The sequence below is a fragment of the Flavobacterium sp. K77 genome (assembly GCF_021608205.1).
GTDB lineage: Bacteria > Bacteroidota > Bacteroidia > Flavobacteriales > Flavobacteriaceae > Flavobacterium > Flavobacterium turcicum.
In genome coordinates this window covers 115344-169482 of sequence record NZ_JAKIHO010000007.1, presented here as the reverse complement: position 1 = coordinate 169482, position 54139 = coordinate 115344, and the positions used below count along the sequence as shown (strand labels likewise).

Here is a 54139-nt window from a genome sequence, read left to right as displayed (position 1 = left end):
TCCAAAGCTCGGATGGTGAAATTGGTAGACACGCTGGACTTAAAATCCAGTGAACAGCAATGTTCGTGCGGGTTCAAGTCCCGCTCTGAGTACTATAATAAACCCTCCTACACTAATGTGTGGGAGGGTTTTTTGCGTTTAGACGGTGTTATTATTTTCGAAAGCTAATATGGGGCCGTGGATGGTTTAATTTTCTATGCTGTAAACTCTGTTTTCTTAATATAACTTTTTTCTGTAGTTATTGCTTTATTAAATATTTCCTTATTAATTGAGATTAATACTTTACTTTTGTCGTTGATTTTGATGATATTTCAAAATTTAAAAATACTCAAATATGAAGTGTAAATTACTCTATAATTTTGTAATTCCGGTCGTTATTATTTTGTCCGTTGTTTTGAATTGCTTTTCGTTTGAAAAGCACGACAAATCTTTGAGAAAATATTTTGATCAAGAAAGTCAATCGGTTTTCGATACAGTTAAAAAAAATAAACGTTCTACAAGAGCAAATAGGATAAGTGCTGTTATTTCGGTTCCTTCAGTTAGCGCTGGTAGTTCTTGTGGTGATGGTGTTAATTTCGTTCAAGTCAATCTATCTGCTTTTGCTTCTAATACATCCGAGACAGTGGAGTGGTTTACTTCTCAAAATGCATCAACTCCTATTTTTACTGGTAATAATTTTAGTCCTAGTATTCGTGCTACTAGAACGTATTATGTTCGGAGTAGGTTAGGGAGTGATTTTAGTACTCGTGTGCCTGTTGCAGCGTCGGTATTTGTTGTTCCGCCCGCTGTTACACTTTCTTCTTCGCCTGTTGTTGACCAGTCCATGCCATTTTGTTTAGGTCAATCGGTTACTTTTACGGCAAATGGTGGGGCTGATTTATTTGAATTTTCTGTTGATGGAAATGTTGTTCAACAGATGTCTTCAAGCAGAACTTTTATAACTAATACACTAACGGATGGTCAAGTCGTTATGGTTCGTTCAAGATTTTCATCAGTTATCGATGGAGTTTCGAACGAAAGAGCTTTTGGAACAGGGCCACTAGAAGATAATGGTTTAAGTTCTCCTCTTTCAAGTTCATCAGTCAATGCTTACGTTAACGCTGTTAAAATTGCTTCTGAAGAGAGTAACATTATTTTTGCTGTGCCTGGCAAAGTGACGAGTAACAATAGCCTACTTTTATTTTTAGATACAAAGCCAGGTGGTTTTAGTACTACTAATTTTGCAGATGTTGTTGATGGTAGTGGATCTGTTAAAGCTTTCAATTTTATAAATGATAATAGTAATGCTTTTGATTCCTATTTTGAAGCAGATTATTGTTTAGTGTTTTTTTCGGATCCAATAACTGGGAATTATAGTGCTAATTTGGTAGAATTGAAAAGTGATACTTCATTGTTAAGTTTTATTGGTAATGCTTCTTCTGGTAACCCATCATCGGCTTTTGGTGTTAATCCAAGTAGTTCTGGTATTTCTGATATTTCAAATGGCTTTGAAATTCTGTTGAAAAAAGCTGCAATTGGTTATACAACTGGAGATGTTAAATTATTTGCTTTCACCGTTGTGACTGACAATAACGGTCTACAGTCGATTACAAACTCTTTTTTAAGTCCGGAACGATCTAGTTCATTAGATTATGGTTCTAATGCTGTTGACTATAATTTACGTGATCCAAATCCAGTTATTGTAGCATCTGCCGCTTTGACTCCTTGTTACGCGGAAGCTTTTCTTGAAATGAGTTTTGTAACTAAACCTATTGCTTTTAATGTAGTGCAGCCAACTTGTACTTCTCCAACTGGGACTCTAACTTTTGCTACGCAGGATAATGTACAATATAGTCTAGATGGTATTAATTTTCAGAACTCACCTACTTTTGGTAATCTTAATGGAGGAACTTATAATTTATACACCAAAAGTACATTAAACGGTAACTGTATTACTCAAGCAGATAGTGCCGTTACTGTCAATAATGCGCCAACACCACCAGCGGTGCCAACTGCAGCGACTGTTGTACAACCAACTTGCGCGGTTCCAACAGGAAGTATTACAGTGAGTACACAAAATGGAGTGGAGTATAGTTTGAATGGAACCAATTACCAAGCATCAAATGTGTTTTCAGGATTAGCTCCAAATACATATACACTTTACGTTAGAAGTACAACGGACAACACTTGTATTACTTCATCGACCCAAACGGTAACAATCAATAATGCGCCAACACCACCAGAGTTACCAACTGCAGCGAGTGTTGTACAGCCAACATGTGCAGTTCCATCAGGAAGCATTACAGTGAGTACACAAAACGGAGTGGAGTACAGTTTGAATGGAACCAATTACCAAGTATCAAATGTGTTTTCAGGATTAGCTCCAAATACATATACACTTTACGTTAGAAGTACAACGGATAACACTTGTATTACTTCATCGACACAAACGGTAACAATCAATAATGCGCCAATACCACCAGCGGTGCCAACTGCAGCGAGTGTTGTACAGCCAACGTGTGCCGTTCCAACAGGAAGCATTACAGTGAGTATGCAATATGGAGTGGAGTACAGTTTGAATGGAATCAATTACCAAGCATCAAATGTGTTTTCAGGATTAGCTCCAAATACATATACACTTTACATTAGAAGCACAACAGACAACACCTGTATTACTTCATCCACACAAACAGTAACAATCAATAATGCGCCAACACCACCAACTGTGCCAACTGCTTCGAGTGTTGTACAACCAACATGTGCGGTCCCAACAGGAAGTATTACAGTGAGTACACAAAATGGAGTGCAGTACAGTTTGAATGGAACCAACTACCAAGCATCAAATGTGTTTTCAGGATTAGCTCCAAATACATATACGCTTTACGTTAGAAGTACAACGGACAACACCTGTATTACTTCATCGACACAAACTGTAACTATTGATGCTATACCACAGCTGCCAACTAATCCTACTGCAGCTAGTGTTGTTCAACCAACATGTGCCGTTCCAACAGGAAGCATAACTATTAGTGCACAACAAAATGTACAATACAGTATCGGTAATGGATATCAAAATAGTCCAGTTTTCGCTAATCTAGTACCAGGAAATTATACAATGGCCGTTCGTTTTACTAACAGTCCTGCATGTATTGCGACAGGCGGAATAATTACTATCAATGCAATTCCACAGCAAATTCAATTCGAGACCGAATCGAATTGTATCAATAATGAGTTTGTACTATCTGCTATTCCGCGTAGCTCAAGTTATGATCCTGCCCAAGTAACCTATCAATGGAAAGATCCAAATGGTGTAGTCGTTGGCACAGATAGTAGCCTTAACCTATCTAAAGTAACGTCCAATTCAAATTCGATTGTATTTCCAGCGGTCTTTTCGCTTTCAATTCGTTCTGCGGCGACTGGTTGCGAAACTACTCAGACCTTTACAATTGAGTCTATTTTTTGCAACATTCAAAAGGGGATTTCTCCTGACGGAAACGGTTCAAATGATTCTTTTGATTTAACTTTTATGAAGGTTAAAAAATTAGAAGTCTTTAATAGATACGGCATCAAGGTGTACAGTCAATCCAATTATACTGACCAATGGAAAGGTCAATCCAATTCAGGTGAAGATTTGCCAAGTGCTACCTATTATTATGTAATTGAATTTGAATCTGGAACCCCAAAAACGGGTTGGATTTATTTAATTCGAGAAAAATAAAAAAAGTACTAAAGCAATAGTCATACGAAGTATTAATTGACTTTGACAAAAAACAAAAACGATATGAACAAAATACTATTAATTACTCTGTTGGTTTGCTTCTCTCTCTGCGAGGTAAGTGCGCAACAAGATCCACACTATACACAATACATGTATAATATGAATGTCATTAATCCGGCTTATGCGGGTTCGAAAGAAAATTTATCTTTTGGACTATTGTACCGTAAGCAGTGGGTTAATATCGAAGGTGCACCATCTTCCTTTTCATTTTCGGGTCATACTCCCGTTGGAAAAAATGTGGGTATGGGTATTTCTTTTCTTTCGGATAAAATAGGTCCTGTTTCAGAACAAAACGTTTACGGAGATTTTTCTTATAAGCTACAATTGAATGAAACAGATAAACTTGCTTTTGGTATAAAGGCGGGAGCTTCTTTTCATAATGTAGGACTACGCGATTTACAATCTAGTTTGCCAGATCCTTCCGAGGGGATTTTTGGACAAGACATTAGTGATGCTTCCTTGAATGTTGGAGCCGGACTTTTTTATTACTCAGATAAATATTATGCAGCATTATCAATACCAAACATGTTAAAAGCCGCTCATCTTGATTTTAATGGAAGGGCTTATGGTTCGGATGTTTCGCATTATTTTTTAACAGCCGGTTATGTAATGGATTTAAATTATGATTTAAAATTCAAACCGTCATTCATGTTGAAATCTGCTGTAAATGTAAAGCCTTCGTTAGATCTATCGGCTAATTTTTTATACCAAGAAAAATTTGAGATTGGAGCAACATACCGATTACAAGATAGTTTTGGAGGAATGATTAATGTTGCTGTGAGTCCATCATTGCGAATTGGATATGCATATGATCATATTGTTTCTGATTTGAGAGTAAGTACGCCGTCATCACATGAGTTTATTTTGTTGTATGATCTTTTCGAATCTAAAAAAGTATCTCGTTCGCCGAGGTTTTTCTAACGTTTAATTCAACTATTTGATGAAAAAATATTTTCTATTGGTTCTTGTCGCAATAATTAGTTGTTCAACAATTGCACAAAATAAACAAACTAAAAGCGCTGATGATTTGGTGCGTAGTTATGACTATTACGGTGCTATTGAAGCATACCAAACGTTAATTAGGCAAGGTAGTACTGATTTATACATCAAGACACAATTGGCTGATTGTTATTATTACATTGACAACTTTAAAGAAGCCGAAAAATGGTATGCTCAAAGTATAACATCTCAAAAAGATGCCGAAGTATTTTTTAGATATGCACAGGTTTTAAAAGCCAACTTAAAATATAACGAAGCCAATATTCAATTACAGCGCTTTGCTCAACTAAATCCAAATGATAGTCGCGCTCATAAGTTTGTTGCTAATCCTAATTATTTGGACCAGTTGGAAAGAATTGATGCTGCTTTCGAAATTAAAAAATTGAATATTAACTCTACTCGCTCGGATTGGGGTGCAACCTTATATGGCAATGTACTGTATTTTGTAAGTGCGCGCAACGAAAGTAAAAAAGTCTACAGCTGGAATAATGAGCCATTTTTAGATATCTATCAAGCAAAAAGGTTGTCTAATGGAAACTTCGAAATGCCAGAGGAAGTACCTGGATTAAATTCAGATTTTCATGAAGGGTCAATGTCACTTACAAAGTCTGGATCAATTGCGTATTTTTCGAGTGAAAGTTTTAAAAACGATTTATTTGAAAAAGATAAAAAAAGAAGATTAAAATTTGGTCAAATTAGTCTTTACAGTGCTAAAAAAGAAAATGATAAATGGACAGCAATTGCTCCTTTGCCTTGGAATAATAAAAGTTATTCAAACGGAAATCCATCTGTAAATGGCGAAGGAACTGTTTTATATTTTGCATCAGATATGCCCGGAAGTATTGGCGGTACAGATATTTGGAAAGTGCAAATTAATGCAGATGGCAGTTATGGTCAACCAGAAAACTTAGGTCCAAGTATTAATACAGCAGCCGATGAAAATTTCCCTTTTATAGCTGATAATGGTGTTTTGTACTTTGCATCAAATGGTTTGTTGGGATATGGCGGTTTTGATGTTTTTAGTGTAAATGCATTAGAAGCAGCAGCTACTCCCAAAAATTTAGGAAAACCTGTGAATTCTGAGAAAGACGATTTTTCTTTTACATTGAATACAGAAAAAAATATTGCTTTTCTCTCTAGTAACCGAACAGGGCAAGATGATATTTATGTGCTGAATCCAATTTGTAAATCCAATTTGATGGTAGCTGTTAAAAATGCGAAAGATGGTGTACCTCTTCCGTCTACCAGAGTTGAAATAGTTTTGGATGGTCAAGAACAAGTTGTAAATCAATCATCAAATGAAATGGGAGTGTCAACTTACGACATGACTTGTGGCAAATCATATAAAGTACAAATTTTAAAAGATGGTTTTGTCACACAAAGCAAAACGATAAATGCAGTGGCCGGTTCAAATTTACTAGAAGTCGCTTTGGAGCCAATTGATGTAATTGTAACAGAGACGGAGATTATCTTGAATCCTATTTATTTCTATTCAAACCGAAGTGAAATTACAGAAAAGGGAGCCGCCGAGTTGGATAAATTAGTTTATGTGATGTCTCAAAATCAGAAATTACAAATTGATGTTGTAGCCCATACTGATTACCGTGGAACTGATTCTTATAATTTGAAATTATCTGAAAATAGAGCAAAAGCTACAGTAGCTTATATTATTGAAAAAGGTATTGGTGCTGAACGTATTTCAGGAAAAGGAATGGGAGAAGGTGCCCCAAAAATTGACTGTAAAGAAAATTGTACCGAATTAGAAATGGCTTTAAACAGACGTTCTGAGTTTTTAATTAGAAAATAAATTAGAATTTTAAGTATAAAAAAAACAGCATATCTTTTAGGTATGCTGTTTTTTTTTATCCATGTACTGTTTCGTTCTTACCGTAATTTGTAATTATCGAGGTTTCGTAAGCAATCCATTCTTTCCATCTTTTATCTACATCGACATTATCGGCATATTGTCTGGCAAAGCCTAAAAATGTAGTGTAATGTCCGGCTTCACTTATCATCAAGTCTCGGTAAAATTTTGCCAATTCAGGATCTTTTATGTTTTCAGATAAAACTTTAAATCGTTCGCAGCTGCGCGCTTCAATCATTGCCGAGAAAAGTAAACGCTCGCATAAGGCATCGTTTCGACTTCCATCTTTTTTCATAAACTTAAAAAGCTCATTAACGTAACTGTCTTTTCGTTCGCGACCAAAAGTAAGTCCACGTTTTTTGATTAATTGATGCACCATTTCAAAGTGCTCCAATTCTTCCTTAGCAATAATAGTAAGTTCAGTAACTAATTCCTCTTTTTCAGAATTTTGTGTGATCAAACTTATAGCATTTGACGCTGCTTTCTGCTCGCACCAAGCGTGATCGGTAAGTATTTCTTCGATGTTCGATTCTACAATAGTAACCCATCTCGGATCAGTAGCTAACTTAAGTCCCAACATAATCGTTTTCTTTTGCTACAAAATTACTCTTTATTTCAATGATTTTGTTTGATAACAAAGCTTTATCGATAAAATTACTATTATTTTGTATCCTTAAGATGGAGAAAACATGAGCGTACAACCAATGGTACTAATTATAGGTTTTGTTTGGCCGGAGCCAAAGTCATCCGCTGCAGGTGGAAGAATGATGCAATTAATTCGATTGTACCAATCGCAAGGATATTCTGTAACTTTTGCCAGTCCCGCGCAAGATTCTGAATTCATGGTGGATTTAAGTGAATTTGGAGTTATTAAAGAAAATATAGTCTTAAATTGTAGGAGTTTTGATGTTTTTATTGCTGAATTAAATCCGGCGATCGTTCTTTTTGATCGATTTATGATGGAAGAACAATTTGGGTGGCGTGTGGCTGAATCTTGTCCTACAGCTTTGCGTGTATTGGATACCGAGGATTTACATTGTTTGCGTTTAGCAAGAGTGCGCTCATTTAAAGAAAAGCGTGATTTTAAGATTGAGGATTTACTTGTTGAGGAAGTAGCGAAAAGAGAAATTGCTAGTATATTGCGGTGTGATATCACTTTGATGATTGCTACTTTTGAAATGGAAATGCTGCAAACAGTTTTTAAAATCGATCCGGCTTTGTTGTTTTATTTGCCTTTGTTGGTTCGCAAGCAAGACATGTTCGTCGCAGAGCAAGTTCCGTCTTTTGAGGAGCGAGCAAATTTTGCTTTTATTGGAAATTTTCTGCATGAACCGAATTGGAATGCAGTGCAGTACTTAAAAGAAACTATTTGGCCTTTAATTAGGAAGCAGTTGCCCGAAGCGCAATTGCATGTCTATGGTGCTTATCCGTCACAAAAAGTGGTACAGTTGCATCATGAAAAGTCAGGTTTTTTAATTCTAGGTCGTGCTGCTGAGGCTAAAGATGTGGTACAAAAAGCGCGAGTGGTTCTGGCACCTTTGCGTTTTGGTGCAGGAATTAAAGGTAAATTATTAGAAAGTATGCAATGGGGTACACCTAATGTGACAACGAGTATTGGCGCAGAGTCGATGCACGGGAATATGCCTTGGAATGGTGCTGTAGTTGACGATCCTATACTTTTTGCGGAAGAAGCAGTACGTATTTATCAGGATAAAAATTATTGGTTGAATTCGCAGGACAACGGATTTAAATTGGTTAAAACTTTATATGATGAAGTTATTTTTGCTGAGAAATTAGCAAGTCGAATGACTGACTTGATTGAGAATTTAGAAGCGCACCGCTTGACCAATTTTATGGGTGCTTTGCTTCAACATCATACTTTAAAAAGTACCAAGTATATGTCGAAATGGATTGAGGCAAAAAACGGTTAGTTATCAAGTCTTGCATGAGGGGTAGAAGCGGCATCCTTTTTTAGGCTCGCTTTTTTACGAGGCTTAAAAAGATACAGCGGATGACCCGACCTTACTGTAACGAAAGTGAAAGTAAGGGCATGCCATAAAAAAACTCGCCTTAAAATACATTAAGGCGAGTTTTATATTTAAAAGATTTGATTTACAATGACATCAAACCACGTGAAATTACAATACGTTGAATCTCTGAAGTTCCTTCGTAAATTTGAGTGATTTTTGAGTCACGCATCATACGCTCTACATGATACTCAGCTACGTAACCGTTTCCTCCGTGAATTTGTACGGCCTCATTGGCAACTTCTAAAGCGATTTCTGATGCGTATAATTTGGCCATAGCTCCAGAGTGTGCAATATCTTTTCCAGCATCTTTTTCGCAAGCGGCTTTCATTACTAATAATTTGGCTGCAGTTACTTTTACATACATATCGGCCAATTTAAAAGCGATAGCTTGGTGGTTAAAGATTTCTTTACCAAATGCTTTGCGTTCGTGTGAGTATTTTAAAGCAGTTTCGTAAGCACCAGTTGCAATTCCTAATGCTTGAGAGGCAATACCAATACGGCCACCGTTTAACACGTTCATGGCAAAGGCAAAACCAAATCCGTCAGCACCAATTCTGTTTTCTTTTGGAACTTTTACGTCAGTAAACATTAAAGAATGAGTATCACTACCTCTAATTCCCATTTTCTTTTCTTTCGGTCCAATATCAAAACCTGCCCATCCTTTTTCAACGATGAATGCATTGATTCCTTTGTGTCCTTTTTCGATATCAGTTTGAGCAATAACAATGTATGTTGATGCAGTACTTCCGTTGGTAATCCAGTTTTTTGTTCCGTTTAAAAGATAGTAATCGCCTTTGTCAATTGCAGTAGTTTTTTGTGATGTTGCATCAGATCCTGCTTCTGGCTCCGAAAGACAAAATGCTCCAATTACTTCTCCTTTTGCAAGTGGCACAAGGTATTTCATTTTTTGTTCTTCGTTGCAATATTTCTCTAAACCGGCGCAAACTAATGAGTTGTTAACAGACATGATTACCGCTGCCGAGGCATCAATTTTTGCAATTTCGGTCATAGCCAGAACATATGAAATGCTGTCAAGACCTGATCCACCGTATTTAGGATCGACCATCATTCCCATGAAGCCTAAGTCGGCCATCATTTTTACTTGTTCAGTAGGGAATTTTGAGTGTTCATCACGTTCAATAACACCTGGCAATAATTCTGCTACAGCAAAATCTTTAGCCGCTTGTTGAATCATTAAATGCTCTTCGGTTAGATTAAAATCCATATTTTTATTGTAAATTAAATGTTCTTAAATTTGACCACAAAAGTAATTATAAAATAGTAGATTTCAAACGTTTTCGTAATTTTAGCCTATGTTTAAAGAAAAGTATTTTGTAGTGGGTGTCATGTCAGGAACATCGCTAGATGGCGTCGATTTGGCGCATATCGTTTTTACTAAGGTTGAGAACGAATGGTCATTTGAAATTTTAAAGGCTATAACGGTTCCGTATTCTGTTTATTGGTTAAACAAACTGCAAACTGCTGTAACGCTTACAGGTCTAGAACTAAGAGCCCTAAATGATGAATACACTAGTCAATTGGCAACTGTCATAAATGATTTTATAGAAAGCAACGCTATTAAAAATTTAGATGCTGTGTGCTCACATGGGCATACGGTTCTGCATCAACCTCAGAAAGGAATCACACTACAAATAGGGAATTTACCGCAGCTTGCTACCTTGATTCAGCAAAAAGTAGTTTGTGATTTTAGAGTTCAGGATGTAGCTTTGGGAGGACAAGGTGCGCCTTTGGTGCCAATTGGAGATCGAATATTGTTTTCCTCTTATGATTATTGCATGAACTTGGGAGGTTTTTCAAATATTTCGTTCGAGAAAGATGGACAGCGCATCGCTTTTGATATCTCGCCTGTCAATACCGTATTGAATTTTTATGCGCAACAATTAGGTTTCGAATATGATAATAAAGGAGCGTTGTCGCGTTCAGGTAATTGTCACGAAGGACTATTGACCGAATTGAATGCGCTTGAATTTTACTCGCAAAAATATCCTAAATCCTTGGGTTTTGAATTTGTAAAGAGCGTCGTGTTGCCATTAATTGAAAAATATAATTTAGCAGTGGCCGATAAAATGAACACGTTTACAGAGCATGTTGCCTTACAAATTGCTGCTGCGCTGCCTACCAAAACCGGTCAGATTTTTGTAACCGGTGGTGGCGCCTATAATGATTTCTTGATAGAACGTGCGCAATCCTATTTACCTAATATGCAAATTATAATTCCTGATCGAGAAGTACTTGAATTTAAAGAAGCAGTAATTTTTGGATTATTAGGCGTTTTGAAGTTAAGAGGTGAAATTAATGTGCTGTGCAGCGTAACTGGAGCCCAACAAGACCATTCTGCCGGAATGGTTTACACGCCATGATACCATCTAGAAAAAACTATTTAGCAGTGGCAATAATAACTATTTTGTTGGGATTGTGCAGTCGAGGTTTTTCCGTAGTACCGCTATTTGTTGGAGATTTACTTTACGCCGTTTTAATTTATTTTATTTTTCGGTTTTTCTTCACCACACAAACGGCTGTCGCCATAGCGGTAATGAGTTTATTCTTTTGTTTTGCGATCGAGACATTACAGTTAGTGCGATGGAATTGGTTGTTAAAAATTAGAGGTACCTCAGTTGGTCGCTTGGTTTTGGGACAAGATTTTTTATTCGCAGATTTAATTGCGTGCACATTTGGTGTATTTGTGGCCGTGGTTTTTGAGCGCGTAATATTTAAGAGGTCTAGCTAATAGAATGGATAAACTTTTGAAATAAACTCGAAAACACATAATTCACATTATTCTATTTTTTATATTTGCCAAAATTAAACATATCGCAAAAAATGAAAGATTTATTAAAGAAATTCGAAAATAAAGAACCTGAAATAGTTTTCCATTGGAAAGATGCTGAAACCGAAGCTGAGGGTTGGACAGTTATCAATTCGCTTCGTGGAGGCGCTGCTGGAGGTGGAACTCGTATGCGAAAAGGTTTGGATATGAATGAAGTTTTGTCATTGGCAAAAACGATGGAAGTTAAATTTTCGGTTTCTGGACCTGCGATAGGTGGAGCAAAGTCGGGTATCAATTTTGATCCGAATGATCCTCGCAAAAAAGGAGTTTTACAACGTTGGTACAAAGCGGTTTCTCCATTATTAAAAAGTTACTACGGTACTGGTGGAGATTTGAACGTTGATGAAATTCACGAAGTGATCCCTATGACTGAAGAGTGTGGTGTTTGGCATCCGCAAGAAGGTGTTTTTAACGGACACTTCAAACCAACCGAAGCAGATAAAATCAATAGAATAGGTCAGTTGCGTCAAGGAGTTGTTAAGGTAATTGAAAACCCAAAATTCTCTCCTGATGTTTCAAAAAAATATACAGTTGCTGATATGATTACAGGTTACGGTGTTGCTGAGGCAGTTCGTAATTTTTATGCTATTTATGGCGGCGATGTAAAGGGTAAAAAAGCAATCGTTCAAGGATTTGGAAATGTAGGTTCAGCTGCAGCCTTTTACCTTGCGGATATGGGTGCCAAAGTAATTGGTATTATTGATAGAGATGGTGGTTTGATTAATGAAGATGGTTTTTCTTTCGAAGAAATTAGAGCTTTATTTTTAGCCAAAGACGGTAACAAATTAGTGGCTGAGAACATGATTCCTTTTGAAGAAATCAACCAAAAAATTTGGACAATTGGTGCCGAAATTTTTACTCCGTGTGCGGCATCTCGTTTGGTTACGCAGTCGCAAATTGATAGTTTAATTGCTAATGGTTTAGAAGTGATTTCTTGTGGAGCTAATGTTCCTTTTGCGGATAAAGAGATTTTCTTTGGTCCAATTATGGAAGATGTAGATCACAAAGTAAGTTTGATACCTGATTTTATTTCGAATTGCGGAATGGCTCGTGTATTTGCCTATTTCATGGAGAAAAAAGTACAAATGACTGACGAATCTATATTTTCAGATACTTCAGAAATTATCAAAAAAGCGATTGAAAAAGCGCATACACTTAATCCTAGTAAAACTAATATTAGTGCAACTGCTTTTGAAATTGCATTGAAACAACTTACTTAATTCAAGCACTTATAATTACAAGTATACAAAATGGGAATTGGTAGACATAAAAGGCTACTAATTCTCATTTTACTTTGAATACAAACTAATTTATAATTGAAAACTAGCTTTCTACTCTTGACAATTTTTAGTACTTTTCAACGTTTTTAGTCATATCCTTTTTCAAATACCAATACAATGAGTTCTACTAATTCAATCAATCAAAAGAAATCCCTAATCATTACCACTCTTTTGTATGCGGCAATGTTGTTGATTTTGTTTTTTATCCGTTTTTGGCCTCCGGCAAATGGAGTGGAGCTTGCAGGCGGTGGAGGCGGTGGTGGAGTTACGGTGAATTTTGGGGATAGTGATTTCGGATCGGGCTCGGACTATAAAAGTGAAGTATTAGAGGTAAAAAATCAAGCGAAAGCGGTACCAGTAAACAGTACTCCTGACGAAGCAATACTTTCGCAAGAAAATAGTACGGATGAAAGCGTGGTTATTCCGACTAAAGTTCCAGCTAAAAAGACACCAGTGGTTATAAAAGAAGAAACAAAACCTGTGGTAGTAAAACCAAAGGTATCGAATGCTACCAATGATGCGTTGTCAAGTATACTGAAAGGATCTAATAAAGGAGGTGATGGTGATGATAAAACAGCTGGAAATAAAGGAAAGTCAAACGGGAATTTAAATTCAGGTGATTATTATGGTTTAGGCGGTTCCGGAGGTGGTACTGGCGGAGGAAACGGAACTGGAAATGGAACAGGAACCGGCAAAGGTTCAGGCTCTGGAAGCGGTGGCGGATCCGGAAGTGGTTCTGGTGGCGGAATCGGATATTCTCTTGGTAATAGAAGAGCAGTATCTAAACCAGTGCCAAAATACACATGTAGCGAACAAGGTAGGGTAGTTGTTGAGGTAGCCGTAGATCGAAACGGACGTACAATGAGCGCTATTGCGGGAGTGAAAGGAACAACAAATACGGCAAGATGTTTGCTTGATCAAGCTCGAATTGCAGCCATGAATACGAAATGGGATCCTAGTTCGGATGCGCCTGAAAAACAAGTGGGTAAAATTACTTATAATTTTAGTCTTAATTAAACGTCACTTTTAAAAGATAATTGTCAATTTATAAGATATTTTGCGTGAGGGATAGCAGCAAGTACCGCAGTACTGCGAATAGCCCGACGGCAATAAAAAAATGGAGCCCATCAGCATAAAAGTTGATGGGCTCCATTTTTTTATTGCGGTCACGCCCAAAAGCAAGACGTGTCCTAAATTAATATCGTTTTTTATTTCGGGCTAGTGGCGATTACAAATTTCAGATTGTTGCGCACTCCTATTTGTAATACATTAACTAAATCTTGTACTTGAAGATTGAATGGGATTCTAATCACAACGGTTTGGTCTTTTGTTGTGTCCATTTTAGACATAAGCGTTGCCTCGAGTTCCTCAAATGAAACGGGTTGTTTGTCAATATAGAATTTTTTATCCTCAGTTACAGATAAGCTGATGAATTGCTTGTTGGTTTTTTCATTTGATTGTGCTTTTGGCAAAGTCATCTTGATTACATTTGGGTTGGCAAGTGTAGAAATAATCAAGAAAAACAGCAGTAAAAAAAACATGATGTCGCTTAATGAAGAAGTCGCGACCTCGGCATGAAATCTTCTTTTTCTTTTGATAGACATGTTATGATTTTTGAATAATATTTACAAATTCAAGTACTTGTTTTTGGATTTTTAATGCAAAATTATCAATTTTTCCGTTCAACAAGTGGTATCCGCTGTAGGCAACAATTCCAACTATCAAACCCGCTCCACTACTAATCATTTTTTCGTACAATCCACCAGAAATGTTTCCGATACTAATATTCTCAGTAACTGATATGCTGTAGAAAATTTTAATTACTCCGGAAATGGTACCAATGAAACCTAAGGTAGGCGCAATACCAGCTATGAGTCCCAAATGTCCTAAGTGTTTTTCCATTTCGCCAATTTCAATATCGGCTGCACGATCCATATTCGATTCGATTTCACCAATTGGGCGGCCAATAACAAGAATACCTTCTTTGATGATATTTCCCGATGCGGTATTATTTCGTTCAGCAAGTGATCGTGCTAAATCTAAATTGCCAGAATTTAACTGATCCCTAACATCGCGCAAAAGTAAGGAGTCTACTTTTGAAGCTTTACTAATGTATAAGTAGCGCTCTACGATGAGGTAAAAAGTGTAAAATAATAAAATCCCAATTGGGATTAGCCAAATACCGCCTTTTAATAAAAATCCTAAAGTAGAAATTTCGGTATTTGGAGCGATGTTTTCAACAACTGCGCTTGATGCGGCATTAGTAAGGGTGTCCGCTTGTAATTGGATAAAACTAAACATATAATATTATTGTGTTTTAATCATTAATTCTAAAATTTGTTTCAATTTTGCACTAAAGATACTTTTCGATGTAGTATTAAACTAAAAAAATCGAAAAATATTTTAAACAATTCCTATTTACCTACAAAATGAATTATCAAGACACTATAAACTGGATGTTTAATCAGCTTCCGATGTACCAACTTCAGGGCGCACAAGCTTATAAAAAGGACTTAACGAACGCTCACAAACTTGCAGCGCACCTAAATTATCCTGAAAAAAAATTGAAATGTATACATGTGGCAGGAACCAACGGCAAAGGATCTACCTCTCATATGTTGGCATCTGTTTTACAAGAAGCTGGATATAAAGTAGGTTTGTATACATCGCCACATCTAAAAGATTTCAGAGAACGTATAAAAATAAATGGGGTCGAAATATCTGAGAAATTTGTCGTAGATTTCATAACGGAGCATCAGCTATTTTTTGAAGCTAATGACATGAGTTTTTTTGAAATGACAGTTGGTTTGGCTTTTGATTATTTTGCTGCTGCAAAAGTGGATATCGTCATAATTGAAGTAGGTATGGGCGGAAGGTTAGATGCAACGAATATTATCACGCCTTTGGTTTCTGTAATTACCAATATAGGATTAGATCACACTCAGTTTTTAGGCAATACACTTGAAGCAATTGCTTTCGAGAAAGCAGGAATTATTAAACCCAATGTCCCTGTAATTATTGGAGAGTACACATCTGAAACAAAACCTGTTTTTTTGTCTAGAGCCAAAGAAGGAAGCTCGGAGATTTATTTTGCAGCAGATTTAGTTTTCGAAAATTATCCTTCAGACTTGATTGGAGATTATCAAGTGCACAACAAAAAGACGGTTTTGCAAACCATACAGGTTTTGAATAAGCAGACTAAATTTGAAATTTCCCCTCAAAATATACAAAATGGTTTGTTGCAGGTGGTAAAAAATACAGGACTTCAAGGCAGATGGCAGCAAATACATACAGCCCCAAAGGTTATTTGTGATACTGCTCATAACAAAAACGGTCTAGAGATCGTATTGAAACAAATACAAATAGAAAAATTTGACACGTTACACTTTGTTTTGGGAGTGGTAAATGATAAAGATTTAGAAGAAATTTTGCCTTTGTTTCCAAAAAATGCAAAATATTATTTTTGTAAGCCTAATATTCCTCGTGGATTGGATGCACAAGTTTTACAACAAAAAGCGGCATTGTTTGCGTTGCATGGCGAAGTATACAATTCTGTTTCAGAAGCTTATCAAAAAGCACTGCAAAATGCTGTAGCGGCTGACTTTGTTTACGTAGGAGGAAGTACATTTGTAGTTGCAGAAATTTTGTAATTTTTTTGTTTTTATAGTTGCATATTCAAAAAACAGTCTTATATTTGCACTCGCAATAAGGAAATGAAAATTATCGAATTGCAATAGGGCGATTAGCTCAGCTGGTTCAGAGCACCTCGTTTACACCGAGGGGGTCGGGGGTTCGAACCCCTCATCGCCCACAAATAAACTCCTTAAGAAATTAAGGAGTTTTTTTTATTTCTGATTTTACCAACCTTGGTTGATTCCGTTTTTAACTACTGCCTCGTATTTTTCTTTATCAAAGCGGTATAAGTTAGGTGCTTTGTGAGCAACATTGCTCTTCTTCTCGTCAAGTTTTATTAATATCCCAATAGCTGTAATCTTTCTTAAAAAATTACGGCGGTCTAATTTCTTGCCTAAAATGGTTTCGTATAATTTTTGTAATTCTGGAATTGTAAATTTTTCAGGTAACAAATTGTAGCCTACAGGTGTAAGATTTAATTCGTTTCGCAGAGTAGCTAATGCTTTATCTAGAATTTCTTTATGGTCCAAAACCAAATCAGGAACTGCATCGTGGTCAATCCATTCCACAATTTCATCAGCTGCCAATGGCTGCGGAATGGTTTGTAAAAAATCAACTAATGCATAGTAACCAACTGTAACAAAACGACTGGCAAACCATTTTCCATCTTCGATTGGTATGTTATAAAAGCGTAGAATGTTGTTGCTCACCTCTACATCGCAGCGGTTTGCGGCACCAAAAGTTGAAAATTGTCTTAAAAAAATTCCATTTAAACCTGTTCTACGGTGCAAAACCGTTACGGCAGCTTCATCAATTCCTTCATTTAAAGACACAAAACCTCCCGGCAAAGCCCATTTATTACTGTACTTTGTTTTGATTAATAACACTTTTAGTTGGTTGTCATGAAATCCAAAAATCACGCAATCTATTGACAAACCGGGTTGGTATAATTCTTTATTTTCTAAAACACTCTTTAACATGGGGCTTTCATTCTTGAAATTAGTACACTTTTATAAGGCGCAATTTAGTGCATTTTTACTCGGAAATTAAAACAGTACATTTTTTGAATACAAATAAGTTTTTTCCAAAATTATTTAAGAGCGCGTTGTACAATATGAAAAGAATAAGTTAAGAATTGCATTTTTTCATGTTTCATTTTCGAACTAGTTATGCATTTTATGTAAAAAAGCTTATCAAAAATAATGTAATGTGCTGTTTTTCAAAAATATTGTTTACATTGCGTCATTATAACACAATAATTATTTTGACCTTTGAATAAAAAAAACTAACGCAAAAGACTATGAAAAAAACTATTCTATTACTCCTTGGGTTCGCATTTACGCTACAAATGCAAGCGCAGGCTATTGATTATCGAGCAAAAGCTAAAAAATTAGTTTCGCAATTGACACTCGAGGAAAAAGCTTCTTTGTGCTCAGGTGGAACAGCTTGGTCAACTAAGGCCATTCCAAGACTGGGTATTCCGTCCATTTTTATGACTGATGGTCCTCACGGATTACGTAAGGCAGAGGGTTTTGATTTTACAAACAGTGTACCGTCAACTTGTTTTCCTACGGCATCAGCTTTGGCATCTTCTTGGAACACGGCATTGGCTCAAAAGATGGGCGAAGCTCTGGGAATTGAGGCCCAAGCCAATGATGTACAAATTTTGTTAGGACCTGGAGTAAACATGAAACGTTCTCCTCTGGGTGGAAGGAATTTTGAATATTTTTCAGAAGATCCTGTTTTGGCGGGTAAAATTGCAGTAGGATTCATAAATGGGGTTCAAAGCCAAGGCGTTGGAACCTCTATGAAGCATTTTGCGGCAAATAGTCAAGAGTTTGAACGAATGTCTAATAATTCAAATGTTGACGAACGTACTTTGAATGAAATATATTTTCCTGCATTCGAAATGGCAGTAAAAGAGGCACAACCTTGGACCGTGATGTGTTCCTACAATAAATTAAATGGAACCTATGCCTCTGAAAATCCATTTTTATTACAGCAAATGTTAAAGGACAAGTGGGGTTACAAGGTTTTGTAGTTTCTGATTGGGGTGCTGTAAATGAAAGAGCGCTTGGTGTTGACTCGGGTATGCATCTTGAAATGCCAGCAAGTGGTGGATTAAATGATAAGAAAATTGTTGATGCCGTTAAAAACGGTACTCTAAAAGAAAGCCGATTAGACGAAATTGTAACCAATCTATTGGCGGTAACTCTAAAAGCAAAAGACAGTCACAAAAAAGGTATTGTGGTTGACAAGGCTAAGCACAATGAACTAGCAAGACAAATAAGCAGCGAATGCATTGTGTTGTTGAAAAATGAATCTGCTATTTTACCAATAAAACCTTCTGTTAAAAAGATTGCTATCATTGGTGATTTTGCCAAAAATCCACGTTATCAAGGAGCTGGAAGTTCGCAAGTGCGTCCAACTCAAATTTTAAACGCATTTGATGAATTACAAAAACTAGCCAAAGGTACACAGTTTACATTTTCGCAAGGATACAATTCACAAGGAGAAACAGATCAGGCGAAATTAGCTGAGGCAGTGCGAATTGCCAAAGATGCTGATGTAGTTCTTGTTTTTGCAGGTTTGCCAGATAGTTATGAGTCGGAAGGTTTTGATAGGACTAATATGGATTTGCCACTAGGCCACAATCAATTAATTAGTGCAGTTGCTCAAGTAAACAAGAATAGTGTTGTGGTTTTGATGAATGGAGCTGCTGTTGCAATGCCATGGAAAAATGATGTTGCAGCTATTTTGGAAGCCTATCTTGGAGGGCAAGCTGGTGGAGGCGCAGTTGCAGATGTATTGATAGGAAAAGTGAATCCTTCAGGTAAGTTATCGGAGACATTTCCAGCACGATTGGAAGATACTCCAACCGCAATTGAATTCCCATCAAGAGACGGACAAGCTAATTATGGTGAAGGGATTTATATCGGTTACCGCTACTATGACAAAAAGAAAATTGAACCAAGTTTTCCTTTCGGATATGGATTGAGTTTTACTACTTTTTCATATTCTGATATAAAGGCCAATACTACTTCGGCCAAAGATTCAGAAGGGGTTACCATTTCTGTTAAAGTAAAAAATACTGGAAAAATGGCTGGAAAAGAAGTAGTGCAGTTGTACGTACATGAGCAAGAAAGTGAAATAAGTAGACCTGAAAATGAGCTTAAATATTTTGAAAAAGTGGCCTTAGCTGCAGGAGAGGAAAAAACAATTACTTTCAAATTGAGTTCTCGTGATTTCTCTTATTACAATTCAAAAACACATGAGTGGACCGTGAAATCAGGAAAGTTTGATGTTTTGGTTGGAGGCTCTTCTCGAGATTTGCCTTTAAAACAAACGGTTTTTATTGAATCTTCAAAACCTGCACAACTCGTTTTTACTCGTGAATCTTTATTTAAAGAATTCAAAAGGTCTCCAAAAACTTTAGCAATTTATGAAAACTTAGTACAAGGTTTTATGGGAGCTTCAAAAAAACCAGAAACCGAAGATGAGAAAAAAGCAGCTTTGTTTTTTGAAACAATGTTATCTGATATGCCAATAAATAAATTAGTTTTATTATCTGGAGGAAAATTTACTGAAGAAAATATTGATGGAATTTTATCAGCAGCCAATCAAAAATAAAGAGCGGCTGAAAGCAAAGCATAAAAAGTGCCTCATAACATCGTCTTCAAAAGGAATGATTTCCTCTTATTTGAGTCGCACTGAGATCTAATTGTTGGTTAAATTGTCAACAAAAACGCAGTAAGCAGTATGTTGAAACACTGTTTGCTGCGTTTTTTAATTTTGACCTAATTTTTAAATTTGATAGAAACCTATTAGCTACTGTTAAGAATTTATTTAGTTACCGTTCCGAATTTTAAAAAATTCAAGTTGAAGTTTCCTTTTTTAAAATAAATTTTTTATTCGATTTTTTTTAAAAAACAGATATTCTAATACACCAAGGTTTGAATTCCGTGCGCGGGAATTTCGATCACTGTTTTTTCATTAGAGATAATCAAATTATAGGTTACATTTTTATCTCCTTGATTCATTACTATCGTTACCATTTTGCCGTTTTTGTTTAAAAATGAAGTACTGATTAAAGAGCTTCGGCTTACCGCCGTACTTACTCTTTTGGCATCTGGTCGAATGAATTTAGAAAAATGGCCAATGTAGTAATAACTTGGTGTGTAAATAAGTTCTCCAGAATTAGTGTCAGCATGGATTGGTGCAAAACAGAAGTTCCCCACGTGATTGGGACCTCCATTTTGGTCTAAAAGAATATTCCAGTCCGTCCATCCAACGGTGCCGTTATTAAAATCGTGAATCATGTTAGTGCCGTAACGTTCGCCATTAGCCCACAATTGGTATTTATTGGCATCAAATTTCTCCACGCAACCTTCAGTAAACAAGAGGTTTTTTGTTGGGTATGCCTCATTGACTTTTTGAATATTTTCAAACATAGGTGCACCACCTGCCCAAGTTTCGTACCAATGAAATCCTATTCCCCAAGCATATTTTGATGCTTCTGGATCAGAAAAAATGACATTTGCTCTTTGATTTATTAAATCCCTGTTATGATCCCAAACAACAATTTTTTTATCGCCTAAGCCTTCTTTCTTTAAAGTTGGTCCAAGAAAGTTTTTTAAAAAATCGCGTTCAGCCTCGGCAGTGTAAATGCATGATTCCCAAGTTTGGGTTGCCATAGGCTCGTTTTGTACTGTAAGTCCCCAAATAGGCATTCCTTCTTTTTCGTAGGTTTTTATAAATTTAGCGTAATAATTGGCCCATGCTTGATTGAATTCAGGTTTCAAAGTTCCGCCTTTCAACATATTGCCAGTACTTTTCATAAATGCTGGTGGACTCCAAGGTGAAACATACAATGTCAATTTTCCACCGGCCGTTTTTATAGCGTCCTTGATCATCGGGATGCGGTATTTTTTATCGTGGTCAATGTTAAACGATTTTAGTTCACTATCGCCTTCAATCACGTAAGTATAGCTTCCACTTGAAAAATCAGAACTATGAATAGTTGTTCTTAGTAGCGAATAACCAATTCCGTTTTCCGTATTGTAATAGGCTTGCAGTAATTCTTGCTGTTTGCTTTTACTTAATTTTGCAAAAACTTCCGCGCTTGCGTCAGTTATTGCTCCACCTATGCCCATGAATGTTTGAAAAGTCTTGTTTGGTTCTACAAAAACCGAAATCTCAGTTTCAAGAGGTTGTTTGGCTATACCGAAGCTTAATTTGTCTGTTTGAGACAGTCGCAATTTGGTATTTTCTGCGGTGGTATACACCGTAATAGTTTTGCCGGATGTTGTAAATGCTACAGTTTGATTTGCTTTTTTGGGCTGAGCAAATGCAAAAAAAGTAGTTGCTGCAAGTGTTAAAGTTGTTATTTTTTTCATTTTAGATAGAATGTAATGCGCTTTACCAAATATAAGTTCCAACAGAATTACCTTCTAATGAAGTAGTAATCCAAGTTCCGTTGTATTTGATGTTGAATAAAGTAGTTGTTTCTCCGTCGTTTTCAACTAATAAAACTTTTTTTCCTGCAGGGGTTTTAAAAGCAACTGTATTTAAATTTCCTGAATTGTTACTTGAAATGCGTACCGAGCCGGTTGGAACAAATTTTGAAGCATGAGCAATAATATAGTAGCCTACATTTCTTGTAAAGCTATCGCTGCTATTAACAGTCAAGGCTCCTTTACAAGTTGTACAACCACCAGGAGTATTTGGACCGAAAGAGGCATTATTGGCTAAATTCCATTCTAAAGCTGTTTTACTCCAATTGCGCATTGATCCGATGATTACATTTTTTACATGCCATTTTAAATCTCCAGAAAAACTACCTGTTGATGAGGTGTATTGCTCTGTAAAATAAATATTTTTGGTAGGAAAAGCATTGTGAACGGTTTCAAGTGCGCTAATATCGCCTTCGTAAAGGTGAAATGCCGATCCGTCTACAAAGGGATTTGCTCCTGTGTCTCCCAATACAGCTATAGGATATTCTGGTTTATTGCAATTATGGTCGTACGCTACAATTTTTGTGTTGAGGTTTGCGGCTTTAAATTCTGGCCCTAAATGATTTTTAATAAAATCAGCTTGTTGTAGTGCCAGCATTAACATACTCGGGTTGTTGCCAGGATGTAAAGGTTCGTTTTGAGGTGTAATGGCGTCAATTATTATTCCTTCGGCCTTCATGGCTTGAATGTATTTCACAAAATATTTTGCATATACATTGTAAAATTCGGGTTTTAAACTTCCTCCAACAAAACTGTTATTGTCCTTCATCCAAACTGGCGGAGACCATGGCGTTGCCATTATTTTTATAGACGGATTTATAGCTATAATTTCTTTTAACATTGGAATGACATCAGCTTGATCAGGAGTCAAACTAAATTTAGATAATGTAACATCTGTTTGTCCATTTGGAAGATCATCGTATGTGAATGGTGTCGCATTTAAGTCTGATGCGCCAATACTTAGACGTAAATAGCTAATTGCAATTCCGTTAGCATCATTACCGAATAATTCTTTTAAAAGTTCTTGTCTTTTTTGTGCTGAAAGTTGATTGATAACTTGAGCGCTACCACCTGTTAGTGTATAACCAAAACCGTCAATAGTTTGAAATGTTTTGCTTTCATCAACTTCAATGTTAGCATAAGTATTTGTATTGTTGCCAAAAGTCAAATTGCCAGGCTGTTTTTGTAATACTATAGTTTGATTGCCTTTGGTTAACCAAAAATCCATCTGATTAGTTCCAGTTGTAGGCGGTGTAGTAGGAGCGGGCGTAACCACAACCTCGGTAGTATCGCTTGACGACGAACAGTTGCTTGTGCTCATACTAAAGCTAAAAAGCAGTACTAGTTTTATAGAATTTTGTAGTAAAGTCATAATTATTTCAGTTTTAACTCGATATACACTGGCAAGTGATCCGAAGGGTATTTGAGATCTTTCGAGTCGCTTAGAATAGCATATTTTGTTACGAGAAAAGGATTGTTTTTTGATAGAAAAATGTAATCAATTAATTTAGTTACGGGTTCGTTGTGTTTAAAACCATTGAATGTGCCGTTGGGTCCAAAAGGCTTTTGAATGCTGATGTCTCTAGAGTCATCCATTGATTTTTTGAGTTGTTTGATGCGCTCTTCTTGAGGCTCAGAGTTGAAATCACCCATTAAAATAACAGGATAATTTTGTGTGTTGAGTTGCTTTATTTTGGATACAATTAAAGCCAAACTTTCTGTTCTTGCTTGCTCTCCCATGTGATCAAGATGGGTATTAAAAACCCAGAGGTGTTTTTTAGTCTCTTTGTCTTTTAAAAGGGCATAGGTACAAATGCGGTTTAGTGCAGCATCCCAACCTTTTGAAATAACGTTTGGTGTTTCTGAAAGCCAAAAAGTAGCACCTTGTAGCAATGTAAAACGATTTTTTTTAAAAAATAGAGACGATGCTTCTCCTTGTTCCATTCCATCTCTGCCCATGCTGATATTTTTGTACGTTTCATGCGCTGCTGCAATATCACGAACTTGATTTGGTAGTGCCTCTTGAATACCAAAAATATCAGGATTGTAAAATTGTAATTGAGCGTTGAAGTAATCCTTTCTATTTGACCAAGCATTTGCCCCATCACTAGCTATATCCAAACGGATGTTATACGTTAAGACCTTTAGACTTTGCGCCTCGCAAATTGATGTCAGACATCCTAAAATGATACAAACGATTGAGTTTTTGAGTTGCTTCATATGTTTGTTTTATGATTAATTCCCTTCTAATGAGCTTTTAGCTAAAAGTAGTTAAAAGCTCTTAATGAAGGTCTAACTAAACAAAAAAATCAAATATAAAATATTAATTACCAGTATTGTAAGGCTTCTTACTCTTGAATTTTAGAACCAAGTCTAGAACGAGTTACAATTGTTCTAGACTTAATTTTAGCTTGAAACAAAAACAGTGCTTAATTGTAGCCAGGATTTTGTTTCAATTTTGTTCCTTGTAATTCTCTTTCAGGAATTGGAAAAATTTCGTCTACTCCGGCATTAAAACCTCTGCTGCCTAATTTTGCAGTAGCATCACCCCAACGAACCAAGTCAAAAAAGCGATGTCCTTCTCCTGCCAATTCCATTCTTCTTTCGTTTTTGATCGCGTCAATAGTAACAGGAATTGATGGTAAACCAACTCTACTTCGAACTGCGTCAAGTAATGCTTGCGCTCTAGGTCCTGAGCCTAATGCTTCTGCTTCCATTAAATAAGTGTCGGCCAAACGCAAGATGTAGCTGTTTTGTTTGTAATTTAATTCGGCAGCACCACCTCCAGTTCTTACATCTTCTTTTCGGGGTAAAAATTTATTCAAAAAGTAGCCTGTGTCTTGGTATGCGCCAATATAATTTGCTTGTCCAGCTACTTTTAAAGTTTTTAAATCATAAATCGTTGATTCAAAACGTGGGTCATTCTTAATCGCATCGTACAAATCTTGTGTGATTAGGTTGAATGCCCAGCCCGAAGGTAAATCTGCTGCAGTAGAACCTACTGTTTTCGAATAACTTCTTGGACCAACCATTACGTTTAGTGAATTTCCTTCGTCTCTTCCTGAACCCCAGAAACCCCAATCTGAATTACCGGCGCTTGTATGCGATACTTCAATTAACGATTCTGAATTAAACTTGTTTCCTACTACCCATAAATCACTAAATTTAGTTAGCAATTTGTTACCATATTGATTGGTTGTTCCAGGAGTTCCGTTTACTTGTGCTAGTATTGCGGCTGCTTCTGTTTTTTTACCTTGAAATAAATAAACTTTGCCTAACATGGCTTGTGCAGCCCCTTTGTTTAATCGGCCAGACTCAGTTTCAACATTAACTCGATTTGGGAGAAGGTTAATGGCATCTAACAAATCCTTTTCAATTTGTTCGTAAACAGCTTGTGGTGATGCTTGTTCTACCGTGTACATATTTGTTGCTGTTAACGGATCTAGTAGCAAAGGAACATTTTTAAATAAGCGTACCAAATTGAAGTAGTAAATTGCTCGTAAAGCTTTTGACTCACCCGTAAAACGAGCTTTAACTTCTTCAGGCATTGCTACGCCAGGAATTTTTAAAAGTAAAGTGTTGGCTCTAAAAATTCCTTGGTAGTGGTCGTTCCAGAAACTTCCCGGAATAGTAGTAGGAGTTAAGGAGTGCGATGAAAAACCTTGAATTCCAGCACCATCAGTTGGTCCTCCGCCACCTGCAAAATGATCATCAGAACCGGCATTCATCATAGCAATCATATTTTCGAAACCGCTAGAATTTTTTCTAATCGGGTCATAAACACCAACAAGTGCAGCAGTAGCTTGATCTTGATTGGCGTAATAATTTTCAGATAAAAAGGAACCTTTTGGTGTAACTTCTACAAATTCTTCTGAGCATGATACCATTGAAAGTACTGCAGTTGCTACGAATAGATTTTTTAGTAAGATCGTTTTCATAATTTTTTTATGTTTTAGAATTGTACATTAGCTCCAAGCATGAATGTTCTTGCTTGCGGATAAATTCCTTTGTCGATACCAAATACACCACCACCAATTTCTGGATCGTAACCCGTGTATTTTGTAATTGTAAATAAGTTTTCAGCATTTACATAAAATCGTAGCTTACTTGCTCCAATTTTGCTGACGGCTTTGGTTGGTAATGAGTATCCAATTTGGATCAGCTTTAATCTCAAATAATCTCCTTTTTCAAGATAAAAGTCAGACATTCTTCCAAAGTTGCTGTTGCTGTCGTTGTTCGTTAAACGTGGGTAAGTGTTGGATGTTCCTTCGCCTGTCCATCTGCCCAAAGCGCTTGTTTGGTAATTGGCATTTCCTACATCGAGACGGCGTAAACCTTGGAATATTTTATTTCCAGCTGCTCCTTGCGAAAAGATCATTAAGTCAAAGTTTTTATAATCAAGGTTTAAAGTCAAACCGTAGGTGTATTTTGGAATATTTGTTCCTAAAAATTGTCTGTCATCATCGCCAATAGAACCATTTCCGTTTGTATCAACCCAGCGGAAATCTCCTGGGCGTGCGTTAGGCTGAATTAATCCACCAGAAGTATTGATGTAGGCATCAATTTCGGCTTGGTTTTGAAATATACCAGCGGTTTTAAATCCATAAAAGGAATTGTATGATTGTCCTACTTGCGTTCTGGTTACTTGTCCCATTGATTGGAATGAAGCATCTCCTCCTATAAAATCTGAGTCAGAAGCCACATAAGTCACCCTGTTTTCTAGATAAGCAACGTTTCCATTAGCTGAAAAATTAAGATCTCCGAAGCTTTTTTTGTATCCAAGTTCAATCTCAATTCCTTTGTTGTCCATATCGGCAACGTTGCCCACTGGACTGGCAGTAACTCCGACATAACCGGGAATATTAATTGGTCTTAAAATTCCTTTTGTAGATTTTTTGTACATGTCTACAGTTAAGGTAAAATCATTCAATATTTTTGACTCAAATCCGATGTTTGCTTGTGAAGTTTCTTCCCATCTCAAATCTGGGTTATCTAAAGTAAGATTTGCGTATCCTGTAGTAATTGCTCCTGTGTTTCCAAAAGAATAGTTGTAACCCCCTTCAACTAATGATAGGTATCTAAAATCCGGAATGGCATCATTACCTACAATTCCGTAACCTCCACGTATTTTAAAAGTATTTACAAATTTGTTTTCTTTCCAGAATTCTTCCTTGGTTACAACCCATCCTAAATTGAAAGATGGGAAAACACCAAATTTATTATTGGCTCCAAAACGACTTGATCCGTCTCTACGAATAATACCCGTAAAAAGGTATTTTTCATCATAATCATAATTCACACGTGAAAACAACGATGTTAATTTGTGCTCAGTTGCATCGTAGGTGTAGCTAGTGCGGTCTGTTTGTGGGATATCAAAATTGAAGGAGGCATCTCTGTAATCAGAAATTGGTAATCCAAACAAAGTAGCTCCTAAACCACCACCAATATTATCAACATATGAACCTTGTCCTAATAATACAGTCAGGTTGTGTTTAGCAAATTTGTTGGTGTAAGTAACAATGTTCTCTACGTTCCAAGCAAAACTTTTGTTTTCGCTTTTACTGTAATTGTTTTTTAACACATTTGAAGTAGCGCTTAAATAAAATACGGGAGTAAAACCTTGCCCGCCCCAAGTTGATAATTTTGCTCCAAGCGTAGATCTAACTTTTATATGTTTTGAAATAGCTGCTTCTAAATAAGCGTTTCCAACAATATCATCAGACATTGAAAAACTTCCTAATCTTGTTTTTGCATAAGCTAATGGATTAGTCATTTCTTGACCAACCAAACTTGATATTCCGTAAGGATTACCATTAGCATCTCTAATTACTGGATTTCCAGCGTATGGTGCTTGGTTTGCTTTTGTAGGGTCTGTTTCAACTAATGGTGTAGTTGGATCTAAGTTAATAGCAGAACTTAAAGGACCTCCAAATTCACTATTTGTATTTCCTATCCCTGTTGATTTTTGTCTAGAAAAGCCAAGAGTTTGACCAAAAGTAAATACGTCTGATATTTTGTGGGTAGAATTAAGTCGGAAGTTTTTCTTTGAAAAATTAGAAATCTCAGTCATAACGATCCCTTCTTGGTCCTGAATGCCAAACGAAGCATAAAAGTTTGACTTTTCGCTTCCGCCACTAAGGCTTACTTCATGTGAGTAACGGAATGCTGACTTATTGAAAATTGCTTTTTGCCAATCGGTTCCCACTCCTAAAGATGATGGATTAGCAAACACAGGCGAACCACCTGCTGCCGTTGATTTTTCGTTTAAAATAGTTGCGTATTGTGTAGCATTTAACAGATTTAGTGTTTTTTCAGGCGATGAAAAACCAGAAAACCCTGTATAGCTTACTGCTATTTTACCATTTTTACCTTTTTTAGTCGTAATCAATATAACTCCTGTTGCGGCACGTGTTCCATAAATTGCTGCCGATGCGGCATCTTTTAAAACTTCAACAGATTCAATGTCAGATTGGTTTAAAAATCCAATTCCATTTCCATCTACCACAACACCATCAACTACCCAAAGCGGATTGTTTCCTCCATCTCCAAAAGTAGTAACACCTCTAACTCGGATAGTGCTTCCAGATCCTGGCTGACCTGAACTTGCTGCAATTGTAACACCAGAAACACGACCTTGAAGGGCTTGCTCAATTCTTCCGTTAGGTACTTTTTCTAGGTCTTTCGCTTTTACACTAGATATTGCTCCAGTAACAACACTTTTCTTTTGCGTGCCGTAACCAACTACAACAACTTCCTGTAGGTTTTCAGTGGATGCTTGTAATTTAATTGAAATATTTTGTCTGCTGTTAATGGCTTGACTAGTGGTCGTATATCCAACATAGCTAAACTCAAGTGTGGCTTTAGAGTCGGCTGTAATTTGATAAAGTCCATCAAAATCAGTTGTGGTTCCTTTTGTAGTACCTTTAATAAGAATACTCACTCCTGGGATGGGCATACCAGTTTCGTCAGAGACTTTTCCTTTCACGGTTGTTTCTTGCGCTTGTGCAAAAGCTGTGAAAAGAATAGATAATAGACAAAAAATAAACACTTTTGAAAATTTCATATTTCTAAAAATTTTGGTTAATTAATTAGTAATTTGATGCAATACTAGTATAAAATTTTCTGTATTCGTTTTTTATAATCATTACAAAAACACATCAAAGGATATTTTAATACTTTACAAAAACACATCAAAAAAATTGTAAAATATTGATTTTAAATATTTTAAAATTTATTTTACTTTCTTATTAAGATGTTAAATAATTTAAAAACCACTACATTTATAGTAGTTACAGAAAAATTCTCTTTTTTTGTATTTGATTAATAACAAAGCTTCTATTGTAGGACATGCTCAGTGGATTTTTAGCTTATATCATCACCACCTTTTATTTTGAAAAAATGAAATTCAAAAAGTATATTGTTTTTATTGTTGTCTACTTTTCGGTGTTCAATTCTTGTATTGCTCAAGTAAAAAGCATTGGATTACCAGAAGTGAGAAATTATAAAAAATCAGATTATAAAGCCGGTACACAAAACTGGGATATAGATCAGGATGCTAATGGTAATATGTATTTTGCCAATAATAGTGGGTTGTTGCAATATGATGGTTCTTCATGGCGTAGGTATCCATTACAAAATACAGGAGCAGTAAGAGCACTGAAAATCGATTCTTCCGGGCGAATTTTTGTAGGTGGTTATGATGAATTTGGATATTACAAAGCCAATGCAAAGGGAAAATTGGATTATGTTTCATTATCTAAACTATTGCAATCTAATCGTCCTAAGTCAATTGATTTTATATGGAAAATTCATCTTTATCAAGATGAGGTTGTTTTTCAATCATTCACCAAAGTATACATTTACAAAAACGGAAAATTAAAAATACTTGAACCTATAAGTAGGTTTCAGTTTTCATTTGTAGTTAAAAATCAATTGATTTTTCAGGATAAAGAAGCTGGTTTACTTGAATATGTCAACGGAGGATTACGTCCGTTAAAAGGTACAGCAGTTTTAAATTCTACTGAAGTTTGGGGTATTTTTCCTTTGCCAAATCAGCAACTTTTGATTAGTACTTTGGATAAAGGAATGTTTGTTTATGATCAAGAGACTACCAAACCATGGAATACGGAGGCGAATAAGTTTGTGTTAAGAAATAGCGCTTTAGGTGGTGTTATGGTGGGTAAGAACAATATTGCTCTTAATTCTGTTCTTGATGGAATTATAATTTGTGATTTGAATGGGAAAATTATCCAACACATTAATTACCAACAAGGATTGCAAAATAACACTGTTCTCTCCTCATTTATCGATAACAAAAATAATTTGTGGTTAGGATTAGATAATGGTATTGCATTTATAAACGAGAATTCGCCTTTTTCATTTTTTGGTTTTAGTTATAATTTAAGTACAGTTTATGCGTCGGTAATTTACCAAGGTAATTTATATGTGGCTACCAATCAGGGTTTGTTTTACCATTCGTGGAATTCAAGTTTTAGAGATGGAAATTTTAAAATTGTTGCTGGTACAACTGGTCAAGCATGGAATATTCAAGTGGTTGATGGACAACTTATCTGCGCACACAATAGAGGTGCTCTTTTGATTTCTGGTGAAAAAGTTATTGAGGTTTTAAGTTCTAAAGGGCATTTTGGGTTTAAATCGGTTCCAAACCAACCGCAATTTATTATTGGTTCGACCTACAGCGGTTTTACTGTTTTTGAGAAAGGAACATCGGGTTTTAGTTTTAAAAATATCATTTCAGGATTCGACTTGTCAGCTAACACTTTTGAAATTGACGAACATAATTTATGGCTAAAAAAAGATAATGTTGTATACCAACTTGCGTTTACTACTGATTTGAGCCGATTCCAGAAAATAAAAGTGTATCCTAATTTTGATAAGAATAACAAAGGTATTGGTAGTGTTCAGCGTATCAACGGAGCAGTTTATTTTCAAGCGAATAATCGATTTTATCGTTTTTCTGAAAAAAAAACTTTGTTTATTGAAGATAAAAACATCTCGCAATTGTTCAAAAATTTACCTCAAATAGCTGCTTTAAGCCAAGATAAATACGATAATTTATGGTATTTTTTTAAAGAATCATTAGGTGTTTTGCGTAAGCAAAATGATGGAAGTTATAAAAATGAAACGGCTGCGTTTAGTAATTTATCTGGTAATCTCGTATCCAATTATATGTCGATAAACGTCGCAGGTTCTTCGGATATTTTAATAGGACTTACCGATGGTTTAGCCCACTACAATTCAAATATTCCTAATAATTCTTTGCAAAAACCACGCGCCTTTATTCGAAGTTTTTCGTATCCTGATGAAACTATTTTGTTTGGTAATGGCAGCGTTGCACCTAAAAAAGTGACAATACCATTTAGTTCTAATCGGGTAAAATTTACATTTTCATCTCCAATTTATGATAATTTAGAGAATGTAGAATTCTCCTATCAACTTCAAGGCTTTGATGAGCGGTGGAGTAGTTGGTCAGGAACTTCAATTAAGGAATATACCAATTTAAGAGAGGGAAATTATACCATGAAATTAAAGGTGAGAAACAGTAACGGAATTGAATCTGAAGAGGTAATAGTTAGTTTCGAAGTTGCTCCGCCTTGGTACCGCCATTTTTTGGCTTACCTACTTTATGTGGTGCTATTGGTGGGTTGTGTTTTCTTTGTTAGAAAACGAATTCAGGTTAAAATTAGAAAGAATAAATACTATGAAACTATAGAGCAACGTAGGCTATATTTAGAACGTGAAGCTAAAATTAGACAAGAGCAATACGATTTAGAGAAAGAGATTGAGAAATTAAAAAACGATAAATTAAAGATCAAAATTTTAGCCAAGGATAAAGAGTTGGTTAATAATTCACTGCAGGTTGTAAAGAAGAATAAGATTTTGAACGGAATCATCCATAAATTAAAAGATATTAATGCGGATGCTTTTGATGAGTCTACAAAGTTTCAGTTTTCCAAGTTAAACAAAAGCATTGTCAAGGAGGTAAATGCAGATAAAAGTTGGAAGGATCTTGAAAAACATATCAAAAATGTTCATTTTGATTTCTTGAAACGATTGAAAGAACAATATCCAACCATTAGTCCGAGAGAGCTGGATTTGTCAACTTATCTTTTAATGAATATGTCAACCAAAGAGATTGCTGAAATTATGAATATTTCTACTGGTGGAGTAGAGTTGGCCCGTTATCGACTTCGTAAAAAGTTAGGGCTAAATAAAAAAGAAAACCTTATTGGTTTTCTCATGAGTATTTAAATTAACAAAGCCCTAATCATATCATTATCATTAGGGCTATGTTATTATTTGATGAAGGCTGTAGTGCGTTCCAAAGCCATACCGCGAGATCCTTTTATCAAGATTGAATTGTTGTTGAATGAAATGGTAGCCACATCTTTGGCAAAGTCATCAAAGCTTTCATAAAAGAATAAATTTGATTGGACTATTTGCTGGGCTTTAAAATCAGCTCCAACAAAATAACAAATGATGTTTGCTTCATTTTGTACCGATTCTACTATGAGTTTGTGTTCTTGTTTGCTTTCCTCTCCAAGCTCAAACATATCTCCTAAGACTAATATTTTATTTTTGTCTTGTAGTTGAATGAAATTAGCAATAGCAACCTTCATACTGCTTGGATTGGCGTTGTATGCATCTAAGATGATTTTGTTGCTTCCTATTTGCATCAATTGCGATCGATTGTTTTCAGGAATATAGTTTTCAAGTGCAACTTTAATATCACTTAGTGCTACCTTAAAATAGGTTCCTATTGCAATGGCAGCGTTGATATTGTTGGCATTGTACAAACCAATTAATTGTGATTGTATTTCAACATTATTGTAGTTTATTTTTACCAGCGGTTTTGCCTCAATTGCAGAGATATTTATATCTGCTTCTTTTTTATTAACTCCAAAAGTGTAGCGTTCTATTGAATTTGTTTTTTCAATTTGAATTTCGTCTTCTAAGTTTACAAATGCGAGCTTGGTTGCTTTTTTAAGGTAGTCATACATTTCGCTTTTACCTTTAATGACGCCTTCAACTCCTCCAAATCCCTCTAAATGGGCCTTCCCGAAATTAGTAATATATCCAAAATCAGGTTGTGTGATTTCGCACAAAAATTCAATTTCCTTTTGGTGGTTGGCACCCATTTCAACGATTCCTATTTCAGTTGTTTTGTTAAACGAGAGAAGTGTCAAAGGCACGCCAATGTGATTGTTGAGGTTGCCCACTGTTGCTTTAGTTTTGAATTTTTTTGACAACACCACATTAATGAGTTCTTTCGTAGTTGTCTTTCCGTTGCTGCCGGTAAGTGCTACAATCGGGATGTTCAAGTACTGTCGATGAAACTTAGCTAATTCTTGTAATGCTACTAAGCTATCTGGTACAAGGATGGTTCGATGATCAATTAAATAATTTGGATTATCAATAATAACAAAGGATGCTCCTTTAAGTAGTGCTTCCTCTGCAAAAGTGTTAGCGTCAAACCGTTCTCCTTTGATAGCTACAAATAAAGATTTAGGTTCAATTTTTCGAGTGTCAATTGATATTGAGCTACATTCAAGAAAAAGTTGGTGCAAATGATTAATGTCCATAGCAATAGTGTATAAAAAACAAAAGCCCTAATCAAAGGGCTTTTGTGGGTAAATGATGTTTTGATTTTAGTTTCTGGCAGATCTTTTCTTGTCTGCTTTTGGACCTACACGTGACATAGCACATCTAAACCCAATGTAGTCTGTTGCCATATCTTGAGGAAAATATCTTCTTTGAGCTGGATCTAACCAATATGCTCTATCTCTCCAAGAACCTCCTTTGTAAACTCTTGATTCATCGTTAATTAACGTTGTTCTTTTGCTAGAACTATCGTATTTTCTAACCATTTTACCTAAACTGTCTGTTGTTACATTATGTTTAGGAGAGTTATACATTTTTTTGTCTGATTTTGTTTTGTCATCATCTGACTCTGACTCTCCAAAATTGTAATAACGAGTAGACTGTTTGTCACCATCTCTGTAATTGATGTTGTTACTTTTATCAAAGTTTTGTCTTAAGTAAGTTTCTTGCTCATCAACAGGTACTTGTGCAATTTGTCCTGGGAAGTTTCTAGCGATAATTCTACCATTACTTAGCGTGTCGTATTTCATGTTCGCTTTAGTAACAATTTCAACTTTTCCGTCAGCACCAATTTTGTTTTTTGTGTACTGGTTTCCTCTAAAGTAGTTGAAGTCATTAGCTTCATTATCAACAATTGGTCTGTAAACGTCTTGTACCCATTCTGCAACGTTTCCGGCCATGTCATACAATCCAAAATCGTTAGCTGGATATTTTTTTACTTCGTTAGTAATATCTGCACCATCATCAGACCATCCTGCAATTCCGCCGTAATCACCATTTCCTTGTTTAAAGTTGGCAAGCTGATCGCCTTTGCTCACTCTCTTTCCTGAACGTGTATAACCTCCAGACCAAGGATATTTCTTTTGTCCTTTGTAAATATTGTACTCTCTTTGTCCTACATCAGCAGCAGCAGCATATTCCCATTCTGCTTCAGTTGGTAAGCGGTACTCTGGTAATAAGATTCCAGAAGAACGCTGTGCATAAACATTTTTAGGTTCTGCGGCAGTTCCATTTCTACCAGCAGGTGCTCTTCTTGCTCCTTTTTTCAAAACAATAGTTTCGTCTCCTCCGTAAGCAGAAGTTGGCGTTGCCAAATAAGTTTCAGTATCAAAATTACTTTCAGCAGTTACGTCTTTGGTCTTTGCATTTTTCTTTAGGTAACCGTTTTTTTCTAACAAAGCTTCGTTTACACGTTGCGTTCTCCAGTTGCTAAATTCAACAGCTTGAATCCAATTAACACCAACTACTGGGTATTCCGCATAAGACGGATGTCTCAAGTAGTTATTAGTCATTGTTTCATTGTATCCTAATCTGTTGCGCCATACCAAAGTATCTGGTGATGCTCCTTCGTAAATGTTTTTATAGTTTTCTTCAGTTGGAGGGTATACACTTTTTAACCAATCTAAGTAATCTAAGTACATGGAATTGGTAACTTCTGTTTCATCCATGTAAAATGATTGCACATGTTGCTGCGTTGGTGAATTGTTCCAATCATGCATTACGTCATCTTGTACTTTACCCATTGTAAAGGTTCCTCCTTCAACAAAAACCAATCCTGGTCCTGCATCTTGCTTCTTTTTACTAGAGCCTTTTCTACTATCCATGTTCCAACCCGTGGCTCTCGATGTATTCTTTGAGCTGGATTTTTTACTACAACTGGAAAAACCTACTAACAACATAATTGCAAGTAAAGCCTGTAAGCCCATAATTCTGTTTGCTTTCATACTCTTTTTGGGGTAATAATTTTAATGCCGCAATATAATAATTAACAATTAATTGGCATCTAACTTTTTTTAAAAAATTTATCAATCTAATTTTAACATTAAATTGTCTAATAGAACGCAAATTTATACTATTTATTATTCAGTATGGCACGAAATGATTTATTTTTACGCATTAATAATAAGGTCTGTACAATCCCGTTAAAAATCATGATGAAAAATACGCTTTTACTTCTGCTGTTCCTTGTTTCGTGCGGGTCTATCGCACAAACTAAAGGTGAAGTTGTTTTAGATTGGGTTGCAAAAAAAGAGATGTTTTATGGCGATTTCAAACGAGTAATTCCGTCCTTTTCAAATCTTGGTTTTGAGTATAATGATGCTAACAAAAGCATTATGTATACCCACCGTGTCGTTCAGCCTATTGTTTTTGATGAAGGTGTTCTGCAAATTACAGCGGTGAATTACCAGATGATGGGTTTTGATGAGTTAGGAGAGTTGGATTTAAAAGCAATTCCAGACAAAGTTGTGGCTGAACTTGATATTAAAAAGTCGCGTGATCGATGGGATGCTTTTATTCATATTTCGCCAATTGTAAAAGATGGTTTGGGTTTAAAAAAAATTGTTTCGTTTTCGTATCAAATTAATTCCGCTGCTTCAAGATTGCGTACAGAAAATGCACGAAGTAATGCAATTACTAATTCAGTGCTAGCTAGTGGTAATTGGTATCGATTTTATATAGAAAAATCCGGAGCTTACAGAATTAGTCGCTCTTTTTTGCAACAGTTAGGTATTGATGTAGGTAGAGTTGATCCACGTAAAATTAAAATTTATGGTAACGGTGGTAGAATGTTGCCGCTTGCTAATTCAATTTTTTATCCAAATGATCTTGTTGAGAATGCCATTCAGGTTATAGGTGAAACGGATGGTATTTTTAATAATGAAGATTTTATTCTTTTTTATGGTGAAGGTGTTGCCAATTGGAATGACGAAAGTAGGACACATCAAAATTTATACGATAGCAAATCTTATTATTATATCAATGTTCAAGGTGCCGATGGAAAGCGAATGACTCCTCTTCCGCAGCCGTCTGCAGCGGCTACATTAAATATTAATTCATTTGACGATTACCAATTTTACGAACAAGATTTGGTAAATGTTGCTCGATTGGGCAGGCAGTGGTTTGGAGAAATTTTTAATGTGAAAGCAGAGCAAGAGTTTGATTTTTCCTTTCCTAATATTGATACCTCAAGCCCTATTAAATTAATGGTGACGGCAGCATCAGCCTCTTTTGCCACAACTAATTTCGAAATAAGTGCCAATGGCGCAGTTACTGGATCATTATCTTTTCCTGCTTTGAACGCGGCTTCGGATGTGGCTTATTTTGCTGCATCGCTTCCTGCTAACACTCAATTTACGGCGGCAGAAACGGTTAAAATAAAATTAAAATACAACAACAACGGTGTTCCGGGTTCTCGAGGTTTTTTAGATCATATTAGGCTACAAGCCAAAAGAAAATTACAAGGTTATGGCAAACAATTTCTTTTTCAATACGAGCAAGCTGCTTCTGGTAGTGGTGTTGCTAATTACGTTGTTGTTAACGCAGCGCAGATAAGTCAAATTTGGGATGTGACAGATTTATACAACGTTACATCGCTTGCTAATTCCAATCAAAATACTATTAATTTTAAAGCAGTTCTCGGTGAGGTTCGCAAATATGTTGCAATAGATAATGCTGATTATTTAGAGCCAATGCGAGAAGCCAACGCAAAAGTTGCAAATCAGAATTTGAAAGGGACCTTATTAAAAAATGAGCAAGGTAATTTTCAGGATATTGATTACGCGATTTTTGCACCTTCATTTCTGCTTTCGCAAGCGGAGCGATTGGCAGCGTTTCATCGTACTAATTCCAATTTAAAGGTAAGGGTAATTCCGTTAGAGCAAATTTATCAGGAATTCTCATCAGGAAAACAAGATATTGCAGCTATTAGAAATTGTGTTAAATATATGTATCAAAATGCCTCTTCTCCCGACAGACGCATCAAGTATCTGAATCTTTTTGGAGATGCTTCCTATGATTATAAAAACAGAATCCCTAATAATTCAAATATTGTTCCTATCTATCACTCCTTAAATAGTAATACATCTGGAGAATCGTCATATGCCTCTGATGATTTCTACGGATTAATGGATGCTAATGAAGGGAATATTGTGTCTCGTTTTGGTGGAATAGATATTGCGGTAGGACGAATGTTAGTAAATGATAGCAAGCAAGCTGAAGAAATGGTTACCAAAGTTTTTGAATACCATGATTTGGCCTCTTACGGAAGTTGGCGGAACAATTTTGTTTTGGTTTCCGATGATTCTGACGTGCCGTCAGATGCGAACTTACAAAACAAGCAAAATAATTTAGCAAATAAGATCGTAACCGAAAAGCCTTTTTTTAACGTCAGTAAAATTCTGTTGGATTCTTATACACAAGAAGCCTCTGCAGGAGGTTCGCGTTATCCAAAAGCGAGAACTGATTTCTTTAATGCTTTTGAAAAAGGAGCCCTTGTATTTAATTATCTCGGTCATGGTGGCGAGGATGGATTGTCAGCAGAACGTATTTGGGAAAAATCAGATGGACAAAACTTGAGTAATCGTTACAAATATCCTTTGTTTATAACCATAACTTGTGACTTTTCGCGCTTTGATAACCCGTTTCGTCCAACTGCTGGTGAATTTACTTATTGGAATCCCAAGGGTGGTGCTATTGCAATGATCACCACAATTAGATCTATTGGTCAATTTAGTGCCGAAACTTTCAATGATACGTTTACCAAAAATCTGCTTTCCTATGGTTCTAATCAATACACAACGATTGCTGAGGCATTGCGTATTTCAAAAAATAGTAATCCCACATCGGCAACAAACGTGGTTTTTTACATTGGTGATCCTGCGTTGATGCTTGCTATTGCTAAACCAAAAATTAGACTAACTAGAGTTAATGATATTCCCGTTACAGATGTGCTTCCTGATTTTAAATCGCTTTCTAAAATAAAATTAGCTGGAGAAATTACAGATGAGAACAACAATCCGCTTACGTTCTACAACGGAGAACTTAGTACTTCTGTTTTTGATAAAATGATTGCTCGCAGCACCTTTAATAATGATGGGAATAGTCCGCCAATCAATTTTAATGTTTTAGGTGAGACTATTTTTAGAGGAAACGCAAGTATTACTGCGGGGAAGTTCGAGTTTAGTTTTGTCGTACCGCGTGATATTAGAGTTCCTATTGGCGAAGGACGTATTAGTTTTTATGCTAAAAGAGCACAAGTTTTACAAAATGAAGCGGGATTTGATACTACCATAAAGGTAGGTGGTATTAACGAAAATGCAGTGGCAGACAATATTAGTCCGAGAGTGCAGTTATATATGAACGACGAGACATTTGTATCAGGAGGAGTTACCAATGCTTCGCCCTTTTTTGTAGCTTACCTTGAAGATGAGAACGGTATTAACACAGCTAGCGGAATTGGTCATGATATAATTGCAGTTTTAGATGGAGATGTCAACAATCCTTTTATTCTCAATGATTACTATCAAGCAAATGTTGATGATTTTACAAAAGGTACGTTGCGTTTTCCACTGCGTAATTTGGAGCCAGGTTTGCATACTATAACCTTCACAGCTTGGGATGTGTATAATAATCCAGTTACGTCAGAAATCCAATTTGTTGTGGTGGGCGATGATGCAGTGAGTTTGACTAGGGTGCTAAATTATCCCAACCCTTTTGTGAGTTACACGGAGTTTTGGTTTACACACAATAGGCCGTTTGAGCCTTTAGAAGTGCAAGTGCAAGTCATGACGGTAACAGGAAAAGTGGTGTGGACCAAAAACCAAGTCGTTACTACCTCAGGGTTCTTGTCAAAAGACATTACTTGGGACGGAAAGGATGATTTTGGAGACCGATTAGGTAAGGGCGTTTATGTGTATAAGTTGACAGTAAAATCAACTTTAACCAACAAAAAATCCGAAAAATTTGAAAAACTTGTAATCCTTTAATAATATAGTATATTTGTTCCTTAAATTTTAGCATCATAATGAAAAAAATAATACCACTATTTATATTTATTTTTGCTTGTAAGAGCGCTGTGGCGCAAGAGAGAACCCTTAATCCAGGTGTTCCATTTCTATTAGTCGCTGCTGATGCAAGAGCTGCCGGTATGGGTGATATTGGTGTAGCCACATCTGCCGATGCCACTTCGCAACAATGGAATCCCGCTAAATATGCTTTTGCAGAAGATGCAAAAGGGTTTTCAGTAAGTTATACTCCATATTTAACAGACTTGGTTAATGATATTTCGTTGGCGCAGCTAACTTACTATCAAAAAATCGACGAGAAAAGTGCCTTTGCAGGTAGCTTGCGTTATTTTGGATTAGGCGATATTGAATTACGTGATAATGCGATTGATCCAGCAAGAATTGTTTCTCCAAATGAGCTTGCACTTGATGCTTCGTATTCTTTAAAGTTAAGCGAAAAATTTTCGATGGCTGTTGGTGGTCGATTCATAAATTCTAATTTAAAAGTGGCGTCGGATAATACAGATGCAACTTCAGCAAGTACCTTTGCCGTTGATGTTGCTGGTTTCTTTCAGTCTGAGGAAATAGCATACAATGATTTTAATGGTCGCTGGAGAGCAGGTTTCAATATCCAAAACTTAGGTCCAAAAATTAGTTATGACAATGACGATTTTAACAGCAACTTTATTCCAGCTAATTTAAAAATAGGATCTGGTTTCGATTTTATCCTAGATGATTTTAATAAAGTAGCGCTTAATGTTGAATTTAATAAGTTACTAATTCCAAGTTTTCAAGATTCAGATTTAAATGGAGATGGTGATGTTACCAATGAGGAAGTAAATCAAAACAGAAATAATTACCGTTCTATAGGCTGGACTTCAGGTGTTTTTAAATCTTTTGGAGATGCGCCAGGTGGTTTCAGCGAAGAATTGCAAGAGGTGACTTATGCTGTTGGTGCTGAATATATGTATCAAGACTCTTTCGCTTTGCGAATGGGTTACTTTCACGAAAGTCCAGAAAAAGGAGCTCGACAATTTTTTAGTTTAGGTGCAGGTTTTAAATATACAGCAATCAAAGTAGATGTTTCTTATTTGTTTTCTGCGTCAAATGTTCGAAACCCATTAGAAAACACCTTGCGATTTTCACTAACGTTTAATTTTGGTGACAAATACGAAGTGTATTAAAATTTAATTCAATAATAAATAACGATCCAAATTTCATTCCGAGTAGTCGAATGAAATTTGGATTTTTTTTCCTTACAAAAAATGAAAACAATTGCAATTACAACAGAATTTAATGTGTTTGATGCGCCAACTGATTTACCTGCTCTAGTTCAGGAATTGATGGAAAAAGCTGTCGAAGCACGAAAAAATGCCTATGCCCCTTATTCACAATTTAGAGTAGGTGTTGCGCTGCTGTTAGACAATGGCGAGATAATTACTGGGTCTAATCAAGAAAATGCAGCATACCCATCGGGACTTTGCGCAGAGAGAGTTGCCATTTTTTATGCTGGTGCAAAATATCCGCAGGCAAAAATAATGCAAATGGCCATTACTGCAGCTTCTGATACGAATCAAACTACAGCGCCAATTCCACCATGTGGATCCTGCAGGCAGTCTATTGCAGAGTACGAAATCAAACAAGAGGTTCCAATAGAAATATATTTTATGGGTGAAATAGGAGCAGTATATCAATCAGATTCTCTCAAAAATCTACTGCCCTTTATGTTCGATAAAAAATTCTTGTAAAAGCGCCAAAAATTGGTGTTTATATTTTAGTTCTAGGTTGGAATGTCTTATTTTTGCATTTCGCAAATTTGTGGGAGGAAACTATTTTGCGTTATAGGTACAAATTGATAACACAATAACACTTTAGCAAAAGAAAAAGTCAGATGAAAGAAGTTACAAAAGAAGTATATTTAAAGTGGTATGAAGATATGCTGCTTTGGAGAAAGTTTGAGGATAAGCTTGCCGCTTTATACATCCAACAAAAAGTTAGAGGATTTCTACATTTATACAACGGTCAAGAAGCTGTATTAGCAGGGGCTTTACATGCTATGGATTTGACAAAAGATAAAATGATTACAGCTTACCGTAATCACGTACAGCCAATTGGTATGGGCGTTGATCCAAAAAGAGTAATGGCAGAACTTTTAGGAAAAGTAACTGGTACTTCAAAAGGTATGGGTGGTTCAATGCATATTTTTTCTAAAGAGCATGGTTTTTACGGAGGTCATGGAATTGTAGGTGCTCAAATTCCAGTAGGTGCTGGATTGGCTTTTGCTGATAAGTATTTTAATACTGGTGGAGTAACATTAACTTATTTTGGAGATGGTGCTGCACGTCAAGGTTCTTTGCACGAGGCATTTAACATGGCTATGTTGTGGAAACTTCCTGTGGTTTTTATCGTAGAAAATAACGGATATGCAATGGGGACATCTGTAGAGAGAACAGCGAACCATACTGATATTTGGAAATTAGGTCTAGGATACGAAATGCCATGTGGTCCTGTTGACGGAATGAATCCTGTAAAAGTAGCAGAGGCAATGACAGAAGCAATTGAAAGAGCACGTCGCGGAGATGGTCCAACGTTTTTAGAAATGAAAACTTACCGTTATAGAGGGCATTCTATGTCAGATGCGCAATTGTACCGTTCAAAAGATGAGGTTGAAGAGTACAAAAAAATAGATCCAATTACACAAGTTTTAGACATAATCAAAGATGAAAATTATGCTACTGCCGAAGAAATTGAAGCAATTGATCAACGCGTAAAAGATTTAGTAGAGGAATGTGCAACATTTGCTGAAGAGTCGGATTATCCGCCAATACAACAATTGTATGACGTAGTATACGAACAAGAAAACTATCCTTTTATACCTCATAAACTATAAATCAATTATGGCAACAATAATCACAATGCCTCGTTTGAGCGATACTATGACGGAAGGAACCGTAGCAACTTGGCTTAAAAATGTAGGTGATAAAGTAAGCGAAGGAGATATTCTTGCTGAAATTGAAACAGATAAAGCAACAATGGAATTTGAATCTTTTAATGAAGGGATTCTTTTACACATAGGCATACCAGCTGGGGAAACTGCTCCAGTTGACTCTTTGCTTGCTATTATTGGTAAAGAGGGTGAAGATATTTCAGCTTTATTAGCTGGTGGTACAGCGGCTCCAGCTGTTGAAGCAGCACCAGTTGCTGAAGCAACTCCAGTTTCGGAAGAAGTTAAAACAGAAGTAGCAACACCTGCAACGACTTCATTACCAAAAGGAGTAGTAGTGGTTACTATGCCTCGTTTAAGCGATACTATGACCGAAGGTACTGTAGCTACTTGGTTGAAAAAAGTAGGTGATGTGGTAGCTGAAGGTGATATTTTAGCCGAAATCGAAACCGATAAAGCTACAATGGAATTTGAGTCTTTCAACGCAGGTACGCTTTTACATATCGGAATCGAAGAAGGAAGTACTGCTGCAGTAGATAGTTTGTTAGCTATTATTGGCCCAGCAGGAACAGATGTTAGCTCATTGGCAGGAAATTATACTCCAGGTGCAGCAGCAGTAACCGCTGAAACTCCAGCAGCAGAAAAAACTCCAGAAGTTGAAGCTCCCGCAGCAGCTCCAGTTGCTCAAGAAGCAGTTGCAGGTCAGCGTATTTTGGCTTCGCCATTGGCAAAAAAAATAGCTAGCGATAAAGGCATTCAATTGAACCAAGTAAAAGGTTCAGGTGAAAATGGTCGAATCGTTAAAAGTGATGTTGAAAACTTTAGTCCAGCGGCAGCCACGCCAGTTGCTCCAGTTGCAACTACCGTTGAAACAGTAACTACACCAAAAGTAGTTGTTCCAGCAGGTGAAGTGATGACAGAGGAAATCAAGAATTCGCAAATGCGTAAAATTATCGCAAAACGTTTAGCGGAATCTTTATTTACAGCACCACACTATAATTTAGTTATTGAAGTTTCTATGGATGATGCGATGGCTTCAAGAGCAGTGATCAATACTGTTCCTGATACAAAGGTTTCATTTAATGATATGGTGATTAAAGCATGTGCTTTGGCATTGAAAAAACATCCAAAAATTAACTCTCAGTGGAAAGAAGATGCAATTACTATCAACCACCACGTAAATATTGGAGTAGCAGTTGCGGTTGAAGACGGTTTGGTTGTTCCTGTATTGAAATTTACAGATGCAATGAGCTTATCTCAAATTGGAGCGAGTGTAAGAGATCTTGCCGGAAGAGCTAAAAACAAAAAACTAGGTCCACAAGAAATGGAAGGAAGTACCTTTACGGTTTCTAACCTTGGAATGTTTGGTATAACTGAATTCAATTCAATTATCAATCAGCCTAACTCTGCTATTTTATCAGTAGGAGCAATTGTAGAAAAGCCAGTGGTAAAAAATGGTCAAATTGTAGTAGGTAACACAATGATGTTATCTCTTGCATGTGATCACCGTACTATTGATGGTGCTACAGGAGCGCAGTTCTTGCAAACATTAAAACAATATATCGAAAGCCCAGTTACCATGCTGGCGTAAGTATTAAATATTACAAAATAAACCCTTTCTAATTTCGGTTAGAAAGGGTTTTGTTTTTTTAATACATTTACATAAAAGCAAACAAGTATGTCCGAAGAGTTGAAATATTGGTATCTTAGAGATCATAAATTGTTCCGCACATTGAGTTTTATGCAAATCAAACAGCTTTGTATTGTGACTGGTTTTAAAAAAGCTCAAAAAGGAGAAGTTATTTATTTTTCATCATCCGATGTTCCACGAATTTATTTACTCAAAAAAGGAAATATTAAGATTGTCGCCATTGATGATGATGGTAACGAAACGATTAAAGATATCATCCAAAAAGGTGACTTGTTTGGGGAACTTTCATTAGAATCAGATAGTCAAAATAACGAGTATGCAAAAGTTTTATCAGATGATGTGGCAATTTGCAGTTTTTTGATTTCTGATTTTGAGGAATTGTTGCTGAAAAATCCAAGTTTAGCACTCATTTATACTAAGTTTGTTGGTTTAAAAATGAAACGTATTAAGAACAGTTATGCTAATTTGATTTCCAAAGATGCTAAAACTCGTTTGTTACAATTTTTGAAAGATTGGATTGCAAAAGAAGGGAAGATTGTAGGAGATACCGTTATTCTAGAAAATTATTTGACCCAAAACGATATTGCTCAAATTATTTGTACCTCAAGGCAAACAGCCACGCAATTACTGAATGAATTAGAAGCAAATGGCATCATAAGTTATAGTCGCAAAGAAATTGTAATTCACAACAGTCTGGCTTTTGCCTAAATTGTAATCAACTGCAATCTAGCTGACAATTACATGTTAAAGGTGTTTGTATTTTTACCAAGTAAAAAATCAAATACTATGAAAAAGATCATTGCCTTAGTTATTATTATCAGTAGTTTTTCTGTTCAGGCGCAAACGGAATTGCCCAAATCAGCAACTGAAATTGCTCCATTGTTAATTGGAGAAAAAATCCCATCTGTCAGTTTAAAAACAGTAGAGAATAAACTTGTAAACTTGCAAGACTTATTTGCAAAGCAAAAAACAATTGTCTTGGTATATCGCGGTGGTTGGTGCCCGTATTGCAATGCGCACCTGGCAGCTATGGGTGAGGTCGAAGAAGACTTACTTGCATTAGGTTATCAAATTATAGCAATTAGTCCCGATGCTCCAGAAAACTTACAGAATACAGAGGAAAAGCAAAAACTAAATTACATGTTATTGTCTGATAGTGATGGCCTTTTTTCAAAATCAGTTGGAATTGCTTTTCAAGCTCCAGAAAACTATAAAAATACCATTTCAAAAGGTTCTCTAGGTACAAATAAATCTTTTTTGCCAGTTCCAGCTCTTTTTATCCTAAACAAAAAAGCAGAAATCGAGTTTGAATATCTAACACCAAATTTTAAAACTCGTATCTCAACCGAATTGTTGATTGCTGTTGCGCAGGCTTTACAGTCTAAATCATGAAAGACTGCACTTTTGTTTGGTTGTTGAGATTAATTGTAGCTATAATTTTTCTCCAAACACTCTATTTCAAATTTAATGCTAGTCCAGAGTCAGTTTATATTTTTTCTGCTTTGAATATGGAGCCTTATGGTAGGATTAGCATTGGTGTCGCTGAATTACTTGTTGCTGTATTTCTTCTAATGCCTAGGACCTCATTAGCGGCCGCGATAGGAGGAACGTGTATTTTGCTTGGCGCGATTTTTGCTCACCTTTTTGTCCTTGGAATCGAGGTGAAAAATGATGGTGCGACGCTTTTTATTTTGGCGTTAATTGCCTTTCTTTGTTGTGCTACTTTGGTGGCAAAAGAAAAGAATAAATTAATAAATTGGTTCAATTAGTAAATATATGTTATTACCTTCAATACAAAATAGCTTAAATGAGTTGACGGACTTACTCCAACAATTGTCCCAAACGGAGTATTCTCAAGCCTGCCCAGAGTTAAGCAATGCTACAATCGGTGAGCACACGCGTCATATAATCGAGATGTTTCAGTGCCTCGAGAATCAATATGAATTAGGGTGTGTTAATTATGATAATAGAGCTCGCAACACACGTATTCAAACCGACACACAGTTTGCAATAGAGAAGATCATTGCCATTCAGGAAAATTTGGATCGTGAAAATAAAGACATGGAATTGTTACAAATAATCGATGGCGAGGAAATACGTATTAGTACTAATTATCACAGAGAATTACTTTATAATTTAGAACATTGCATTCACCATCAAGCGTTGATAAAAGTGGCTATTTTGCAGTGTGAAACCGTGAGTATTGATCCTAATTTTGGCGTTGCCAGATCCACTATCGAATATAGAAATCAATGTGCACAGTAAGTTTTGTAAAAACGGAAGATAGTATCATTATTACATCTAATCGAGACGAAAAAATAATCAGACCAAGTGCCATACCGCCACAAAGTTATCGTGTTAATAGTCAAAATTTAATTTATCCTAAAGATCCAAAAGCAGGCGGAACTTGGTTTGCAACTAATGAAACAGGTGCTGTTCTTGTTTTGCTTAACGGTGCTCAGGAAAAACACCAAGTACAATTGCCATATCGCAAAAGTCGCGGTTTAATTGTGTTGGATGTGATTAGCGCTTCTTCACCACGAGCATCTTGGGATGTTATAGATTTAGATCAAATTGAACCGTTTACATTGGTGTTGTTTCAAGATGAACAATTATGGCAATTACGCTGGAATGGCTCCGAAAAAGAAACGATATCACTAAACATTAATCAACCTCATGTTTGGTCTTCCTCAACCTTGTATCCTTCAGCCGTACGTGAGGAACGGGCGCAATGGTTTCATCAATATATGAATGAAAAGCAGCAGGTTTTAGCAAACGACATGTATCAATTTCATAGGTACACGCACAACGACAATCAAGAAAATGGTTTGGTAATTAATCGTAATGATGAGATGCAAACCTTAAGTATTACGCAAGCGTTCTTACAACAGAATAAGGTGAGTGTATTGCATTATGACTTGATCACAAAAGAGGATTTTACCACCTCATTTATCACCGTCTAAATTTTAAATTTTGAAACTATTTTTTCATAAACTTACCCATTGGGAATACTGGCCTTTTCTGATTGTTTACATCCCAATTTATTTTTTGTGGTCGTACTATGCCATTAAAGCCAAATCTATTTTTTTCTTTAATGCTTCCAATCCGACTATCAAAAATGGCGGTTTTATGATGGAGTCTAAAAAAGAAATTTACGACATTATTCCTCAACAATATTACCCAATTACAATTTTGGTAACTGAGGGTACACCTACAACAGAAGTTCAAGATTTAATAGAAAATAATCAAATTCAATTTCCGCTAATCGCAAAACCAGATATTGGTTTGCGTGGCGGTGGTGTAAAAAAAATCGAGTCGGTTACTGATTTGAATGAATATGCTACCAAGGCCAACTTTGATTATTTGGTTCAAAATTTAATTCCATATTCTGAGGAAGTAGGAATTTTTTATGTGCGCTATCCGCATGAAAAGTTGGGTAGAATAACTGGAATTGTTTCTAAAGAATTTCTAATCATTACGGGCGATGGTAAATCGACTATGGAGGAATTGATCAAACAAAATCCGCGTTACGAGTTACAATTAAAAGTTTTAAAGCAGGAGTATGGAACACAAATGCAAGAAGTAATTCCGCTAAACGAAAAAGTAAATCTTGTTCCGTACGGTAACCATGCCAGAGGTGCAAAATTTGTTGATGGCAGCCATTGGATAACTCCGCAATTAACGCAGGCTATTAACGAAATGTGCTTGCAAATTCCTGGTTTTTATTTTGGGAGGTTGGATATTATGTACAACACGATGGCCGAATTACAAGAAGGGAAAAATTTTGCCGTGGTAGAATTGAACGGTGCCGCAAGTGAGCCTACCCATATTTACGATCCAAAGCATTCCATCTTTTTTGCTTGGAAAGAACTCGCACGACACATTACCTACATGTATGAAATTAGTGTTGCCAATCATAAAAATGGTGCGTACTACTTGTCTCACAAAGAAGGGATGAAAGAATATCGCTTACACTTGGAGCAAAGTAAAAAGATTGCTAATTTTTAAATCATGAAAATCGTAAAAAATATTCTAGTTGGGTTTTTGGTCAGTTTTGTAGGCTCGATTCCGTTGGGATATTTAAATTTAGTAGGTTTCGAAATTCACCGCAGCCAAGGATTACTATCTTTGATATGGTTCCTGTTAGGCGTTGTTTTGGTCGAAGGTTTTGTGATTTTTTATACCTTGAAATTTGCGCAGCGATTGGTTGAAAATCTAAAGTTGATGCGTTATATTGACTATTTCGCTGTTCTTTTTTTGCTGCTAATAGGATATTCATTTTACGCTGGCTCTCAAGCTTCGAGTGATAACCAAAGTGTTTTGGGAACTTATTTGCACTATTCTGCGTTTCTAATTGGCGTATTTTTAAGCGCTTTTAATTTTTTACAAATACCATTTTGGACGGGCTGGAATTTATACCTAATGAATGGTAAATATATTTCAGTAGGAAATAAGCTTAAACTGTTTTACATTGCAGGTACATTGCTCGGTACCTTTTCAGGAATGTTGGCTTTAATTTTGGTATTAAACCAATTATCAACACATACTAGTGATTATTCTAGTTACATTTTTCCTGTTATAATTCCACTTTTTTTTGTGATTTTAGCCATTTTTCAAATGTTTAAAGTTTACAAGAAGTATCATAAAAAGGAAAGTACCAAGTCATAAAACAACAAAAAAACTAATTTTAAAAACTATGAAAAAAAACATCGTCACATTTGCAGCGGCAGCTTTTACTCTATTAGTTGCTCCAGCTGTTTTGGCACAACAAAATGCAGTCGATACAAAGTCAACTGTCAATTATCAAGTTAAAGCAGATGAAGTTGCTGCTACTTTAAAATTTTTAGCTTCGGATGAATTGGAAGGTCGCGAAACTGGACAGATTGGTTTGGTTAAAGCAGCTGATTATTTGGAGAAAATTTTAAAAGACAACAATGTAAAGCCTTATTTTACCTCGTACAAAGATACGTTGAGTACTTTTAAAGGAACGGCTTTTAATGTTGTTGGGTACATCGAAGGAACTGATGCCAAATTAAAAAATGAGTTTATCATTTTGAGTGCGCATTACGATCACATTGGTATTACCAAAAAAGGAGTTAACGGCGATTTTATTAATAATGGTGCCAATGACGATGCCTCTGGTACGACTGCAGTAGCCGAGATGGCTAAATATTTTAGTCAGGCTAAAAATAACAAACGCAGTGTTTTGTTTGTGTTTTTTGCCGGCGAAGAAAAAGGTTTGTTGGGCTCGAAACATTTAGCCAAAAAACTTAAAACACAAGGATTCAATTTGTACGCGCATTTTAATATTGAAATGATTGGTGTACCTATGAAGAGAGACTATTTGGCTTATATAACTGGTTTCGACAAGTCGAACATGGCGACTAAAATCAATGAGTACACGGGTAAAAACACCATCGGTTTCTTGCCAAAAGAGGCAGAATACCAATTATTTTTCCGCTCTGATAACTACTCTTTTTATGATTTATTTAAAGTGCCTTGTCATTCGGTAAGTACATTTGACTTTGAGAATTTTGAATATTACCATCATGTTGCCGATGATTTTAAAGCGATGGATATTCCTCACATGACTTCATTCATTCAAGAAATGTTGCCGGCCATTACGCAAATGGCGAACACGCCTACGCAAGAAATGAAAATGTTGAAATAATCATTTTAATTCATTTTGCATATCGTAAGCTAGAATGTAATACGAATTGGTATTGTATTCAAATTCGCTTATAATACTCCAATTTAGTTTTTCAGTATGTGCTTTTGTTGATGGCTGATTGGCTTTGTTTATAAAAGTCAAGGCCAACGGATATTTTTGAACCATTTCGTTGCGCATTAGTTCAAACAAAGGTTTTATAATTCCGGTACCGCGGTACTCTTTATGAATACAAATGGGGCCATACTGAAAACTATTTTGAAAATCTACATTTTTATTTGCAAAAGTCAACTGCGTAATCAAGCTACTCATGTAGGTAAATATTGGCCATTGCTGGTAAAATTGCCAACTGCCCGCAAAAATGTATCCTACTGCACGTTTGCCTTCTTTTGCTAGAAATAACTCCTTTTTATCGATTACTGTTTTCAGTTGTTCTACCGTGAATGGTGTTGTAACGAAACCTTCTGCACGTTCTGTTTCGGATAAGTTAGTCACTAAGTATAATTCTTGTAATTCAAGTACGCTATCGATGTCTGATAGTTGTGCTTGTGCAAAAGTAAGTGATGTGTTCATAATTATAAATTGTATTTAATGACAAGAGTTAAAAATACAAAATTATCAATCATAAGCGCGACATTGCTGCCGAATTTTGTTTTGTAAACCGACTATGATTTTCTTGTTTTTGCTTATTTTTGTGGTATGAAAAATATAATTATTACTGGTACTAGTAGAGGAATTGGATTAGAATTAGCATTACAATTTGCTAAAGCAGGTCATCAAGTTTTGGCCTTGTCACGTAATATTCCAAGTGTTTTAATGCAACATGAAAACATCACCTGCTTGTCTGTTGATTTGGCTAATGAAGCATCGCTAGTTCAAGTGCAAGTGTTTTTGAGTACTTCTTGGCAACATATTGATGCCGTAATTCATAATGCAGGTAGTTTATTGTTTAAACCTTTCGCAGAAACGACGCAAGTTGATTTTGAGAACATCTATAAAGTAAATGTTTTTGGTGTGGCTAATTTGACTCGTATATGCGTTCCTTACTTGGTTAAGGGTAGTCATGTGGTAAGTATTAGTTCGATGGGTGGCATTCAAGGAAGTTTGAAGTTTGCTGGTTTAGCAGCTTACAGTTCAAGCAAAGGCGCTGTAATTACTTTGTCAGAATTATTGGCTGAGGAATACAAAGAAAAAGGCATTTCGTTTAATGTTTTGGCTTTGGGTTCTGTGCAAACAGAAATGTTAGAAGAAGCTTTTCCTGGTTATCAAGCGCCAATTCAAGCTGATGAAATGGCTAATTATATTTATGACTTTACTTTAAATGGTAACAAGTATTTCAATGGTAAAGTGTTGCAAGTTTCATCTACAAATCCATAAAATAAGTTTGTAGTGATTGAAACGTTAGCCAAATTTTTACCTGATCACGCTGTCAAACCTGCATTTGACTTGATTGTTGCGCATGGTGTTCATCTTAAAATTGTGAACGAACGTGCTACGCGTCATGGTGATTACAGAAAAGGGTTAAGCGGGAAACATGAAATTACTGTGAATGGTAGCTTAAATAAATTCAGGTTCTTGATCACTTTAATTCATGAAATTGCCCATTTGGTAGCTTTTGAAAAGTTTGGTCGAAATATCAAACCGCACGGGCAAGAATGGAAATATACTTTTCAACAGTTGATGGTGCCTTATATTAGACCGGAAATTTTCCCTAATCAATTGTTGCCATTGTTAGCCAGGCATTTTAGGAATCCCAGCGCTAGTAGCGATACCGATACAACATTGTCTTTGGCTTTAAAACAATACGATCAGGCAACAGATAAAAACTACGTTTTCGAAATTCCTTACGGGAGTGTTTTTCGAATAAAAAACGGTAAAATTTTTAAAAAGATAGCCGTAAGAACCAAACGATTTGAATGTTTAGAAATAAGTTCAGGTCGTTTGTATCTTTTTAATCCAAATGCTGAGGTGGAGCTAATTCGTTCGAACTAACTTTTTAGATAGGCTTCACGTACTTTTTTAAACAAATTCGAAGAATATACAAAGGCTACAACTGCTTCGTTATCGGTTCTAAAAATTTCTTCCTTATTTCCTTCCCAAGCTTTTAGACCGTCTTTTAAAAATAAAATTTTCTCCCCAATTTCCATTACCGAGTTCATATCGTGCGTATTAATTACAGTCGTCATATTGTATTCTTCGGTAATTTCTTTTATTAGATTGTCAATCAAAATGGCTGTGTTGGGGTCTAAACCAGAGTTAGGTTCATCGCAAAACAAATATTTCGGATTATTTACAATGGCACGTGCAATAGCAACACGCTTTTGCATTCCACCTGAAATTTCTGAAGGCAATTTGTTGTGTGCATTTACTAAAGCAACACGATCGAGAACAAAATCTACACGTTCTTTTATTTTTGAAGCATTATCTTTTGTAAACATGCGTAACGGAAAAGCCACATTTTCTGCAACTGTCATCGAGTCAAATAAGGCACTTCCTTGAAAAACCATTCCGATTTCAGTTCGTAATTCTCTTTTTTCATCATCTTCTAGGTCAGAGTAAGCACGGCCATCAAAGCATATTTGACCTTTTTCAGGTTGATGAATACCTAATAAACTTTTTAGTAAAACTGTTTTTCCAGATCCACTTTGACCTATGATAAGGTTGGTTTTTCCGGGTTCAAATGTGGTTGAAATTCCTTTTAGAATTTTAATGCCGCCAAATGATTTTTCGATATTTTTTACTTCAATCATGATCCAAGTAGCAATTGAGTTAATATATAGTTGATCAGGATGATACAAACCGAGGTCCAAACAAAAGAAACAGTACTCGCTTTTCCTACTTCTAGCGCCCCGCCTTTCATATAATATCCGTGAAATGAAGGTATGGTTGCCAGTAACATTGCAAAAATTAAGGTTTTAATGAAGGCGTAAGCAATGTGAAACGGTATAAATTCCATTTGTGTTCCCGTAATGAAATCAGTGCTCGATATAAAACCGCCGTAAACACCTGCAGTCCATCCGCCTAAAATCCCTAGGAACATTGCAATTCCTATTAAAAACGGATACAATAAAAGTGCAATGATTTTTGGGAAAACAAGATAGTTCAATGAATTGACACCCATTACCTCAAGAGCATCAATTTGCTCAGTTACTCGCATTGTTCCAATACTTGATGTAATAAATGAACCCATTTTTCCGGCCATAATAACTGAAATGAAAGTGGGAGCAAATTCTAAAATCACCGATTGGCGAGTAGCAAATCCGATGAGGTATTTTGGAATTAAAGGATTGGTTAAGTTTAAAGCTGTTTGAATTGCCACAACACCTCCGACGAAAAAAGATATGAAAGCGACAATCCCAAGTGAGTCTATAACTAAATCATCAATTTCTTTGAAAATTAATTTTTTCATTACAGACCATTTGGTTTGTTTGCTAAAAATTTCTTGTAGCATCAAGAAGTATCTTCCTATTTGCGATAAATATCGAATTAGCATCATGTTTTTACGTGTTGTATTCAGTTGGAAATAAGGTGTAAAAATACTGCATTTTTATGGGATTGCTGTTTAATTGTTGCCAAACAATTTGTCCTTCATCTTTTGCATGCGGTATTTTTGAATAAATTGGGCTTGTTCGCTTGTCACTAGTAATTGTTTTTGTGCGGCCTTAGCTTTCCAAAAACCGTTGAGGTAATCCAAAAAGAGTAATGGCTTTTTTTTCATAACTGCCAGTTTAGCTGATGCAATTGCTGTAATCCAAAAACCATATCCCAAAGTATAAAACGCTTCGCCTTGTTTGTAGCGTGCTGTTTTATCATAGCGTGCGCCTGTTGGTTTAAGGTGTTTTACGTGCAGAGATTCATCAGTAACCACTTTCCAATTATAAAATTTGCAAAGTAATTCGTCAACAGTATCCCAACCCATAGCCGGTTTAAGGCCGCCAATATCTTTGAAAGTTTGTTTTCTGTACGCTTTTAAAGCACCTCGAATGTGGTCTTTGTCGGTTAAGTTTTCAAGAACCCATTCGCCATTTTTTTCTATGTAGCAAAAACCGCCCGCCATTCCTATGCGAGCATCTGATTGAAAGTGCTGAATGATTTTTTCAAAATAGTTGGATGGAAAAATTAAATCCGAGTCGGCTTTTACTAAAATATCGTAATTGTCATCTATGTTTTCTAAACCTTTTTGAAAGGCTTGAATTACTTTACTTCCAGGCAAATGTATGTCAGCTGATTCTTTAGTCACCATTTCAAGCCAAGGATGTTTGCTTGCAAATGCTGCAACAATTTCGGGTGTTCTATCTGTTGAGCTGTCGTTGACGATGATGACTTTGGTAGGTAAAACCGTTTGATCAGCCAACGATTGAAGTGTTAACGAAATGAATTGCTCCTCGTTGTAAGTGGGAATGATGATGTAATACTGCATAATGCGCGTTTTGGCTGTACAATGATGTGGTTTGATTTTGCTTTTTGTAGCGGAAAAAAGCAGCAATTTTTACTTTTAGCTCTTGATTCTCTCTGCAAAAACGATGTAGTATCTCGGTGTAAAATAG

44 protein-coding genes and 2 tRNA genes (1 of these 46 running past the window's edge) are annotated in these 54139 nt (G+C 36.0%); 29 read left to right on the top strand and 17 right to left on the bottom strand.

What is annotated here, in order from left to right:
* Window positions 1-6 precede the first annotated feature (6 nt).
* The 4 genes from L1S34_RS13100 to L1S34_RS13085 all read left to right on the top strand — a co-directional run bounded on the left by L1S34_RS13100 (window position 7) and on the right by L1S34_RS13085 (window position 6563).
* Window positions 7-92, top strand: a tRNA-Leu gene (locus L1S34_RS13100).
* Between the two features lie 242 nt (window positions 93-334).
* Window positions 335-3697 (top strand): gliding motility-associated C-terminal domain-containing protein, encoded by a 3363-nt coding sequence (locus tag L1S34_RS13095; RefSeq protein WP_236364372.1) that lies wholly within the window; start codon window positions 335-337, stop codon window positions 3695-3697.
* Between the two features lie 63 nt (window positions 3698-3760).
* Window positions 3761-4678 carry a PorP/SprF family type IX secretion system membrane protein gene (locus L1S34_RS13090; RefSeq protein WP_236364371.1) on the top strand — a complete coding sequence of 306 codons (918 nt, stop codon included), beginning with the start codon at window positions 3761-3763 and terminating at the stop codon, window positions 4676-4678.
* A gap of 19 nt (window positions 4679-4697) precedes the next feature.
* Entirely contained in the window at window positions 4698-6563 is a 1866-nt protein-coding gene (locus tag L1S34_RS13085) for an OmpA family protein (protein ID WP_236364370.1), read from the top strand.
* Window positions 6564-6618: 55 nt separating this feature from the next.
* On the opposite strand, the gene L1S34_RS13080 is transcribed toward L1S34_RS13085, so the two are convergent.
* On the bottom strand, window positions 6619-7200 hold the full coding sequence (locus L1S34_RS13080) for a tRNA-(ms[2]io[6]A)-hydroxylase (RefSeq protein ID WP_166137921.1): 582 nt from the start codon (window positions 7198-7200) through the stop codon (window positions 6619-6621).
* Between the two features lie 109 nt (window positions 7201-7309).
* On the opposite strand from L1S34_RS13080, the gene L1S34_RS13075 reads away from it, so the two are divergent.
* Window positions 7310-8551: a glycosyltransferase gene (locus L1S34_RS13075; protein WP_236364369.1), complete on the top strand. Its 1242-nt coding sequence runs from the start codon at window positions 7310-7312 to the stop codon at window positions 8549-8551.
* Window positions 8552-8732: 181 nt separating this feature from the next.
* Here L1S34_RS13075 and L1S34_RS13070 read toward each other — a convergent pair whose 3' ends face one another.
* Window positions 8733-9875 (bottom strand): acyl-CoA dehydrogenase family protein, encoded by a 1143-nt coding sequence (locus tag L1S34_RS13070; protein WP_166137927.1) that lies wholly within the window; start codon window positions 9873-9875, stop codon window positions 8733-8735.
* An 88-nt stretch (window positions 9876-9963) separates the two neighbouring features.
* On the opposite strand from L1S34_RS13070, the gene L1S34_RS13065 reads away from it, so the two are divergent.
* The 4 genes from L1S34_RS13065 to L1S34_RS13050 all read left to right on the top strand — a co-directional run bounded on the left by L1S34_RS13065 (window position 9964) and on the right by L1S34_RS13050 (window position 13795).
* A complete protein-coding gene (locus L1S34_RS13065) occupies window positions 9964-11031 on the top strand; it encodes an anhydro-N-acetylmuramic acid kinase (RefSeq protein ID WP_236364368.1) in 1068 nt (355 codons plus the stop codon).
* Window positions 11028-11399, top strand: a complete 372-nt coding sequence (locus L1S34_RS13060; RefSeq protein ID WP_236364367.1) for a ribosomal maturation YjgA family protein — start codon at window positions 11028-11030, stop codon at window positions 11397-11399. The genes L1S34_RS13065 and L1S34_RS13060 overlap by 4 nt, the downstream gene beginning before the upstream one ends.
* A gap of 92 nt (window positions 11400-11491) precedes the next feature.
* Window positions 11492-12718 carry a Glu/Leu/Phe/Val dehydrogenase dimerization domain-containing protein gene (locus L1S34_RS13055; protein WP_236364366.1) on the top strand — a complete coding sequence of 409 codons (1227 nt, stop codon included), beginning with the start codon at window positions 11492-11494 and terminating at the stop codon, window positions 12716-12718.
* Between the two features lie 177 nt (window positions 12719-12895).
* Window positions 12896-13795 carry an energy transducer TonB gene (locus L1S34_RS13050; RefSeq protein WP_236364365.1) on the top strand — a complete coding sequence of 300 codons (900 nt, stop codon included), beginning with the start codon at window positions 12896-12898 and terminating at the stop codon, window positions 13793-13795.
* Window positions 13796-13986: 191 nt separating this feature from the next.
* Here the strand turns inward: L1S34_RS13050 and L1S34_RS13045 are convergent, their stop codons facing one another.
* Entirely contained in the window at window positions 13987-14382 is a 396-nt protein-coding gene (locus L1S34_RS13045; RefSeq protein WP_236364364.1) for an ExbD/TolR family protein, read from the bottom strand.
* 1 nt (window position 14383) lies between these two features.
* The gene (locus L1S34_RS13040; protein WP_166137946.1) at window positions 14384-15079 is read right to left on the bottom strand and encodes a MotA/TolQ/ExbB proton channel family protein; all 696 of its coding nucleotides are present in this window, start codon (window positions 15077-15079) and stop codon (window positions 14384-14386) included.
* A 128-nt stretch (window positions 15080-15207) separates the two neighbouring features.
* Between L1S34_RS13040 and L1S34_RS13035 the strand changes: the two genes are divergently transcribed.
* Window positions 15208-16428, top strand: a complete 1221-nt coding sequence (locus L1S34_RS13035; protein WP_236364363.1) for a bifunctional folylpolyglutamate synthase/dihydrofolate synthase — start codon at window positions 15208-15210, stop codon at window positions 16426-16428.
* Window positions 16429-16514: 86 nt separating this feature from the next.
* Window positions 16515-16589 (top strand) — tRNA-Val (locus tag L1S34_RS13030).
* Window positions 16590-16635: 46 nt separating this feature from the next.
* Here L1S34_RS13030 and L1S34_RS13025 read toward each other — a convergent pair.
* Window positions 16636-17391 carry an NUDIX hydrolase gene (locus L1S34_RS13025; protein ID WP_166137952.1) on the bottom strand — a complete coding sequence of 252 codons (756 nt, stop codon included), beginning with the start codon at window positions 17389-17391 and terminating at the stop codon, window positions 16636-16638.
* A gap of 320 nt (window positions 17392-17711) precedes the next feature.
* Between L1S34_RS13025 and L1S34_RS13020 the strand changes: the two genes are divergently transcribed.
* Together L1S34_RS13020 and L1S34_RS13015 are read left to right on the top strand one after the other, a co-directional pair.
* Window positions 17712-18452, top strand: coding sequence for a glycoside hydrolase family 3 protein (locus L1S34_RS13020; protein WP_236364362.1), 741 nt, complete (start codon window positions 17712-17714; stop codon window positions 18450-18452).
* Window positions 18431-20041, top strand: a complete 1611-nt coding sequence (locus L1S34_RS13015; protein ID WP_236364361.1) for a glycoside hydrolase family 3 C-terminal domain-containing protein — start codon at window positions 18431-18433, stop codon at window positions 20039-20041. Before L1S34_RS13020 ends, L1S34_RS13015 begins: the two co-directional genes overlap by 22 nt.
* Before the next feature lie 308 nt (window positions 20042-20349).
* Here L1S34_RS13015 and L1S34_RS13010 read toward each other — a convergent pair whose 3' ends face one another.
* The 5 genes from L1S34_RS13010 to L1S34_RS12990 all read right to left on the bottom strand — a co-directional run bounded on the left by L1S34_RS13010 (window position 20350) and on the right by L1S34_RS12990 (window position 28987).
* Complete coding sequence (locus L1S34_RS13010) at window positions 20350-21807, bottom strand: glycoside hydrolase family 30 protein (RefSeq protein ID WP_236364360.1); 1458 nt, start codon at window positions 21805-21807, stop codon at window positions 20350-20352.
* 22 nt (window positions 21808-21829) lie between these two features.
* A complete protein-coding gene (locus L1S34_RS13005) occupies window positions 21830-23296 on the bottom strand; it encodes a glycoside hydrolase family 30 protein (protein WP_236364359.1) in 1467 nt (488 codons plus the stop codon).
* A 2-nt stretch (window positions 23297-23298) separates the two neighbouring features.
* Window positions 23299-24144, bottom strand: coding sequence for an endonuclease/exonuclease/phosphatase family protein (locus tag L1S34_RS13000; RefSeq protein ID WP_236364358.1), 846 nt, complete (start codon window positions 24142-24144; stop codon window positions 23299-23301).
* A 209-nt stretch (window positions 24145-24353) separates the two neighbouring features.
* Window positions 24354-25862: a RagB/SusD family nutrient uptake outer membrane protein gene (locus tag L1S34_RS12995; protein WP_236364357.1), complete on the bottom strand. Its 1509-nt coding sequence runs from the start codon at window positions 25860-25862 to the stop codon at window positions 24354-24356.
* A 14-nt stretch (window positions 25863-25876) separates the two neighbouring features.
* Window positions 25877-28987: a SusC/RagA family TonB-linked outer membrane protein gene (locus L1S34_RS12990; RefSeq protein WP_236364356.1), complete on the bottom strand. Its 3111-nt coding sequence runs from the start codon at window positions 28985-28987 to the stop codon at window positions 25877-25879.
* A 335-nt stretch (window positions 28988-29322) separates the two neighbouring features.
* Between L1S34_RS12990 and L1S34_RS12985 the strand changes: the two genes are divergently transcribed.
* The gene (locus L1S34_RS12985; RefSeq protein ID WP_236364355.1) at window positions 29323-32196 is read left to right on the top strand and encodes a triple tyrosine motif-containing protein; all 2874 of its coding nucleotides are present in this window, start codon (window positions 29323-29325) and stop codon (window positions 32194-32196) included.
* 44 nt (window positions 32197-32240) lie between these two features.
* Here the strand turns inward: L1S34_RS12985 and L1S34_RS12980 are convergent, their stop codons facing one another.
* Together L1S34_RS12980 and gldJ are read right to left on the bottom strand one after the other, a co-directional pair.
* Window positions 32241-33527 carry a UDP-N-acetylmuramoyl-tripeptide--D-alanyl-D-alanine ligase gene (locus L1S34_RS12980; RefSeq protein WP_236364354.1) on the bottom strand — a complete coding sequence of 429 codons (1287 nt, stop codon included), beginning with the start codon at window positions 33525-33527 and terminating at the stop codon, window positions 32241-32243.
* Between the two features lie 66 nt (window positions 33528-33593).
* Window positions 33594-35270, bottom strand: a complete 1677-nt coding sequence (gene gldJ, locus L1S34_RS12975) for a gliding motility lipoprotein GldJ (protein WP_166137972.1) — start codon at window positions 35268-35270, stop codon at window positions 33594-33596.
* Window positions 35271-35480: 210 nt separating this feature from the next.
* Between gldJ and porU the strand changes: the two genes are divergently transcribed.
* The 13 genes from porU to L1S34_RS12910 all read left to right on the top strand — a co-directional run bounded on the left by porU (window position 35481) and on the right by L1S34_RS12910 (window position 49595).
* On the top strand, window positions 35481-39311 hold the full coding sequence (porU, locus tag L1S34_RS12970) for a type IX secretion system sortase PorU (protein ID WP_236364375.1): 3831 nt from the start codon (window positions 35481-35483) through the stop codon (window positions 39309-39311).
* A gap of 38 nt (window positions 39312-39349) precedes the next feature.
* Window positions 39350-40513, top strand: coding sequence for a type IX secretion system outer membrane channel protein PorV (gene porV / locus L1S34_RS12965; RefSeq protein ID WP_236364353.1), 1164 nt, complete (start codon window positions 39350-39352; stop codon window positions 40511-40513).
* 81 nt (window positions 40514-40594) lie between these two features.
* Window positions 40595-41077 carry a cytidine deaminase gene (cdd, locus tag L1S34_RS12960; RefSeq protein WP_236364352.1) on the top strand — a complete coding sequence of 161 codons (483 nt, stop codon included), beginning with the start codon at window positions 40595-40597 and terminating at the stop codon, window positions 41075-41077.
* A gap of 143 nt (window positions 41078-41220) precedes the next feature.
* Window positions 41221-42219: a pyruvate dehydrogenase (acetyl-transferring) E1 component subunit alpha gene (pdhA, locus tag L1S34_RS12955; RefSeq protein ID WP_166137981.1), complete on the top strand. Its 999-nt coding sequence runs from the start codon at window positions 41221-41223 to the stop codon at window positions 42217-42219.
* A gap of 7 nt (window positions 42220-42226) precedes the next feature.
* Window positions 42227-43864: a pyruvate dehydrogenase complex dihydrolipoamide acetyltransferase gene (locus L1S34_RS12950; RefSeq protein WP_236364351.1), complete on the top strand. Its 1638-nt coding sequence runs from the start codon at window positions 42227-42229 to the stop codon at window positions 43862-43864.
* A gap of 87 nt (window positions 43865-43951) precedes the next feature.
* Window positions 43952-44632: a Crp/Fnr family transcriptional regulator gene (locus tag L1S34_RS12945; RefSeq protein WP_236364350.1), complete on the top strand. Its 681-nt coding sequence runs from the start codon at window positions 43952-43954 to the stop codon at window positions 44630-44632.
* A gap of 78 nt (window positions 44633-44710) precedes the next feature.
* Window positions 44711-45316 (top strand): peroxiredoxin-like family protein, encoded by a 606-nt coding sequence (locus L1S34_RS12940; protein WP_236364349.1) that lies wholly within the window; start codon window positions 44711-44713, stop codon window positions 45314-45316.
* Complete coding sequence (locus tag L1S34_RS12935) at window positions 45313-45693, top strand: DoxX family protein (RefSeq protein WP_166137993.1); 381 nt, start codon at window positions 45313-45315, stop codon at window positions 45691-45693. Before L1S34_RS12940 ends, L1S34_RS12935 begins: the two co-directional genes overlap by 4 nt.
* A gap of 43 nt (window positions 45694-45736) precedes the next feature.
* The gene (locus L1S34_RS12930; protein WP_225872946.1) at window positions 45737-46189 is read left to right on the top strand and encodes a DinB family protein; all 453 of its coding nucleotides are present in this window, start codon (window positions 45737-45739) and stop codon (window positions 46187-46189) included.
* Complete coding sequence (locus tag L1S34_RS12925; protein WP_166137999.1) at window positions 46177-46887, top strand: NRDE family protein; 711 nt, start codon at window positions 46177-46179, stop codon at window positions 46885-46887. The genes L1S34_RS12930 and L1S34_RS12925 overlap by 13 nt, the downstream gene beginning before the upstream one ends.
* Window positions 46888-46897: 10 nt before the next feature.
* On the top strand, window positions 46898-47932 hold the full coding sequence (locus tag L1S34_RS12920; protein ID WP_236364348.1) for a D-alanine--D-alanine ligase: 1035 nt from the start codon (window positions 46898-46900) through the stop codon (window positions 47930-47932).
* A 3-nt stretch (window positions 47933-47935) separates the two neighbouring features.
* Window positions 47936-48592: a hypothetical protein gene (locus tag L1S34_RS12915; RefSeq protein WP_236364347.1), complete on the top strand. Its 657-nt coding sequence runs from the start codon at window positions 47936-47938 to the stop codon at window positions 48590-48592.
* A 28-nt stretch (window positions 48593-48620) separates the two neighbouring features.
* Complete coding sequence (locus tag L1S34_RS12910; protein ID WP_236364346.1) at window positions 48621-49595, top strand: M20/M25/M40 family metallo-hydrolase; 975 nt, start codon at window positions 48621-48623, stop codon at window positions 49593-49595.
* Here L1S34_RS12910 and L1S34_RS12905 read toward each other — a convergent pair whose 3' ends face one another.
* A complete protein-coding gene (locus tag L1S34_RS12905; RefSeq protein ID WP_236364345.1) occupies window positions 49596-50165 on the bottom strand; it encodes a GNAT family acetyltransferase in 570 nt (189 codons plus the stop codon).
* A 126-nt stretch (window positions 50166-50291) separates the two neighbouring features.
* Here L1S34_RS12905 and L1S34_RS12900 point away from each other — a divergent pair, with 126 nt between their 5' ends.
* Both L1S34_RS12900 and L1S34_RS12895 read left to right on the top strand, forming a co-directional pair.
* Entirely contained in the window at window positions 50292-50969 is a 678-nt protein-coding gene (locus tag L1S34_RS12900; RefSeq protein WP_236364344.1) for an SDR family NAD(P)-dependent oxidoreductase, read from the top strand.
* A gap of 12 nt (window positions 50970-50981) precedes the next feature.
* Window positions 50982-51584, top strand: coding sequence for a SprT-like domain-containing protein (locus L1S34_RS12895; RefSeq protein ID WP_236364343.1), 603 nt, complete (start codon window positions 50982-50984; stop codon window positions 51582-51584).
* Here the strand turns inward: L1S34_RS12895 and L1S34_RS12890 are convergent.
* The 4 genes from L1S34_RS12890 to L1S34_RS12875 form a co-directional block, all read right to left on the bottom strand.
* On the bottom strand, window positions 51581-52342 hold the full coding sequence (locus L1S34_RS12890) for an ABC transporter ATP-binding protein (protein WP_236364342.1): 762 nt from the start codon (window positions 52340-52342) through the stop codon (window positions 51581-51583). The two genes, L1S34_RS12895 and L1S34_RS12890, sit on opposite strands and share 4 nt — an antisense overlap.
* The gene (locus L1S34_RS12885) at window positions 52339-53088 is read right to left on the bottom strand and encodes an MlaE family ABC transporter permease (protein WP_236364341.1); all 750 of its coding nucleotides are present in this window, start codon (window positions 53086-53088) and stop codon (window positions 52339-52341) included. Before L1S34_RS12885 ends, L1S34_RS12890 begins: the two co-directional genes overlap by 4 nt.
* 66 nt (window positions 53089-53154) lie before the next feature.
* Entirely contained in the window at window positions 53155-54012 is an 858-nt protein-coding gene (locus L1S34_RS12880) for a glycosyltransferase (protein ID WP_236364340.1), read from the bottom strand.
* A 75-nt stretch (window positions 54013-54087) separates the two neighbouring features.
* Window positions 54088-54139, bottom strand: partial view of a methyltransferase gene (locus L1S34_RS12875; protein WP_236364339.1) — the 3' portion only. Its footprint extends 476 nt past the window's final position; only the last 52 of its 528 coding nucleotides appear in the window; its start codon lies off the right edge, out of view — the gene reads right to left on this strand; its stop codon occupies window positions 54088-54090.

Coding starts and splice junctions, on each gene's coding strand:
- L1S34_RS13095 (WP_236364372.1), top strand. CDS start 335: ATGAAGTGTAAATTACTCTATAATTTTGTAATTCCGGTCGTTATTATT.
- L1S34_RS13090 (WP_236364371.1), top strand. CDS start 3,761: ATGAACAAAATACTATTAATTACTCTGTTGGTTTGCTTCTCTCTCTGC.
- L1S34_RS13085 (WP_236364370.1), top strand. CDS start 4,698: ATGAAAAAATATTTTCTATTGGTTCTTGTCGCAATAATTAGTTGTTCA.
- L1S34_RS13080 (WP_166137921.1), bottom strand. CDS start 7,200: ATGTTGGGACTTAAGTTAGCTACTGATCCGAGATGGGTTACTATTGTA.
- L1S34_RS13075 (WP_236364369.1), top strand. CDS start 7,310: ATGAGCGTACAACCAATGGTACTAATTATAGGTTTTGTTTGGCCGGAG.
- L1S34_RS13070 (WP_166137927.1), bottom strand. CDS start 9,875: ATGGATTTTAATCTAACCGAAGAGCATTTAATGATTCAACAAGCGGCT.
- L1S34_RS13065 (WP_236364368.1), top strand. CDS start 9,964: ATGTTTAAAGAAAAGTATTTTGTAGTGGGTGTCATGTCAGGAACATCG.
- L1S34_RS13060 (WP_236364367.1), top strand. CDS start 11,028: ATGATACCATCTAGAAAAAACTATTTAGCAGTGGCAATAATAACTATT.
- L1S34_RS13055 (WP_236364366.1), top strand. CDS start 11,492: ATGAAAGATTTATTAAAGAAATTCGAAAATAAAGAACCTGAAATAGTT.
- L1S34_RS13050 (WP_236364365.1), top strand. CDS start 12,896: ATGAGTTCTACTAATTCAATCAATCAAAAGAAATCCCTAATCATTACC.
- L1S34_RS13045 (WP_236364364.1), bottom strand. CDS start 14,382: ATGTCTATCAAAAGAAAAAGAAGATTTCATGCCGAGGTCGCGACTTCT.
- L1S34_RS13040 (WP_166137946.1), bottom strand. CDS start 15,079: ATGTTTAGTTTTATCCAATTACAAGCGGACACCCTTACTAATGCCGCA.
- L1S34_RS13035 (WP_236364363.1), top strand. CDS start 15,208: ATGAATTATCAAGACACTATAAACTGGATGTTTAATCAGCTTCCGATG.
- L1S34_RS13025 (WP_166137952.1), bottom strand. CDS start 17,391: ATGTTAAAGAGTGTTTTAGAAAATAAAGAATTATACCAACCCGGTTTG.
- L1S34_RS13020 (WP_236364362.1), top strand. CDS start 17,712: ATGAAAAAAACTATTCTATTACTCCTTGGGTTCGCATTTACGCTACAA.
- L1S34_RS13010 (WP_236364360.1), bottom strand. CDS start 21,807: ATGAAAAAAATAACAACTTTAACACTTGCAGCAACTACTTTTTTTGCA.
- L1S34_RS13005 (WP_236364359.1), bottom strand. CDS start 23,296: ATGACTTTACTACAAAATTCTATAAAACTAGTACTGCTTTTTAGCTTT.
- L1S34_RS13000 (WP_236364358.1), bottom strand. CDS start 24,144: ATGAAGCAACTCAAAAACTCAATCGTTTGTATCATTTTAGGATGTCTG.
- L1S34_RS12995 (WP_236364357.1), bottom strand. CDS start 25,862: ATGAAAACGATCTTACTAAAAAATCTATTCGTAGCAACTGCAGTACTT.
- L1S34_RS12990 (WP_236364356.1), bottom strand. CDS start 28,987: ATGAAATTTTCAAAAGTGTTTATTTTTTGTCTATTATCTATTCTTTTC.
- L1S34_RS12985 (WP_236364355.1), top strand. CDS start 29,323: ATGAAATTCAAAAAGTATATTGTTTTTATTGTTGTCTACTTTTCGGTG.
- L1S34_RS12980 (WP_236364354.1), bottom strand. CDS start 33,527: ATGGACATTAATCATTTGCACCAACTTTTTCTTGAATGTAGCTCAATA.
- gldJ (WP_166137972.1), bottom strand. CDS start 35,270: ATGAAAGCAAACAGAATTATGGGCTTACAGGCTTTACTTGCAATTATG.
- porU (WP_236364375.1), top strand. CDS start 35,481: ATGAAAAATACGCTTTTACTTCTGCTGTTCCTTGTTTCGTGCGGGTCT.
- porV (WP_236364353.1), top strand. CDS start 39,350: ATGAAAAAAATAATACCACTATTTATATTTATTTTTGCTTGTAAGAGC.
- cdd (WP_236364352.1), top strand. CDS start 40,595: ATGAAAACAATTGCAATTACAACAGAATTTAATGTGTTTGATGCGCCA.
- pdhA (WP_166137981.1), top strand. CDS start 41,221: ATGAAAGAAGTTACAAAAGAAGTATATTTAAAGTGGTATGAAGATATG.
- L1S34_RS12950 (WP_236364351.1), top strand. CDS start 42,227: ATGGCAACAATAATCACAATGCCTCGTTTGAGCGATACTATGACGGAA.
- L1S34_RS12945 (WP_236364350.1), top strand. CDS start 43,952: ATGTCCGAAGAGTTGAAATATTGGTATCTTAGAGATCATAAATTGTTC.
- L1S34_RS12940 (WP_236364349.1), top strand. CDS start 44,711: ATGAAAAAGATCATTGCCTTAGTTATTATTATCAGTAGTTTTTCTGTT.
- L1S34_RS12935 (WP_166137993.1), top strand. CDS start 45,313: ATGAAAGACTGCACTTTTGTTTGGTTGTTGAGATTAATTGTAGCTATA.
- L1S34_RS12925 (WP_166137999.1), top strand. CDS start 46,177: ATGTGCACAGTAAGTTTTGTAAAAACGGAAGATAGTATCATTATTACA.
- L1S34_RS12915 (WP_236364347.1), top strand. CDS start 47,936: ATGAAAATCGTAAAAAATATTCTAGTTGGGTTTTTGGTCAGTTTTGTA.
- L1S34_RS12910 (WP_236364346.1), top strand. CDS start 48,621: ATGAAAAAAAACATCGTCACATTTGCAGCGGCAGCTTTTACTCTATTA.
- L1S34_RS12905 (WP_236364345.1), bottom strand. CDS start 50,165: ATGAACACATCACTTACTTTTGCACAAGCACAACTATCAGACATCGAT.
- L1S34_RS12900 (WP_236364344.1), top strand. CDS start 50,292: ATGAAAAATATAATTATTACTGGTACTAGTAGAGGAATTGGATTAGAA.
- L1S34_RS12890 (WP_236364342.1), bottom strand. CDS start 52,342: ATGATTGAAGTAAAAAATATCGAAAAATCATTTGGCGGCATTAAAATT.
- L1S34_RS12885 (WP_236364341.1), bottom strand. CDS start 53,088: ATGATGCTAATTCGATATTTATCGCAAATAGGAAGATACTTCTTGATG.
- L1S34_RS12880 (WP_236364340.1), bottom strand. CDS start 54,012: ATGCAGTATTACATCATCATTCCCACTTACAACGAGGAGCAATTCATT.